Origin of the sequence: Thermoanaerobacterium butyriciformans (assembly GCF_017874545.1) — a bacterium.
Taxonomy (GTDB): Bacteria; Bacillota; Thermoanaerobacteria; order Thermoanaerobacterales; family Thermoanaerobacteraceae; genus Thermoanaerobacterium; species Thermoanaerobacterium butyriciformans.
This window is the reverse complement of sequence record NZ_JAGGLT010000006.1, coordinates 57672-100886: the sequence shown is the minus strand read 5'-3', so window position 1 is coordinate 100886 and position 43215 is coordinate 57672. Positions and strand designations below refer to the sequence as shown.

Below are 43215 nucleotides of genomic sequence, written 5' to 3'. Positions count from 1 at the left end.
GCAAAGAAACAATAGAAAAGCTTGGGGAACAAGAAAAAGAAATAACAATAATAGCAGATGGAGCTTACAGCAGCATTGAAAACATAGAACTTGCAGAGAAAAACAATATCGAACTAATAACAACAGCTCTTATAGGGAAATTACCAGATGAAATACAAAGCGAATTTAAATTAGATGAAGTAACCCATGAAATAATCAAATGCCCAAAAGGAGAAAAACCATACAAAACAAGATACTATGAAAAAACAGGATTATATAGAGCATCCTTTAATAAAAAAACATGTGAACATTGTCCACTAAGAGAAAAATGTGGAGCAAAGCTACAGAAAAAATCAGCGTATGTATTAATAACAGCGAAAACAATACAGAGAGCAAGCTATTTAAAAAAGATGTCAACAGAAAAATACAGTGTACTTCAAAAGATAAGAAATGGAGTGGAGGGTATACCATCAATACTAAGACGAAAATATCATGTAGATGTGATACCTGTAAGGGGATTAGTGCGCTCAAAAATCTGGTTTTCATTCAAAATAGGAGCTATAAACGCAAAAAAAGTACTAAAAATGGCAGCGGAGATGGCTGCGAGTTTGTATAAAAATATCGAAATCAAATTTATTCTTACAAAAACAGGTAAAATCCAAGCAGAGTTGTTATTAGTAGCTTAAAAAATGTCACTTATGACACTCAAATCAAGAATTGGAGTTTAAAATCTTAAGATGAGGTGATGAAAATGAATTATGCTATTTTTCAATTTATCAATGGATTTGCAGGTCATAACAATATAATAGATAAGGTAATGATTTTTATAGCTTTGTATTCTCCTATTATATATGGGCTGCTGATGGTTATTCAATGGTTTGTTGGAGGTGATGATGGGAAAAAGGTATCAATGGATGAGTTCTTTGCTGCGGTCATAGCATTGAGCGCAAATTTTATCATTTCAAGATTTTACTTTGAACCAAGACCTTTTGTTTCCCATAAAGTGAATTTGCTTATTAAACATCCAAGCGATGCGTCTTTTCCAAGTGATCATCTATCAGGAGGTTCTGCCATTACATTTACTCAGATAAGAGGGAATAAGTTTATTGGTGTTATCATGATGTTATTGACGGTTTTACTGCTTATAGCCAGAGTATATGTTGGTGTTCATTATCCTATGGATGTTATAGCTGGATTTATCATAGGATTTTTAAGCAGCAAGCTTGTAAAATATTTAAAAGGCATCTTGATACCTTTTGAAAATTATATGCTTAAGATTTGGCATAAATTTATAAGGACATAAAGGATTGTATTTATTTTTTATTTCTCAGTTTTGTTGACATTAAGGATAATGTATGGTACCATATAATCAGGAATTGAGAATGATTATCAATGAAGGGGTGGTAATGATGAGCGTATACGACTTGAAACCAGGGCAAACAGCTTTAGTAAGCGGCATTTTAGGTGACGAAAAGTTAGCCAAAAGATTGCGTGCTCTTGGGGCAAATGAAGGTGTAAAAGTAAGGGTCAAGAACTTTGCACCTTTGGGAGATCCTATTATAATAAATTTTATGGGGTTTGATCTAGCTATTAGGAAAAGTGATGCAAAGAATATAGTCGTAAAAGATGTCGTTTAAATCTACAGCTTAAAATAATTAAAGGAGGGAACGTATGACAATTTCGGTTCCGAAACGGATGATAACCGCCGCTTTGATTGGCAATCCAAATGTAGGTAAAACCACACTTTTTAATCTGCTTACTGGTTCTAACCAGCACGTAGGTAATTGGCCGGGCGTCACCGTTGAAAAAAAAGAGGGCTTTATAAATGATAATATAAAAATCGTCGATTTGCCGGGTATTTATGCAATGGATACTTACTCAAACGAAGAAAAAATCTCCAAGTCTTTTCTTGAAAATGGCAATGTGGATTTGATATTGAATATAGTAGATGCTTCAAATCTACATAGAAATTTGTACTTAACCATGCAGCTTAAAGAATTCAACATACCTATTGTGTTGATACTAAACATGGTGGATGTTGCTGAAAATAAGGGCATAAAAATTGATTATGAAAAATTGTCTAAATTGCTTGATGTCATGGTTGTTCCGATAGTGGCTTCAAAAGGAAAAGGTGTAGACAAGCTGGAGGAACTTTTGCTAAATGACATTTTTTCAAAGGCAAATCATGATAATGATAATCAATATCATGATGAATTGCGTTTTAAAAGCGAAGCCGAAACGTATAAATATATAGAAGGCATTTTGTCACAGTGTTTGACGCATACATCTGAAAATACGGTTACTATCACAGAGAGATTGGATAAAATCCTCATAAACAAATTTTTGGCATATCCGATTTTGGTAGCTATCGCATATTTTATTTTTCAGTTTACTTTTAGCTGGGTTGGTCAGCCTTTAGCTGATTTGTTAGATACTTTTGTCAATGATTGGTTTGCTCCACATGTTGATATATTGCTATCTGGCACAAGCAGCTGGTTTAAGTCACTTATTGTAGATGGCATCATTGGTGGTGTAGGCTCAGTTATAGTATTTCTTCCTGTGGTGTTAGCACTATTTTTGTGCATATCTTTTTTAGAAGACAGCGGGTATATGGCTAGGGTAGCGTTTTTGATGGATAAGATAATTAGGAAAATGGGCTTATCCGGAAAGGCATTCATTCCGCTTATAATTAGTTTTGGGTGTAATGTCCCGGGTCTGATGTCCACAAGAACTTTAGAGAGTGAAAAAGACAGAAAAATGACGGCTCTTCTTTTGCCGTTCATGTCTTGCAATGCAAGACTTCCTATTTATCTGGTCATGGCTGGTGCTTTGTTTAGAGGTCACGAAGCCTTGGTTGTGGCATCATTATACGCATTAGGTGTAGTTGTGGCGTTTTTTGTAGGCATACTTTTCAAGAATACCATATTTAAGAAAGATGATGAACCGTTTATAATAGAGTTGCCTGAATACAAATTGCCTGAACTTAAGTCATTGGTACTACACACGTGGGAAAAAGGCAAAGGTTTTTTAAGAAAGGCAGGAACTATAATTTTTTCTGTGTCAATAATTGTTTGGCTTTTATCGAACTTTAATTTTTCAGGCATGACAGAAATAGACAAAAGCTTCATTGCCGGTATAGGAAGATTCATAAGCCCCGTCTTTATACCATTAGGTTTTGCTTCATGGCAAAATTCAGTGTCCCTTCTTACTGGAATAATGGCAAAAGAAGTAGTAGTAGGAACCATGGGTGTTATATACGGCGGAAATTTGACAAAGATTTTGCCGACAGTTTTTACGCCGATTTCAGCTATTAGTTTTCTCGTCTTTGTGCTTTTGTACACACCGTGTATATCTTTAATTGCTACAATGAAAAAAGAATACGGTGGAAAGATGACGGCATTTTCTGTGACGTATCAGTTAGTTCTAGCTTGGATAGTCTCATTTATAGTTTACAATGGAGGAAGTTTAATCTTAAGAATATTTTAATTAAAGGAGTGATCTTATGATTATTGAAGTAATTGTAACTGTAGCAATAGTAGCTGCAGCGGTGTTTATTCTTTATAAAAATTTAAAGAAGAGTACTTCTGGTCAATGCAACTGCGGTAGTTGTTCTTCAAGTTGTCCTAAATTTTCCACAGTGAAGCAAAAAAAGTAGGCAAAACCTACTTTTTTTTTAAAATATTTTCTTGGCGAATCTTTCTATTCTCTCAAGTGCTTTCATTATCTTATCTATGGAGTACGCATATGAAACCCTTATATAACCATCGCCGCCGGGACCAAAAGCATCTCCTGGGACGACGGCTATTTTTTCTTCTTTTAAAAGCCTTTCACAGAATTCCTGTGAAGTTAATCCTGTTTTTTTAATTGAAGGGAAGATGTAAAAAGCTCCCTTTGGTTCAAAGCAATCAAATCCTATTTCTCTAAAGCCGTTTACTATAAATCTCCTTCTTTGATCATAAGTTTTTCGCATCTTTTCTATATCTTCTTCACATTCGTATATAGCTTTTATCCCAGCATATTGAGCCATGATTGGAGCGCATATTGTCGTGTACTGATGTATCTTATTCATAGCTTCTATAAAACCGTGTTCTGCTGCTATGTATCCTAGTCTCCAGCCTGTCATGGCAAATGCTTTAGAAAATCCATTGAGAAGTATGGTTCTTTCTTTCATGCCAGGCAGAGATGCTATGCTTACATGCTTTCCATCATAGGTAAGTTCGCTGTATATCTCGTCGGAAATGACTATTAAGTCATGCTCTATTATTATATCTTTTATTGCTTCTAAGTCTTCCTTTTTCATAATGGCACCTGTCGGATTATTCGGATATGGCAGTATAAGTGCTTTTGTCTTGTTGGTTATTTTTGATTTCAAATCAGCAGGTGTTATTATAAAATTATTTTTTTCTTCTGTCGGTACATATACAGGAACTCCCCTTGTAAGCTCGATGCACGGCGCATACGATACATAACTAGGCACTGGAACTAAAACTTCATCTCCATTGTTTAAAAGACAGCGAAGTGCAAGATCGATAGCCTCGCTTGCCCCAACAGTTATCATTATCTCTCTCTCAGGATTATAATCTAAGTCGTAATGGTTTTTCAAAAAAAACGATATAGCTTTTCGCAATTCAAAAAGACCAAGGTTTGATGTATATGTAGTGGTGCCTCTGTCTAAGACATCTATGCCTTCTTTGCGTATTGTCCAAGGTGTTACAAAATCTGGCTCTCCTACGCCGAGAGAGATAATATCGCGGGAATTAGTAACAAGGTCAAAAAATTTTCTTATTCCTGATGGTGGTATATTTTTTACTATGTCTGATATGTATTTGTCCTCTATCATGGCGTTACCACCAATCTGTTGTCTTCAGGACCATCTGTAAAAAATACACCGTCTTGTTTATACCTTTTAAGTATGAAATGTGTAGTCGTGCTTAATACTCCATCAATTGGTGCTAATCTTTCAGCCACAAAAATCGCTATTTCTTTCATCGTTTTTCCTTCCACTTCTACAGAAAGGTCATATCCTCCAGATATTAAAGATACCGATTTTACCTCTTCGTATTGACCGATTCTTTCAGCAATTGCATTAAAGCCCTGTCCCTGCTGAGGTGTTATCCTTACATCGATAAGTGCCCTTACAACTTCCCTTTCAGTTTTTTCCCAATTTACTAAGGTACTGTACTTTAATAAAACTTTTTCTTCTTCAAGATTTTTTATGATATCTTTTACTTCATCTTCGCTTAATCCTGTGATTATAGAAATTTGTTTATCAGTTAGACGGCTGTTTTCATGAAGAAGCTCAATAATATCCATCTTTTTAGACATGAAAGACACCTCCTAAAAAATAATGTTATGCACATTATAATATAATTATTATAATAATTCAATCTATTAAAGTTTTAAATTTGCAACTTTCCTTTGAATTTCAATATCATCTTTGCTGGATGATAAGATTGCTTTGCATACCTTAATCCTGGGATTCCCAAGTCTTGTTCTCTGTTTATATATTTATATTCAGACATCAGTTTAGCAAAGCACATGTTTATAAAAGCGTACGCATCTTTAATCTCGGGGTTTGCCTTTTCTATGTGTGTAACGGCTGTTTCCGGATTTAATTTCTCTCCGAATGAATACGCTTCAATTTTTCCGCTTATTTTTAAAACAATTCCCTTTAGTTTAAAAAATTCATAGTTATCAAGGACTTTTTTTATAGCATCAAATTCTTGAATAACACCAGGATTTTCTTCTATATCTTTTAAGGATAGCCATTTTTCAGTAAATTTCAAGCATTCTAAAGCATTTTCTGAAGATAATTCTTCTAATGTATAATCATAAGTTTTTAAAAATCTATTTATATGGTTTTTTTTATTGTGGTATTTTCGACCAGAAAGATTAATAAGGTCTTGTGTATTATATACGTAGTCAAAATTATTTTCATCTTGTTCCAATTCAACATTGTACAATTCTTTAATTTTACAGGCACTGTCTTTATCAAATCGATCGAGATAAATTTCAGAATGATATTCCTGCATTATTTTAAAAAATTTACCGAATGCATCTAAGATGCTTTCAGCCGGCCCTACAGGAGGAAAAATTTTGTTGCCTGAAGCAATCAATAGACAGCCGTCAATTATTTCATATTTAATATCATAAACGTGATTCCACATAAAAAGATTTGTGAATGTGTATTCTGATATCTCTGGTGGAAATTTAGAAAAGTATTCGTCAAATATATTTTTATCATCAATAGTTAAAGATTTCAAACTCATTCACCTCTTGGATAATAATTATTTATTGCATATAGTTATTTACACGTGCTAATATTATAACACAGAGCATTTAAATAACAAAATTGACTTAAGCATTGTGATAATATAATATAGAAGAATGATAAAAAAATAATTAAGAGGTGTTTTTATGTACGACGAATTTGCTAAATTTTACGATAGATTAGGCTGGGATTCCTATGCTAAGGAGTTGTGGCCAGATTTTAAAAAATATTTAGATAAAATAGGATTTGAACCAAAATCTATGCTTGATTTGGCTTGCGGAACGGGTACTTTTTGTATAGGTGCTTTAAAGGACGGCATAAATGTGGAAGGTCTTGATTTATCTGAAGAAATGCTAAAAAAAGCAGTTGAAAACGCCAAAAAATATGGTTATGATATTAAGTTCCATCATGGTGATATGAGTAGCTTCCACCTTGGGAAAAAATATGATCTTATAACTTGTACATTTGATGCTATAAATCACATGACGGATTTTCAAAAGTGGAAGTCTATGTTTAATTGCGTCAAAAATCACCTTAATGAAAATGGCGTATTTATGTTTGATATGAATACACTGAAAGATTTAAACGACAATTGGAATAATATCCATATAAGAAAATATCCAAATGGCGATTATTATATCTCTAAAAGCATATCATTTGGAGATAGTGCTTTTATAACATTTACTGCTTTTTTAAAGAAAGAAGGAAGGCTGTATGAAGAATATGAAGAGACGGTTCAGGAAACCAGTTTTTCATTAGATGCAGTAACACGGGAACTTAAGGAGATTGGGTTTAAAAATGTGAATATAATGAATAGAAAATTTGAGATGGTTGAAGATATAAATGGTTTAGATAGAGCTTTCATTCTCTGCAGCATTTAAGACAATGTGGCGATGTGATTAAAGGGATTCAGTGCAATAATATAATATTGGAATTAATAAATGGGAGATAGTGATATGTCAAAGATTGAATTAATAGCACCTACACTTTTTGGAGTAGAATCAGTAGCGGCTAAAGAGATAAAATCTTTAGGATATGATGATGTAAAAGTAGAAGACGGGAAAGTGACATTTATTGGCGATGTATCCGCTATATGCAAATCAAACTTGTGGTTAAGGACTGCTGAGAGGATTTACATTAAAGTTGGTGAATTTGAGGCTACCACATTTGATGAGCTTTTTGAAGGTGTAAAGTCTATGCCGTGGGAAGAGTGGATTCCGGAAGATGGTCAGTTTCCTGTTGATGGATACTCTCTCAAGTCAAAGCTCTTTAGTGTGCCTGATTGCCAGTCAATAGTGAAAAAAGCGGTGGTAGAAAGGCTTAAGAAAAAGTACAAAAAGGAATGGTTTGATGAAGACGGTCCAATTTACAGGATAAAATTTTCATTGATGAAGGACAAGGCTGTGTTGATGATAGATACCAGCGGAGAGGGACTTCATAAAAGAGGATATAGAGCTGTGTCAAATATAGCACCTTTAAGGGAAACTTTGGCATCTGCCATGATCATGCTAAGTGATTGGAGATACGATAGACCGCTTATTGATCCATTTTGCGGGTCGGGAACTATACCTATTGAAGCTGCTTTAATCGGCGCCAACATTGCACCTGGATTGAACCGCAAATTTACATCAGAGAAATGGAAACAAATACCAAAGAAATTGTGGTCTGACATGAAAAATGAAGCTTTTGATTTAATCAAAAAGGACGTAAAACTAAATATAAAAGGATATGATGTAGATGAAGATGCGGTAAAATTATCCATAAACAATGCTAAAAAAGCCGGTGTAAGTGATTGTGTAAGGTTTTCAAAAAGACCTTTAAAAGCTCTAAAAACTGATGATAAGTATGGTATAATAATCTGCAATCCGCCTTATGGTGAAAGAATGGGAGAGATAAAAGAAGTAGAAAAATTGTATAAAGAGATGGGAAAAGTATTTACAAGTCTTGATACGTGGTCATACTATATAATAACATCACATAAAAATTTTGAAAAACTTTTTGGGAAATATGCGAGTAAGAGAAGGAAGCTTTACAATGGCATGATAAAAACCACATATTATCAGTATTTTGGACCAAGACCACCAAGAGACTGACGCGTAAGCGTCTTTTTATATTTGCAAAAAAATTTTAATAGTTGCGAAAAACTTATTTGCGGCTCATTATAATTTTAATTATAATATACTAAAATGTGCTATGTTTAAGCGAAATGAGAATTAATTAATTGTAATTAAAAACTGGGGGGATACTATTAAATGACTTTCAAGAAAAATGGCGGAAGTTCAAATATATTAAGAAAAAAATCTCTTGACATGATAATAGATGACACACAGGACAAAAAGCACGCATTGAAAAAATCGCTATCATGGTTTGACCTTATTCTCTTTGGCATTGGCGCAATAATTGGCACAGGTATTTTTGTATTGACTGGGGTTGCTGCCGCAAAATATGCAGGACCAGGTCTTATATTGTCATTTGTTCTTTCAGGTATTGCATGCTCATTTGCTGCGCTAAGTTATGCGGAATTTGCATCTACATTTCCTGCAGCAGGATCTACGTATAGCTATAGTTATGTGGCACTTGGTGAAATATTCGCATGGATAATAGGATGGGACTTGATATTGGAGTATGCATTCGCTATACCTGCCATTGCGTTAGGGTGGTCAGGATACTTTACAAGTTTGCTTCACAGCTTTGGCATTAACATACCTGTATGGGCTGCAAATTCGGCAAGCTCTGCACCTGGTGGAATAATAAATCTACCGGCTATAGGCATAGTATTGCTTTTGGGAATAATTCTACTTTTTGGAACAAAAGAAAGTTCGATACTAAATAATATTGCTGTTATATTTAAAGTGATGGTGATACTGTTTTTCATAGCTGTCGCTGTATGGCATGTACATCCATCAAACTGGAAGCCGTTTTTGCCATTTGGATGGAAAGGAGTATTTTCAGGCGCTGCAATAATATTTTTTGCTTACATTGGGTTTGACTCTGTGTCGACGGCGGCCGAGGAGACAAAAAACCCTGAAAGGGATATGCCTATAGGAATTTTAGGGTCTTTAGGAATAAGCACAATTTTGTATATAGTCGTCGTTGCAATACTTACAGGTGTCGTATCATATACAAAGCTTAATACGCCTGAACCTGTGGCATTTGCACTAACAAGCCTCGGTATAAACTGGGCGTCGGGATTAGTCTCTTTTGGTGCGATAGCAGGAATAACGACGGTTCTTTTAGTTATGATGTATGGACAGACCAGGATATTCTTTGCTATGTCAAGAGATGGACTTTTGCCTCCATTTCTTTCAAAACTTCATGAAAAGCACAAGACGCCTGTTGCCAGCACAATAATAGTTGCGCTGTTTGCGGCAGTTGTTGCTGGATTTTTCTCAATCGATGAACTTGCAAAGCTTGTGAATATAGGAACCATGTTTGCATTTGTCCTTGTATCGGTAGCTGTTATTGTTTTAAGGTACACAAAGCCTGAACTTCCGAGAAAATTTAGATGTCCATTTGTTCCGTTAGTGCCTATCTTATCCATTGCTTCAACTGTATTTTTGATGGTTTCACTGCCTCTGGAGACGTGGATAAGGTTTATAGTATGGTTTGTGTTGGGAATTGTCGTATATGTGTTTTATGGATATAGGCACAGCAAGCTGGCACAAAATGACTACAAAGGTACTAAAGAGGAAAGCCTTTATAAAGAAGTATGACGAAAAAAGCCTTGGACAACCAAGGCTTTTTTCGTAGACATGACTAACTAATATGTATTGTGTTGTTAATCATGCTTATACATTAGCAGTATGCACCAGCAAGTAATTAAGGATGAACTGCCGTATATAGAGAAAATATACCGTAGAATACTGCAAAATTCACAAATACTATGAGGCAAAATATTAAAACAGCTCTAATAAAATTCTTCCTCAACATTAAATCCCCTCTGTATTATTATTTATTGCTTTTCTCTATATATATAAACAAATAAGTAAGCATTTTGTTACACTAAAAACAAATTATTTTTTTAGTTTGATGCTATTGGCAGCTTTTATTAGCTCATTCTTATCGATTTTTGACATCAGAGAGAACAAATTATGATCTTTTCTCCAGACGACGGTGTTTAAACCATTTTTTTGAATCAAGATGCCCTCATAGCCGTTTATATCGATCTTTTGGGTGATGGCATTTTCCGTGTCAACCATCATGTCAGTGTTTTCGTTAGAGCTTTGACTGAAAACTATGAAATCGCCTTTGTCATTTGTATATTGAATGATTTTGGTTACCTCTTGTGACTCTACCTTGCTTATCTTGAACCCATGTGGCACGTATGAAAGATAATATTCATTTTCCCAGTTGGACGGAATCATGGATGTGGAAGAAGACGTACTGGGTTCATTGTTTTCCTTTAATTTTATGTCTGTATAATCTTTTTTGATTTCAATTATGAGGTTAAAGACGCGAGCTCTAAAGGCAGAAACAGTCGTTATTGCCACAGTGAAGCCAATAAAAACCACAAAGAAGAATATCGCGACTTTTGGGAAGGTTCTTTTCGCCGATATAAAGAATTTTTTGACTGCTTCTTTTCTTTTATGATGTTTTAGCATTTTTCTGATTTTAATGCTTAATTCTTCAGGATAAGGTATTTCTTCACTATTGGCTTCTGCATCAAGATCCTGAATTATGTTGTTTACATGGCAAGCCCCTGCATATTCCAGCAATGCCTCAAATATTTTGCTTTCAGATTTTAGCTTTTCATCGTAAAGGTCTTTCATATTTCCACATCTCCTTTATACTGGTATAAAGCATCTTTAAGGCTTTGCCGCGCACGATACAGTCTTACTCTTACATTGTCTTCCGTGATGTTTAAAAGATTTGCGATGTCTCTATTGGAGTATCCGTAGTAGTATTTTAAAGAAATAATGTCTGCGTACTCTGTCTTTAGCTCTTTTACTTTTTCAGATACTCTTCTAAAAATGTCACCGTTTATTATTTTCTCGTCAAACGGCTCTGAGTCATCATGAAAAAACTCATCTGCATCTTCAATAAATAAATTTTTTTGCCTCTTTATTTTGTTGTACATATTTATTGAGATGTTTCTAACTATAATAACAACTAATGCCCTTATTTTGTTACAGTCATAATCAGAAATTTTTTCGATATAATTGATAATATTTATAAAAGCAGATTGGACAGCATCTTGTGCCAATTGATAGTCGTTTAAAATGTTGTATGCCACTTTAAACATATCTCTGCTGTACTTTACATACATATCTTCGACTTTTTTTCTTTGACTTTCGTCTGTAATTGTGTCAAATAAGATAAACAATTTCCTACCTCCCTCGCCCATGCTTATCCGCAAAAATTTAAAGCATGTCAAATAGATTATATCATAAAACTTTTTATGTGAGATATTTAACAAAAATTTTTTATAAAAACTGTAACGAAATAGGCAATAAATTTGTTATGTATTTTGGGAAGGGATATATTAATCACATATATTAAGAAAATTAAATTTTATGGGTATTAGAATAAAGATATTATAGGTGAGGAGAGATGATTGACATCGTAAGCGCTGATAAAGATAGAGATGCATTTGAAAGATCTTGGGGAAGGTGTTTAAAAAGAGGACTTAATAAATCAATACTACCTGATATTAATCATATTCAATTAGAAAATAATCTTTTGGCTGATGCATTTAAAAATATAGTAGAGAAATTAGATGGAACAATAGCATTAACTGACAGCGTACTCATTATAACAGATAAAAATGGTATTGTTTTAGATATAAAATCATTTGATAAATCTGCAGAGGTAAACTATTTAATGAAAACAGGAATGATTTTAGATGAATTAAATGCTGGCACAAACGCCATTTCAATGGTATTAAATACCGGAAAGGTATCAATCGTAAAAAAAGGAGAGCATTATATAGAATGTTTTAATGATTTGTCATGTATAGCTGCTCCTATATATGATAAAGATTCAAATATTTTAGGAGTAATAGATATAACGACTTATAAAGAAATAAATGACGTACATAAAGTTTTATTGCTCTTTTTAAAAAAGACTATAGAATCAGATTATTATGAATTAAGCGCAAAAGAAATATTAAATGGATTAGATGCAATTGACATAGAGATATTAAAATTATTGGCATATGGGTATACAGATAGCCAGATATCAAAAAGAATACATGTTTCAATAAGCAATGTAAAATATCACAAGAATAAATTAAGAAAAATATTTGATGCGAAATCTATAAGAGATTGCATATATAAAGCCACAAAAATTGGAGTCATATAACTATCCAAAAGTACAAAATTTGTTCTTGATTTGTACTTTAGTACAAAAAAAGGTTCAAGTTTAAATAAAATTGATACTTTTGGACAGTAGACATGCTTTCATAAGTGTCTTATTATAAAAATAAGGTAATTACCGGTAATACCTTAAGATATTATAATTATCTTCAATTTAAGTATACCTTTTGATAAACAACAAATGGAGGCGGTTTGTTAATGAAAAGATATTTAGGGAAGATAATATTGGCAATCTTGCTTTCTTTGACAATAATAATACCTAATTTTGTTTTTGCAGATTATGTAACATATACAGCATATTCTTTACCACCGCTTAAAGGTGACAACTTTACGAATGTGCATGATAAACAAACAAATGATAATTATATAAAAAATCAAGTAACTGCTTTAGATAATACAGATAATGCCGATTTCTGGGTTGTTACACAAGATGGTACCAGGATATCAGATAATTACAATCAAAAAGTGACGAGTTATCCTATCACTATAAATTTCAGACCAACCATTCATAAATACAAAGGCGATCAAATAAAAATGGGTATGCAAAATGCTCGTCTAAGCACGGGATATGCGTTTGTTTCTGGAAAAGTAGATTTTAGATAATATTACTATCAAAAGGTATACTTTTTATTTTTTAGAAGTTAGAATTGATAAATTGCAAATTATAATTAAAATAGGATGTGATATTTTGAGAAATATGATTTTATTTGAGATGAAAAATTGTATTAATAGAAAAGAATTTAAAATTGTTTTTATGACTTTGTTTTTAATATCTATAAGCGCATTTTTGTTGACATGCTATATTTTTTACGGTCATCCGTTAAGTTTTGTTAGATCAGCATATGAATCAGGCATTATCAGAGGCAATTATTCCAGTTTGTTGTTAAATGTTGAAATCATATTGCTACCGGTATTCGCTACAATAATATATTCTGATTCATTTTATACAAATTCTAGACTTGGTACCTATAAAAACATCTTAACAAGAACGGATAAAAAAATTTACATATTATCGCAATGCATAGTAATATTTTTGGTGACTTTTTTTACATTTTTTATACCATTGCTGATAAATCAATTGCTGACTTTTATTGCTTTCCCATTAGTGGGATTTGATAACAATTCAGCATTACCTCCATTTGATTTAGGTTATCAAAAGGAGTATTTATTTGATTTTGTGAGAATTCAATGGCCACTATTATATGATTTTATATATATGGTTTTAAATAGTCTATTTGCTTCATTATTTGCACTATTTGGCTATTCTCTATTTTTTCTATTTAATAAGAGCAGAGTTTTTGTCATAGCAGGAATGTTTATAGTGCTTCAAATTTTAAATTTTGTACTTTCGGTTGCAGGTTATTACGAATATTCCATAGAGCAGTATTTATACAGTTTATCGAAAGGCTCATATATAGCGTTAGTATTATGGATAGTATTATTGCTATCAGTAAGTCTTTCGATAATTATTTTAAAAGGGTTTAAGTATGAAATAGATATAGTTAAATAGCGATGGGAGCAGGTATAATGAAAATAATACACAGTTTGATGATAAAGATGTTGTTAAAAAGTAAGAGATTGTATTTGATAATATCTATACTGATAGTTTTAGGCATATACAATGCTTTAAAGTACAGCGGGGATTTTATAAACCAATTAAATAGATTGCAAGATAGAGACTTTTTATATTATATGTACAATGACTTTTTTAAGGTAAACATTGTGCTTTTAGTTATTATTCCGCTGTTTTTATCAATTTTAGAATTTAATATTGATATTTTTGATAGGTATAAAATAATACTCAAGTACAATGACATAAAAAGATGGTGGAGAGATAAAGACTTTGGAATGTTTTTGTATTCATTTATATATGTGACAATAATTAATTTAGTGATGATTGTAAATGTAATTTTTAGCGGCAATGGTGAAAAATTAGATTCAAGATTTTTTATATTTTTCTTTACAGGTTTTTTGTTACAGTTACTTGGCTTCTTGATTTTTTCACTGCTTTATGAAATATTCACACTAATTACTAAAAAAACGTGGATTGGATATGTTTTAACATATGGCATTATATTGTTAGTATATGTAATCCAGCAGTTTTCATTTCAGCAGATTTTTCCTTTGAAGATAAGATCAGTAGAATATTACATGTTTCTTGTATACAAATTCAATACAAATAGATTCGTATTCGATTATATGGATTTGATTTATGTGTTATGGTTTTTGCTAATCTACGTAATTCTATATATTTATGGATATTGTGTATGTAAGCATATGGATATATATTGGAGTGAATAATGTGAGGAAATTATTAGAAAACGAAATAAATAAAAAAATAATAATATACGGTTCAATAACTGCGCTTTTGCTTGGTTTATACAATGTTTATTTAACAAATTTATATGGAATTAATTCGTTGGAAGGCTTATTTTTTGTAGAATACGGTTTTGTAGATATTAAGATGATTAAATATGTAATGCCATTTTTAAAATGGGTTTTACCTCAAATGACTTTGATGTGGATTTTAAAGGAATTTGTTGCTGGTGAATTAGACAAAAATGGTGTTTATATTTTTACTCGTACCAATAGAAGAGGCAAATGGGTTATTGGCAAGACTTACGATTTATTTAAATTTGTCATTTTATTTTACTTTATAATGTTTTTAATAACGTACATAATTGGTACTGTTGTTGGATATAAAATGTTATATATTTACAAAGGAATCGAGTTAATACTGACTATGTTTATATTAACGGTACTGTTAAATTATGAATATATATTGATAATAAATATTTTATCGTTAAAAATAGATGTATTATACAGCTTTCTGATAGCTTTATTTGTAGATATATTTTCACTATTGCTGTCTTCATTCATTTATGAATATTTCAAAATGAAAATTTATTTGTTAAAGCTACTTCCAGTTAGCCATGGAATTTTGGCATGGCACAGTATGAATAGCATGTATAATAATTTGTACATGTTCGAATTTAGCATAAAGAATTTTTCAATAATTGATTCAATTTCATATTTAATTTTATCATGTTTTATCATTGTGATTTATGGAATATATGTGTTTCAACATAAAGATATAATATAAGGAGGCAATGTAGAATGGGATATTTAGAAGTAACAAACCTTAGCAAAAATATAGGACAAAATGAGATATTAAAAAGTATTAATCTAAATCTTGAAAAGGGTACAATATACGGCTTTTTTGGCAGAAATGGGTCTGGAAAGACAATGCTTTTTAGAGCGTTATGTGGCTTGATCAAGCCGACGTCTGGTACGATAACAATAAATAATAAAGTTCTGCATAGAGATATATCTTTTCCAGAGAGTATAGGCGTAATAATTGAATCACCGGGGTTTTGGGATCATTATACAGGTTTCGAGAATTTAAAAGTTCTATCATCAATAAAAAACATAATAGGTGATGAAGATATTAGAAAATCTTTAAAAAGAGTTGGTCTAGATCCAGATGATAGAAGAATATATAAAAAATATTCTTTAGGAATGAAACAACGCCTTGCAATTGCTCAAGCTATTATGGAACGACCTGATATCATAATTCTAGATGAGCCTACAAATTCACTTGATGAAAATGGCGTACAGCTTGTAAGGGAAATATTGATAGAAGAAAAGAAGAGGGGGGCGCTTATACTTATTGCAAGCCACAACAAAGATGACATAGATATATTATCAGATGTTAAATACAAAGTTGACGATGGTTCGGTAATACAATCATAAAAAGAGGTGTGTTGAATGAAAAAATTAGATAAGGTTTTGCTCTCGATTGTCGTATCTTTGGTTGTAATCGGTGCTGTGGTAGGAATTTTTACGAGGTTTTCATACAAAGACAATGTTTCTTTTTCTAGAATTTCAAATGATATAGATGATTATAAAATAGTTGTGGGAGATGTTGATTCCGATAGGGCATTTTATAAAAGTTTTTATGTGGAAAATATAAAAAGCCTATCAGATCTTGAACTTAAATCTGATTATATTTTAAAAGTGAGGGCAGAAGATGATAGGAAAACATTAAATAATACATTGTATACAAAAGTAAATGTTGTTAAGATATACAAAGGAAATGATTTAAAAGGCAAAAATTATGTATATATTTATGAACCTTGTTTTTTTGATGTATATAACAAAACATTTTATTCTCAATGGGGTTACAATTTTATGCACAGCAACGATGAATATATCGTTTTTTTAAGGAAGATAAAGGCTCCACAGGGATATCATTATAAAAACAATGAAGGCATTAGTTTTTTGTTTACTTCGGTGCCTTATGGCAAGTACAAGTTAAAAGATATAGGCGAAGTTATTGCAGTAGATGAGAAAAAAATAAATCAAGGGTTAAAATATGGTGATGTTAAAGATTTGGATATAATAACGTCAGATAGTGATATTGCAAATAGGTATGAAAGCATAAAAAACGAAGTATTAAGAAAATATAAATAGATCCGCATATTAAATGCTAATTTTCAAAAAATCTTTTTCATGATATGAGCAAATTCTTTGTAAGTTATTTTACATAATAAAAAATTGTGGGGTGGTAAATATGTTGAGAGAAGAATTTAAAAGAGCCTTGTTTGATAAAAAATTATTATTCGTAGTATTAGTTTCGCTTTTATTATTATTTTTGTCTGCGTATCAATCCATATTAAAACCGGCTGCATTTGCCAATATAAATTCACCAGATATATCAGATAAAAAGTTGTATTATGAAAATGTAATAAGACCTGGACAGAATGTGTATTTAATTTGGAGTCAGAGTTATTATCTTATTAAGACTTTTTTTGTGTTTATGATAATTCTACCTTTTACTTAATTCATATATATACGAGAGGAATAAAAAATTTAATTATTTCAGTATATCCAGAATAGGTTTAAAAAAATACCATCAGATCAAATTTATTGTGAATAGTATCATGGGTGGAATCGCATTGGTTTTGCCTGAATTAATTTATTATATAATTTTGTTATTGGTTGCAAGAAATGAGATTTTACCAGTATCAATATTGCGTTCAAGAGGTGCACCAGATGGACTATATAGTAGTATATTTTTTAAAGATCCAAATAAATACATATTTATTGTATTTATAATGCATTTTATTTTAGGATTTTCTTTTGCGGGGTTTTCTGCTGGTATTACAAGTTTTTTTAACAAGAAATACATTATTTACACATTGCCATATATATTTTTTATAATTTATGAAATAGCCATATTTAATATTAATCAAAATTATTCAATGACAAATGCCTACAATTTTTTTTATAATGAAAGCTATGACATATTGCATTTTATCATTCTTAATTTAGGACTATTGGCAATAGGAATAATAACATACTATATAAACTATAAAGTGGTGCTAAAGAATGGATAGACGTATTATAAAAGGTTATGTAAACTTTACATTAAAAAGGGTTGTTAAACAAAAAAGTATGTATATTATTTTTTTATACATGCTGATATTTCCGTATTTGGCTATAAAGACAAATGTATTTAGTAGAGAAGATAATTTTTGGAATGGAGTGTTTTACTTATTAGGAAGCCATTATATATATGGAATTTTCTTCTTGACAACATTTTTATTATTAATTTACAATGTGTGTAATGATGGCAATATAACACCATTTGTTCATACAAGATTAGATAATAAAATAAATTGGCTTATATCAAAATATATATTGATATTTATTACAAGCATTATCTATTTGATTTTAATTATTTTCAGCGTTTATATTGGCGTATATCTAAATCTTGGCTATAGCCCAAATTGGAGCAGCAGCACAATTAATGGCGATGATTTGTACACCTTGTTTGCAAAAAATTTAACGCCTTTTAGCAGCATTATTATTTATTATATAAGGTTTCACCTGTCTTTAATTGTGCTGGGCATGTTGGAGATGGCTTTAGCTATAGGATTTACTTCAGTTAATTATGGTTTAAGTTTAGCTATAAGCATAATTATAGCGCTTGTAAGTACTGTAGTATTGAATCTAAGAAACATACCCGTTATTAATTTACTGGATATTGGGAATATATACATTTTTTCGTTTAATTCAAATTATAATCTAATAGAGTTTATTGTGGCTAACAACTTTCACCTATTAATTATGATTGTGGCCATACATATTTTGTTAAAATATAATTTAAAGGAGATTGTTTTGAAATAGAAATGAATAAGTTGGGATTGTTAGTTTTCAATTATAACCTAAGATATATATATAAAAAGCTATTTATCTTTGCTTTCTTATCCTTAGCATTATCAATATTTAATGTTGTTTATAATTCCTATTTTCAAAATATAACGATACTTGATTCGGTTGTATTATCTTTTGGTGGCTATAATATAGAAAATATAAACATAATACAGACGATGTTGGTATTTTTTCCTTATATTATGATAGCCATGGTAATAGAAATGTATATGGATAATATGATGGGGAAAAATGCTATATTTACTTTGCCAAGGATAATGAACAATAAATTATTTTATACATCGAATATTATTTCGATGTTAGTAGTCATAGTGATGTTTTTTTTCATATATGATGTGGTTTTATACGGAATATCAAGTTTAATATTTAGTGGCACATGGATAAGCAATGTATTTTATGATTATACAAGATACAACAAAAATTTGTACTCTATATATAGGATATTGTTTAATATGTATTTTGCGCAAATTATAGGTACATTTACTATTTCTATGGTGCAATTATATATTACAAGAATTACAAGAAAACTTTATATAGGATTTGTTGTTGTCTTCGTTATTTACATTTTAAATTTTTCGCTGCCAAAATTGAATTTTTACTTAGGCGAGCATATTTTAATAACAAAATTGAATGTTCTTTCTAACAATTACAATCATTTGCCATTATATTTATTTTTCGCCGTTAATATTATATTTAGTATTTTGCTTATCCTTTTGACAATCAAAAATAAAGAAACAATTATCGATATTGATTAAGGAGTTGATAAAATGGATGAAATAGTTATAAAAGTTTCAAATCTGAGCAAAAGATTCAAAGATAAAGTTATATTCGAGAATGTAAATTTTGAATTGACAAGGGGGAAAATTTACGGATTCACAGGCTACAATGGATGTGGTAAATCGGTCCTTTTTAAGATTCTGTCTGGTCTAATGTTATCTACTGATGGAGATGTCTTTATACACAATAAAAAATTAGGAAAGGATATAGATTTTCCGCCTGATTTAGGAGTTATTATAGAAAGTCCGGGATTTTTAGATGATTATTCCGGATATTATAATTTGAAATATTTAGCATCAATAAGGAATATTATAGGTGAAAAAGAGATAAAAGATGTATTAAAATTAGTTGGCTTAGAAAATGATAGCAATAAGAAAGTAAAGAAATATTCACTTGGAATGAGACAGAGGCTGGCAATAGCGCAAGCAATAATGGAAAATCCAAAAATTTTAATATTGGATGAACCATTTAATGGTCTGGATAAAAATGGCGTTATCAATATAAGAAATTTGCTTTTTAACCTCAAGAAAAATGGTACAACAATATTAATTGCAAGTCATATAAGTGAAGACATTAGATTACTATGTGATGAAGTATTTGAGTTTGATAATAGTACATTAGTCAAAGTTTTATAAATTCTGAGTTTGAACACATTATTTTCATTATTCATATTGGGGATATAGTCTTTAAAAAAGAAGTTATTGAGAAAGTTTTTTCGGAGGTGGTGAGAATGTTTAGGATTGAAGAATCTGAAACGTACAAAATGATAATAGAAAAAGGCATTGAGAAAGGTATTGAGAAAGGCATTGAAAAAGGAGCAAAAGAAGAAAAATTTTCAATAGCAAAGAAGTTGTTAAAAGAAGGTATGGACATCGACAGAATAGCAGAAATTACAGAGTTGCCAAAAGAGGAGATAAAAAAATTGATGAATTAAGATAATAAGCAGGCTTAATGCCTGTCTTTTTTTTGTAAAGTTTATTGATGACCGAAAAACGGTGGCGATTTCGACAATATATTACATAGATTGACAAAGTATGACAGAAAAATTGACCTAATTTAGCACCTTCCCAGATGACGATAATTGGTTTATAATAACATTAACAGAAATTGGCGCCATTTCCTGCAGATAAAATCGTAGTTAATATGCTTTTTGGTACCGAGAAGCATATTGACTACAAAAAAGGAGATGTAAAGTATGTTAAAAAAACTAGTTTCATTGCTTCTAATTGTTGTGCTTTTTACAATTTCAAGTTTTAGTTTTGCTTTTGCTAACACATCAACTTCTAATGATGATAAAAAAGACAATAAAATAATAAATGACAAAGATGATTTAAAAACCATAACTGATGAAGAGTTAACTAAAATTATCAATGATTACAAATTAACGAAAGTTAACTCAGTACCATCTGGAATTACACCAAGGGAATTCAATAATTTAGATGAGCTAAAAAATTGTTTAAAAGAATTTCCTAAAGCTCCTGTAAAAATAAAAAAACAATATAGTTATAAAGATTTTTTAACAAGTGAAAGCAGCAACAAAATAATACTTGATGCAACAGAATCAAGACATCATATTATACAAGAATATGATGCTACACCTATCACATATATTTTTTTGGAAGCAGATGTATATACACAGATTGTATCTTTAGGTGGAACACATTTAGCTGAGGAAATAACAGATTGTCATGAATGGACCGATATGAATGGGTTTACTGCAGGATATTCTTGGAACCAAACGTACGCTTATCATCGAATTAGCAGCGACAGGTATAATGTAGAAATATATGGAGGAGGAGTCTTAGATCAATATATTAAAATTAATGGTGAAGAATACAAACAATCAGTCCCGATAGATATCGAGGCATCTTATACAGGAGGAGTTATAAATTATATCAATTAAGTGGCATAATAGCTAATTTGTACTAGAATACTATATTTAATGCAATAATAATATTATTTTTTATAATAATATGTTAAGCAATTTGCTTTAAAAATTGATGTAGAGAGAATTTTTTCTATTTATTATTTTATTATTTCACTCATAGAAAGGATTGAATATTAAATGATTATAAATCCAATATTATTCCAATTATTTAGTATCTTACATATGATTCTTGTTGTCATTGATGAAATATCCATATTATTTCTTGTATATTTTGTGTATAAAATATATAGAAATATTGCTAAAAAGTAATTGAATTTATAATGTTTATGTTTAAATATGTACAAAATAAAGAAGTTTTTGACATTTTTAGATATACTAGTTCTTGCATTGATTAGCGGTGAGGTGATTTTATAAAAATCAAGCCCATAATAATCTTATGTTTAATAGCAGTAGTTGTATTGAGCTTTTTTATATATTATGATTACTACAGCTATAATAAAAGTCATTTTCAAATTTATCTATATCAAACAAACGATGCACCTAATTTGAATTATAAGACGAAAAGCAAACATTTTAAAATCAATACAACGATTGAGATCGGGAAAAATAATAATACAAAGACGAATGGTTTGGATTCTGCTGAAGACATCCAAAAAACACAAGATTCAAATGAATTCACTTCACTGAATTATACTATAAGAGTTGAGAACATTAGTAAGGAAAAATTAAATAACATTAAAATTGTTGTATTTCTTGATAAAGGGCTTGAGCCTTATATAGTATCTGGACTTGTGTATTTTGGAACACCAATTCAACAGAAAATATTAGATTCAATCAAAAAGCCTATAAAATTGATAATAAAATGGGACGGTGGGGAAGAAGACTTAATGCTACAAAATTTTGATATAAAAATAATATGACAATAATCTGTATTTTTAATATTCGTATGATATAATAAAGGTAAGATAAAGAGAGATGGAAGGAAGAAATATGAGCCAAAAATACGATATAACTATGAAAAATATTTTTTCTGATATGGCTGATGACATAATGAGTTATTTTCTTGGACTACAATATACGAAAATCGATGAGCTAAATATAGAATTTGCAAGAATAGAACGAAGGGACAGCGACATGATATTCAAATGCACAACAAACAAAGGAAATGTGGCTGTGCACATAGAATTTCAATCAGAAAATGACGAAAAAATGTCTTACAGGATGCTGAGATATTCCCTGGAGATAATGGAAAAGCATGATCTCTTGCCATATCAAGTAGTCGTTTATATAGGCAAAGACAATGTAAAAATGGTAAATAGCTTAAGCTATGACTTTGGAGAACAAAATACATTGGACTATAAATACAGAATAATAAATGTTGGCGACATAAAATATAGTGATGTTTTAAAGACAGATTATTATGACTTGTATTCCCTTCTTCCACTGATGGACCAAAATAGAAGGAAAGAAGAAGGAGAAAAATATTTGGAAAGATGTGTTGAGGCTATAAAAGATATTCCATTGGACATAAATAAAAAGAAAGACATAGCGTTTAAGGCAGAGATATTGTCTGGCATAGTTTTTAAAAAAGATGTTATTGAGAAAGTTTTTTCGGAGGTGATGAGGATGTTTAGGATTGAAGAATCTGAGACATACAAAATGATAATAGAAAAAGGCATTGAGAAAGGTATTGAAAAAGGCGAAAGAGAAAAAAGCATAAAAATAGCAAAGAAGTTGTTAAAGGAAGGTATGGACATCGACAGAATAGCAGAGATTACAGAATTATCAAAAGAGGAGATAAAAAAATTGATGAATTAAGATAATAAGCAGGCTTAATGCCTGTCTTTTTTTTGTAAAGTTTATTGATGACCGAAAAACGGTGGCGATTTCGACAATATATTACATAAAGTGACAAAGTGTGATAGAAAAATTGACCTAATTTAGCACCTTCTCAAGTAAGGATAATTGGTTTATAATAACATTAACAGAAATTGGCGCCATTTCTTGTAGATAAAATCGTAGTTAATATGCTGTTTGGTACCGAGAAGCATATTGACTACAAAAAGGAGATGTAAAGTATGTTAAAAAAACTAGTTTCACTGCTTCTAATTATTGTGCTTTTTACAATTTCAAGTTTTAGCTTTGCTTTTGCTAACGATATAGCTAAAGGCAAAATTACAAACATTAGTAGTTATATGACCTGGATAAAAGAAAATACAAATGAAGAAGAAGCATCTAAATTTGTTGAGCAAATCAAAACACTTCCACTAGACAAACAAGAAAAGTTTATTTCATATCTGAATAATGCAGATCTAATGGCTAAAGTGTTGACGGAAAAATTAGAACCCGGGGAAACGAAATATTTGGAAAATGGAGATATATCTATAACATTAAATGAAACTAATCAAAGCATTAATTTTAACCCTATGATTAAATCTAGCTCAGCAATTCAATATAGAAGAGCAACTTATACAAAAGATATTGAAATATTCGGTATTGCTATACTTGAAAATGTTGTTTGGGTAGATTATTCCCACGATGGAAATAGTATTCTTGGAATTCAAGGATGTGATGCGGTTACAACTCGTAATTTTATTCCAGTATGGAGTCTTTCGTGGAGCGGCTTGCACAGTTGGGGGATAGGTGGAACTAGAGCTTATGCGAGTGCCGATATAACATTTAGTGTCTTGTATCAAGGCTCAATTACATTAGGTGCTGGTGAAATAGGAGTATGGGGCGATATAAATAATTTATCAGGTGGCTGGATAAAAAAATTATAGACTTTAATATTTATTCTTATAATATTAGTAAAATCTAATCAATCAATATTTTATTGATGGATACGGTTTTACTAATATTTGTATTATGAGCATGTTTGCAAAATATTGATATTATAAATTGAAAGGAGATGATGTTAAGTGAGAAAATATAAGAAATTTATTTTACATGTACTTTTGGCATTGGCCATAATTTTACTTGCAATTATAGTTATATTTACCATAATAACAATATTTGATATGATAATTGTGAAAATATATATAGGTCAATGAAAAGGATAAAGATAAAATAAGTTGTATATTGTGAAATGTATATCAACCTATTCACATTGATGCTGCACCACATTATTATGATGAAAATTGGATTACACAACAAGCCGAATACAATTATCGTATGGGTGATAGGATAACTGAAGAATATGGCTGGGGGTGATTTTATAAAAAATAAGCGCATAATAATCTTATGCTTAATAGCAGTAGTTGCATTGAGCCTTTTTGTATATTATGATTACTACAGCTATAATAAAAGTCATTTTCAGATTTATCTATATCAAACAAACGATGCACCTAATTTAAATTATACGACGAAAAGCAAACATTTTAAAATCAATACAACGATTGAGATCGGAAAAAAGCTACAAATATCAAATAATAATTCTACGATCACAAAAAATTTAAAAGATATGCAAGATTCAAATAAATATACTTCATTACGTTATTCTATAAAGATAGAAAATATAAGTGATAAGGTATTAAAAAATGTTAAAATAATAGCTTTTTTAGATAGAAGCCTTGAACCTTATATATTTTCGGGATTGTTATATTTTGGAACACCAATTCAACAGAGAATAGATTTAAATGTACCAAATACAAAGGAAAAAGATAATTGTATTGATGTTAGCAGATCTACATGGTTACCCAATCTCTCTCAAATAGATGCAGATGAAAGGCAGAAAATATTAGATTCAATCAAAAAGCCTATAAAATTGATAATAAAATGGGACGGTGGGGAAGAAGACTTAATGCTACAAAATTTTGATATAAAAATTTATTGATGGCTCTTAATAGGGCTATTTTTTATACTTAAAAATTTTCTAAAAAACTGTAACAAATTCTTTAAAAATTTGTCTTATATTATATGGAACAAAAATTAGTGAAGTATATATATTCACTGACTGTAGAGTGTAAAAAATTTTAGAGATAATAATTCATGAATATTGTAAAGGGAGTGAAAAAGATGTTTTTAATGGAAACAAAACTTGATTACTTGGACATATTAATTTTATCATCATTGGTTCGTAATGGAAGCAGAAAAGTGGTAGCAAACGATGTAGGCATATCAGAGAGGACATTAAGGAGGCACATAAAAAAACTTTACACTTTGTTAAATGTTCAAAATGATATTAAGTTAGCATTAGCTGCCATAAATGCTGGGATTGTCGATTCTTATGGCAATATATTAACATAATTATAACTACAAGATAAAGTGCAAAATAATTTTTAAATTATAGAAGGAGATGTTTTGATGTCAATAAAAATTAAAAAGAAAATAATTATTTTAACAATTGTTGGCATCGTGATTGTATCATTAGTTTTATGTTTTATTTCTGCACACAAAATGAAAGTTAATTATACTAATTTATCGCCAACTACTCTGCAATTAAGACAACAAGACGAAGAAAAATATTTTCTTAACAATGTGCAAGTAAGCAATTTATCAATACAAAGGTGTCAAATGGAGGTTTCCGATAAAGTAGAACAGGGATTAAATTTTATTGTGACATACATACTACCTGGAATAAATAATGCTATAAAAAATCATAAAATTGGATTTCAAATAATATATCCCAAGAAATATGCAGATTTAATAGGGAGTAATGTGACGCCCATAGCTTATGTATATCCCAACAATAACAATAATCAGACAATGTCTTCTGCTTTTAGCATATATATGCCAGACATTTCTGATGAAGAATTAGACAAATTGATAAAAGAACGGAATGATTTCACAATATACATTTACATCGATCAATTAAAGAAAAAAGAAATTACAGTCCATAACGATATTACAAACTAAATTAATTTATATGAAAGGCAGAAGATATTAGATTCAATCAAAAAGCCTGTAAAATTGATAATAAAATGGGACGTTGGAGAAGAAGACTTATTGCTACAAAATTTTGATATAAAAATGTTAGAGCAATAATCTGTATTTTTAATATTCGTATGATATAATAAATGTAAGATGAAGAGAAACGGAAGGAAGAAATATGAGCCAGAAATACGATATAACGATGAAAAATATTTTTTCGGATATGGCTGATGACATAATGAGCTATTTTTTAGGTCTCCAATACACAAAAATCGATGAACTAAATATAGAATTTGCAAGAGTAGAACGCAGAGACAGCGATATGATATTTAAATGCACAACAGACAAAGGAAATGTGGCTGTGCACATAGAATTTCAATCGGAAAATGACGAAAAAATGCCTTATAGGATGCTAAGATATTCCCTGGAGATAATGGAAAAGCATAATCTCTTACCATATCAGATAGTTGTTTATATAGGCAAAGACAATGTAAAAATGGCAAATAACTTAAGTTACGACTTTGGAGAACAAAATACATTAGATTATAGATACAGAATAATAAATGTCGGCGACATAAAATATAGTGATGTTTTAAAAACAGACTATTATGATTTGTATTCCCTTCTTCCACTGATGGATCAAAATAGAAGGAAAGAAGAAGGAGAAAAATATTTGGAAAGATGTGTTGAGGCTATAAAAGATATTCCATTGGACATAAACAAAAAGAAAGACATAGTGTTTAAGGCAGAGATATTATCGGGCATAGTCTTTAAAAAAGAAGTTATTGAGAAAGTTTTTTCGGAGGTGATGAGGATGTTTAGGATTGAAGAATCTGAGACGTACAAAATGATAATAGAAAAGGGCATTAAACAAGGTATTAAAGAAGGCATGGAAAAAGGTATTGAAAAAGGCGAAAAAGAAAAAAGTATAAAAATAGCTAAAAAGTTGTTAAAAGAAGGTATGGACATCGACAGAATAGCAGAGATTACAGAATTATCAAAAGAGGAGATAAAAAAATTGATGAATTAAGATAATAAGCAGGCTTAATGCCTGTCTTTTTTTGTGAGGTGATATCAATGAATCTGCATACGCAATTGTATTTAGGCAATTTAGGCAATCGCATGGTTTACATATATGAAATATTTCTTATTAATGTAGCTGTATTGATGATTGTTTGCCTTGGCTTTTCGCTTTATAAATGGAGGCGATCTGGAAATAGGAATCTCATAAAATGGTGGGGGATAACAGTTGGTATTCTTTTTACTTTGGGATTGTGTATACTGATTTTTTCTAAGATATTTTCTGGGCCACAATATTTTGTCGCCTCCCAAACTGGCATCTACATTCCAAGATCAGTTAATGTGCTGGAGAATAACTATACAGGTGATAGGGATGAAGAATTGCATTATATCATTTTAAAGTTCAATAAGACCCAAATGGATGATTTCATAAAAGCTGCAGAAGAAAAAGGATGGAAGTTTGGTTCTGTCATCCCGTACTCATTAGCAAAATCACTGCCACAACCTAATTTAACGCTTGGGGAAAAATATCCATTTCCAAAAGTGGAAAAGGATGGATACTATTATTTATATACAAATACAAAGTCCAAAGGTTCAACTTCTTTTAGAACTAACTATACGACTAATAAACTATTCTTTTTGGATACTAAATCAGGGATATTGTACTTTTACTATGATAGTTTCGAACTTACATCGGATTTGCGTTTTGAAACTCATTAAAACAGTGTGCTTTTTGATACTGCACATTTCATTTGATAATTGGCCCTTTGGGCTATTTTTTATACATAAAAAATTTTTTAAAAAACTGTAACAAATGAGGAAGAAATTTGTCTATATATTCAGAGAGGAAATTAATCTCGTGAAATTTTCGTTATATAGATAATCTGTTTTATAGAAATTGGAGGCAGAGCGCGGAATGAAAAAATACAGGGAGTTTATCTTAAAGGCATTTATTTTGATTTCAATTATTTTAGCGGTATTCATCATGTTTGTGATTTTGGATATTACAGTAGTAAAAATTTATACAGGATGAGATGAAAAAATTCATGACAAATTATTGCAAAAAAAAGGCCGTTTATTTTCATTGACGCAATTTTGCATTAAAGATATAATATAGTTAAACTAAATATGGTCTTAAGGTCCGAAAGGTTAATAGGGAAAGCGGTGAGAAGCCGCTGCAGCCCCCGCTACTGTAAGCGATGATGAGGCTCAAAAAACCACTGGTGAAACTGGGAAGGTTGAGCTAAAGATGAGTCGCAAGCCAGGAGACCTGCCTTAAGATGTGAAAAACACCTTCGGAGGGGAGGTTGGTAATGTGATACATATTTGCTTTGGAAAATATGGGGCATACCTTCTCGGTATGCCTTAGTTTTTTGAGTTAATGTTTATGTGCTTTGGCTATGTTTCAAATCTTTATAAATAATTTAGGAGGAGAGATCTAAGTGAAAAAGTGGATTAAAAATATTTCGATTTTCATCATAGTAGCAGTTCTTTCATTAAGTCTTGTTTCATGTTCTCAAACTACAAAGGAAAAAGCATCTACTAATGCTAATTCTGTGAAGACGGAAGTTAAGGCTACATTCCCATTGAAGATTACTGATTTTATGGGTAGGCAAGTGACGATAAAAAAGGAACCTAAGAGAATCGTTTCCTTATCTCCTTCAACTACAGAGTTGATTTACGCAATTGGTGCTGGCAAAGATGTGGTTGGTGTTACCAATTACGACGATTATCCGCCGGAGGTAAAAAGCGTTGCGAAGGTTGGAGGATACGAAGGACCTAATATTGAAGCTATATTGGCTCAGAAGCCAGATATTGTATTTGCATCGAATCTTTCTGGAAAGGATCAGATGGAGACAATCGAGAAATCAGGTATACCGGTGGTGGTAATTGAAGCGCAAAACATAAACCAGATATATGATTCAATAAAGATATTAGGCGAGATCACAGGAAATACAGAAAAAGGAAATGAAATCATAAAAACCATGAAAGATAAAATCAAAGAAATCAATGATAAAGTAAAGGATTTGCCGAAAGTAAATGTGTTTTACGTAGTTGATACAAATGGAAACTGGACGGCTGGCAAGGGTACATTCATCGATGAGCTTATAACATTGGCTGGTGGAAACAATGTAGCCAGCGATGCAAACGGATGGGCACAGTACAGCATGGAAAAACTGGTACAGAAAAATCCTGATGTGATAATCACATCACCACATGCTGCAAACGCCAATGAAATAAAAAATATGGCAGGTTATAAGGATACAAAAGCGGCGAAAGATGGCAAAATATTTATAATATCCAACGATGACATTGTCACTAAGCCATCTAATAGAATTGTCTTAGGATTAGAAGAAATTGCAAAAGGTTTGCATCCGGAGGCATTTAAATAAATTGAAAGTGAGAAAAAGCTTTTATTTGATAACTTCTGCAATGGTTTTGATTGCATCCTTGATGTTTTCTGCATCAGTGGGTGCAGTCAAAATGCCATTAAAAAGCATTATTGATGTCATTTTTGGCGTTGGCAATGCTACAGACAAGATGATATTGTTAAATCTCAGATTCCCAAGAATAATTGAAGCTGCTTTTACAGGGATGGGACTTTCTGTGGCAGGTACATTCTTTCAAGGTCTTCTAAAAAATCCTATGGCAGATCCTTATGTTTTAGGCATATCATCAGGAGCTGCATTTGGAGCATCTATTGCTATCGTTTTAGGGTTTGGACTTCTTGGTCTTCAATTTTTTGCGTTTGCGTTTGCTCTCATGACTATTTACGTGGTGTACATCATATCCAAAAAAGGACCTTACATTAAAATGCAGACGATGCTTCTTGCAGGCATTGCCATCAGTGCTTTTATGTCATCTATTATTTCTCTCATGATGCTTTTAAACCATGATGAGATGTCCCAGATAGTCTTTTGGACTATGGGTGGATTTAGCCTTATTAGTTGGAGTCAGACTTTTTACACCGTGCCAATCATATTTATTGGATGTATAACGTTATACGTGTTTTCAAGAGATCTCAATGTCATTATGACAGGTGAAGAGATAGCGGAGCATTTGGGAATAGATACTGAAAGAGTAAAGAAAATCATTTTGATTGTAGGGTCTTTAATAACGGCTTCTTCTGTTTCAGCCGGTGGTATAATTGGCTTTGTAGGGCTTATAGTGCCACACATATCAAGGCTTATTGTAGGCTCTGACAACAGATTTTTAGTTCCTTTTAGTGGTATTGTAGGTGCAGCGTTTTTGGTGTTAGCTGACACAATGGCGAGGACTGTGATGGCTCCTGTAGAAATACCAGTTGGCATAATAACTGCTGCCTGCGGTGGTCCGTTTTTCTTATACCTTCTTGTCAAAAATAAAAATAAAGAGGTTAAGTGAAATGACAATAGTAAATGTTGAAGATCTCCATTATAGTTATGGCAATATTCAGGCTTTAAAAGGTATAAATTTTAAGATAGATGGATATAAAATGGTTGGTATATTGGGAAGCAATGGTTCTGGCAAGACAACTCTTTTGAAAAACATTTCAGGCTATTTGAAGCCCAGCAGAGGCAATGTATTTATAATGGACAAAAGTGTCTATAAAATGCGTTCGAAAGATAGGGCGAGGATTATCGGCTATGTTCCGCAGGATATGTATTTTGACTTTGAATTTACATCTTACGACGTTGTGATGATGGGAAGGACTCCTTATTTAAGGAGATTTCAAAGAGAAACCGAAAAAGACGTAATAAGCGTAAAAGAAGCGATGATTATTACAAACACATGGGATCTTAAGGATAGATATGTAAATGAATTAAGCGGTGGGCAAAGGCAGAGGGTTTACATCGCAAGGGCATTGGCTCAAGAGCCTAAGATTTTGTTATTGGATGAGCCGATTTCACATTTGGATGTAAAATATCAGATAGAAGTGCTTTCAATACTTAAGCAGTTGACTGCAAAGGGAATACTCGTGTTTGCTGTCCTTCATGACATCAATTTATCGTCTCAATTTTGCGATCTTATTTTGCTAATGAAAGATGGAGAGATTATATCAATTGGGACGCCAAATGAAGTTATAACTGAAGAAAACATGAAGATGGCTTTTTCTGTTGATGCAGATGTAATCAGAAATCCCATTACAGATACACCGCTTATTGTTATTTCAAAAAGACAAGGGGATGGTTTAACAAGTGAGTAAAGCATTTATGATAGCCGGTACTCATTCTGGCGCGGGGAAGACTACCATTACTATTGGCATAATAGGATATCTTTCTAGAAAGTACAAAGTCATTCCGTTTAAAATAGGTCCTGATTACATAGATACGGCATATCACAGATTTGCATCTGGCAATTTTTCGTACAATTTGGATGTCTACATGCTTGGAGATGAGTACGTAAAAAAGTCCTTTTTAAACCATGCTTTATCTGGGGATGTGGCAGTCATAGAAGGCGTCATGGGGATGTACGATGGAATCAATAATACAAGCTATGGCAGCAGTGCACATGTGGCAAAACTTTTAAATTTATCTGTCTTACTTGTCGTAGATGCATCTGGTATGGCTGCAAGTGTTTCTGCCTTAGTTAAAGGTTATATAGAATACGATAAAGATGTAAAGATTAAAGGAGTAATATTCAACAGGGTTGGCAGTGAAAAACACTACAAGCTTTTAAAAGAATGTGTCGAAAGAGATTTGGGTATAAAGGCATTTGGATACCTTCCACAGGATGATATGATAAGTCTACCTGAGAGACATCTTGGCCTTATGCCTATATATGAGACAAAGGGAGATCACAATTTCAGCATTTTGTACGATAAAATAGGTAAGTTTATAGATTTAGATGGCATTCTGGATGTATGCGATGTGGATTTGAAAAAAGACGGCTTAATCGAAGGGAAATCGACAGTAAAAATAAAAGAAGATGTCAAGATTGCATTTGCATACGATGAGGCGTTTAATTTTTACTATCAGGATAGCCTAGATTCATTGATTGATGCAGGAGTAGAGTTAATCCCATTTAGTCCTCTACGTGACGAAGCTATTCCTAAAGATGTGGTTGGAATTTACTTAGGTGGAGGATTTCCAGAAGTTTTTGCTGAAAGATTAAGCAAAAATCATTCCATGTTATCTTCAATTAAAGGAAGCATTGAAAAGGGAATGCCAGTCTATGCGGAATGCGGTGGTTTCATGTACCTTGCGAAAAAAATTGTTGATCTAAATGGAGATGGATACAATATGGTGGGAATATTCGATTTAGATGCCATCATGACGAAAAGGTTAGTCAATTTTGGCTATGCTGAGGCGGAAGTCGTAAAGGACAATGTGTTATTTAAAAAAGGAGATGTCATCTTTGGTCATGTTTTTCACAACTCCAAGATGTCGGGGATACACGATGATTTTGCATATGAAGTGCATAAACCACATTCTGAAGAAAAGTGGCTGTGCGGATATGTGTACAAAAATTGTTTAGGTACTTATGTTCACATCAACTTATTGAAATACCCGAATGCTGTAGACAGATTTATAAACCATTGCAAAGATTATGGTTGGGAGATGGGAAAGTATGGCACTTAAGATAATGCTTCAAGGTACGGCATCATCTGTTGGGAAGAGTTTGTTGGTGGCCGCTCTTTGCAGGATATTTAAGCAGGACGGATATTCGGTTGCGCCATTTAAGTCTCAAAATATGGCTCTTAATTCTTTTATTACAGATGAAGGACTGGAGATGGGGAGAGCACAAGCTGTACAAGCGGAAGCTGCAGGTATAAAACCGTCGGTTCTTATGAATCCTATACTTTTAAAGCCGAGTTCAGATAAAAATTGTCAAGTTATACTAAGAGGCAGAGTCTACGACAGTATGGATGCATCTTGCTATCAGAAATTCAAGCCGAAACTTTTAAGCTTAATAAAAGAGGATTTTGATAAGCTTAGCCAGTCGTACGACATAGTAGTGATTGAAGGTGCTGGAAGTCCTGCGGAGATAAACCTTAGAGAAAAAGACGTTGTGAATATGGGCTTGGCGGAGTTGGTGGATTCACCAGTATTGATAGTAGGCGACATAGATAAAGGCGGTGTCTTTGCATCGATAGCAGGCACACTATTGCTTTTAAATGATGATGAAAGAGAAAGGGTAAAAGGAGTCATAATAAACAAATTTAGAGGCGACTTAGAGATATTAAAGCCGGGCTTAAAGATGCTGGAGGACATAATTAAAAAGGATGTCATCGGTGTAGTTCCTTACACGGATGTATATGTTGATGAGGAGGACAGTGCAACGGATGCTTATTACGGGAGAAAAAGCGGTGGGGCTATTGACATTGCGATTTTAAATCTCCCCCATATATCTAACTTTACTGATTTTGAGCCATTAAAAAAGATTCAAGATGTAAATGTAAGGTACGTAAGTAGAGGCGAAAAAATCGGTGATTGCGACGTATTGATAATACCAGGTACGAAAAATACGATAGGAGATCTTAAAGCACTTAAAGATGCCGGACTTCATCATGAGATTTTGAATTTGAGAAAAATGGGAAAGCTTATAATCGGCATATGTGGAGGATATCAGATGTTTGGGAAAAGGATATTGGATCCACAACACATAGAAGGGCCTGTTAGTGAGATGGAAGGTTTAGGGCTATTAGATGTAGAGACAGTTATTTCACATGAAAAGATTACAACACAAGTTAAAGCTCAAATTTCCGATGATTTGCCTGATTTTTTATCACCAATTAGAGGGCTGCTTGTAGATGGATACGAAATACACATGGGCATAAGTTCTACAGGAGAAAAAAGTTTTTCCAATATCATTACAAGAAACGATGAAAAAATATCTGTCAGTGACGGATGTGTAAGCAGTGACGGGAAAGTGTTTGGTACGTATATGCATGGAATATTTGAAAACACGGAGTTCACAATGCGACTTGTAAATATTTTAAGAGGATCAAAGGGGTTAAAAGATATAGATTACATTGAAGACTACAGGAAATTTAAAGAAAGAGAGTACGACAGGTTGGCAGATGTAGTAAGAAAGAGCTTAGACATAAATAAAATTTACCAGATAATGAAAGGTAGTCTTTGATATGGAAGTGATAGCTGCATATTTTTTAGATTTAATGATAGGCGATCCGCCAGGATATCCTCATCCAGTAAGACTCATGGGAAGACTAATCAGCTTTTTAGAGTGCAAATTTAGAAAGATTGCTAAAACTGAAAGGCAAGAAAGAATCGCAGGTTATTTCTTGTGTGCCATTGTTGTCTTTACAAGCTATATAAGCGGGTACTTTATCATTTACATTGTAAAAGAAATAAATGTCTATTTGGGCAAGATTTTAGATATGCTTCTTATCTACACTTGCCTTGCAACTAATGATTTGGCAAAATCGGCTATGAGAGTATACGATCCTCTTAAAGAAGACAATCTTCTTGAAGCTCGGAAGATGTTGTCTTTCATTGTAAGCCGCGATACGGAAAATTTGGCTTTAGGCGATATCATAAGAGGTACAGTAGAAACTGTAGCAGAAAACATATCTGATGGGATAATAGCGCCTTTGTTTTACGCTTTTATAGGCGGTGCTCCACTGGTATTGGCATACAAGGCTTCCAGTACACTTGACTCAATGGTCGGATATAAAAATGAAAGATATTTTGACATAGGGTATGCTTCTGCAAAGCTTGACGATATTTTGAACTTTTTGCCGGCCAGGATAACAGGGCTTTTGATTGCAGCGTCATCATTTTTGCTGAGATATGACTATAAAAATAGCTTCCGCATTTTAAAAAGGGATAGATTAAAGCATGAAAGCCCCAACAGTGCACATGGGGAAGCTGCAATTGCAGGTGCATTAAATGTAGAATTGGGAGGGCTTAACTACTATTTTGGAAAGCCTGAATTAAAACCAAAACTGGGAGATGGCAAAGAAACACTTAAATTAGACCACATCAAAGATACTGTAAGGATAATGTATATGACATCTTTTCTGGGACTTATTTTATTCTTTGCTTTTAAAACAATATTAACAGGAGGTATATATAGATGAATACAAAGACAACAACGATTAAAAATGTAAAAACTTTGACGCTTGTGGCTATGCTTATTGCCATGAGTGCTGTAGGTGCCATGATAAAAATCTACAATACAGTTGCGTTTGATTCGCTGCCGGGATATTTTGCATCCCTTTATTTTGGAGGATACATAGGAGCAATTGTCATTTCTTTAGGCCACATTTTTACTGCACTTACATCCGGCTTTCCGCTTGGAATACCAAATCACATCATCATTGCTGTGTCGATGGCTGTATGTGCATATTTTTATTCATTGGCGTATAAGAAGTTTAACAGCTATGTGGCAGTCGCTGTTGGTACCATATTAAATGGGCCCGTTGCAACACTTATCTTTGTACCGCAGTACGGTTGGGGATTTTTCATTCAGATGGTGTTGCCGCTTACTATTGCATCTTTTGCAAATGTCCTTTTAGCGTCTATCATTTATAAGACAGTTTTAAAAATGATAAAAAGGTGATAGATGTATATGATAGAGAGATACAGGGATGTTTTGATCATACATGAAGGTGATGTTGCATACGCTATATCATGCGACAGCACAGGTGCCATCGGAGAAAAGGAAAATGATGTTTTAAAGGTAGATGCTGAGATGGTAGGTAGAGCAGCTATAAAAGTGGCATTATCAGAGATTCTATGTGTTGGTGCTTGGCCAATCGCAATATCAGATGCCTTGTCAAATGAAATGAATCCCACTGGCATTAAGATCATAGATGGAATAAAAAAAGAGCTTATTGAAAATGAGATATATGACGTTGTCTTAACCGGTAGCACAGAGGAAAATTTCCCATCAACCATGACAGGTGTTGGCGTGACAGCAATTGGAAGAGCAGCGAAAGAGGAACTGAAAGTGCGAAAAGCAAAGGCAGGCATGGAAGTAGGTTTAATAGGTTACCCACGTGTTGGACAAGAAGTATTGTATTGTCATGATGTTCTTTCTCTTAAAGATTATGTGAAAATATTTAGGTGCAATGAAATAGCAGAGGCCATTCCTGTAGGGTCAAAGGGAATAAGGCATGAGCTTGATGTTCTTAAGTTGTCATCTGGTTTAGAATTTTTGAAAGAATATAAATCTGATTTAGATGATGAGAAGTCAGGAGGCCCTTCTACGTGCTGCATTGTCGTTTACAAAGAGGAAGACAGACAGATAGTGGAGAACCTTGTAGATAAGCCATTTATTCGGTTAGGAAGACTATCTTGAGGTGAATTGAATGGATAAATATGAACATGGTGGAAATATATATATTTACGACAAGGATGTGATAGATTTTAGTTCAAACATAAATCCTCTTGGATTTCCGGAATGTATAAAAGATTCCATTGATATTGTGGCTTTGACAAAGTACCCTGACATAAACTACACACAATTGAAAAATTCTATTTCAAAATATACAGGACTAAAAAGTGAGAATATAATAGTCGGCAATGGCGCTTCTGAACTTATCTACCTTTTTGTGAGGGCCCTTTCTCTGAAAAGGCCCCTTATTCCATCTCCTGCTTTTTTAGAATACGAAAGAGCAGTCACATTGTCAGGTGGAAATCCTTTTTACTATCGGATTCCTGAAGAAAATGGATATGTGATCGATGCAGATGAAATATCAAATCGCTTTAAAGAAGTAGACTCTGTCATCATAGGAAATCCAAATAATCCTACAGGAAAGGCAATAAATCGAAAAGATGTGGAATATATCGTGAAGGAAGCGAAAAAGCTGGATTTGCCGGTGATGATAGATGAGGCATTTATAGAATTTATATGCGATTATGAAAAATACCAGTCTTTAGATCTCATAAATTACTATGATAATCTTTTTGTAGTAAGAGCTGCAACAAAATTTTTTGGGCTACCAGGATTGCGCCTTGGATACGGTTTTGGAAGTGAAGATTTGATAAAGAGATTGGAAGCTTATAAAGAGCCTTGGACGGTAAATGCTTTTGCTGATGCAGTGGGAAGAAGGATTTTTGATGATATAAAATTTATGGAAAATACGAGAAAATACATAAAAGAGGAAATAGATTATTTAACGAATGAGCTTAAAAAGATAGATGAATTGGTTGTGTTTCATACACAGGTCAATTTTATGCTTTTAAAACTGAAGAATCTGAGCGTTAATGATTTAAAAGAAGAATTGTTAAAAAGAGGGATCCTGATAAGAGATGCATCAAATTTCAGGTATTTGGATGATAGGTATTTTAGAGTGGCTGTAAAAAGCCATCGTGATAATGTAAAACTGGTAGAAGCTGCAAAAGAAGTTCTTAAATGATTTTGAGAAAGAAGGTGTTTCTATTGGCTTTGATTATGGTGACAGGCGGCGCAAGGTCTGGCAAAAGCCAGTTTGCAGAAAGTCTTGCTGTGAAATATGCTGGTTACAGTGTACTTTACATAGCTACGTCTATACCGTTTGACGATGAGATGAAAGAAAGGGTTAAAAGGCACAGAGAAAGAAGGCCAAAGGAATGGGAAACAGTAGAAGCTTACAATGGCATCTTTGACATAATAAGAGGGACAGACAAGAAAGCTGTGCTTTTAGACTGTCTGACAGTGATGGTGTCCAATCTGCTTTTAGAGATAGATATGACGTGGGAAGAGAAAGATTTAGAAGATGTAGCAAGAGCCGAAGAAAAAATAAGCAGGGAAGTTGATGGCTTTATAAAAGCCTCCAAAGAGAAGGATAAAGATGTAATAGTCGTGACAAATGAAGTTGGAATGGGACTTGTCCCAGAATATAAATTGGGAAGGATATTTAGGGACATATCAGGGCGAATGAACAAAAAAATTGCTGAGAATGCCGATTTTGTCTATTTTATGGTTTCAGGCATACCATTAGAAATAAAAAATAATAGCTTACGGTGATGTGGTGAATAAGATGGATGAGATAAAGGCTTTTATATTATCGCTTCAATTTATGACAAGGATACCTATTAATATTCAAATTGATGCAGATAAAAATGACTTTCACAGGATGGCCAAATATTTCCCTTTTGTAGGTGGGGTTGTTGGCACTGTTGTAAGCCTCATGTTTTATGCTTCTAAAAATATATTTCCCCGGGAAATAGCCATCACAATAGCTTTAGCATCATCGTACATTCTGACAGGTGCTATGCACATCGATGGGTTTGCAGACACATTCGATGGACTTTTTAGCAACAGAAGTCGGGACAGAATGCTTGAGATAATGAGGGACTCAAGGCTTGGGACGAATGGAGTCCTTGCTTTGGTTTTTTTAATAATTTTAAAGATATTGTTTTTAACTGACATCAAAGGCAATCTCATATATTCCACATTGATATTAATGCCTCTCATTGGACGCTTTTCCATAGTTTTAGCAGCGTACGCATCGAGATCAGCGAGAGGCGGAGAAGGATTGGGAGGACTTATCATAGGCAAAATATCTATCGCGGAATTAATATTAAGCTTATTATTTACATCGTTTGTTGGCATGATTTTTGTCCATTTTACAGTGTTGCTGAAGCTTTTAGCTATCTCATCAATTGTCACATATCTTATCACTAAGTACATATCTATGAGAATAGGTGGTATGACAGGAGATACATTAGGCGCAGTCAATGAATTTGCAGAGCTTGTAATTGCTGTTTCTATGTATTTTTTAAGCATTACAAAAGTGTAGAAGCTTAAAAAGTTTAAATCTGATATGAATAATTTTAAGGTTAAATTTATCATCTTGATTATCATAACATATTGATGTATTATAAGTATGAAGGAGATGATCGTATGCGTACAACGATAAATGTATCTGAGGATATTCTCAAAGAAGCTGAAATGCTGTATGAGACCAACAACAGGTCGAAAGCGGTTGAAGAGGCGTTGAAGGATGCCATAAGGATGAAAAAATTGCAGCGTTTGATGGAACTTAAGGGAAAGATAAATTTCGCAATAGATTCTTCAGACATTGAAAAATTAAGGAGCATGGAAATCGATGAAAGATAAAATACTTGTTGATACATCTGTATGGATAGAATATTTTAGGGACAAACGAGAGATTGTTGAGATTATCGATGATATGCTTTTGCAGGACAGAATCTATATAACAGGCCTTATAATTGCTGAACTTCTTCAAGGAGTGAAGACAGAAAAAGAGAGAGGGATGCTTGAAAGGTATATTGATTCGATACCGACGGTATCATGTGATGATAAGGATTGGATTGGAGTTGGAAAACTTTCTTTTAAATTGAGGAGAGATGGCAAAACCATACCAATGTCAGATGTGCTTATTGCTTATTTAGCGATAAAAAATGATATGATGATATTTTCATTTGATAAACATTTTAAAATGATAGACGATGTTAAATTGTTTGACCTGACAACAATTTGACTGTATAATGGAGTAAAGACAGTTCGCAAAATCCTGTCTATAAACAAAACTACGGAGGAGATAAAATTGAACAGAAGAACTAAGAAAATCGTCTACGGCGCATTGATCGCTGCAGTATACGCAGTTGTGACAGTGGCACTTGCGCCAATAAGCTATGGACAGATTCAAGTGAGAGTAGCAGAAGCACTTACAATTATGCCTTTCTTTTCGTCGTATTCCATTTTTGGACTTTTTGTTGGATGCATAATTGCAAATATGATAGGCGGAAATGGAATATTCGATGTGGTTTTTGGTTCTTTAGCGACGCTAATCAGTGCTGTGATAACGTACTATATTGGCAAATCCAATCTTAGATATAAGCGATATTTGGCGCCATTACCGCCTGTTATAATAAATGCAGTCATTATAGGCATAGAATTGAATGTTGTATTTAATTTGCCCCTTGTAGCTTCGATGCTATGGGTTGGATTAGGTGAGATGATTGCGTGCTATGTATTGGGATTGCCTCTTCTTTTGTATATAGATAAAAATGAGAAAATAAAAGAAATGATTAGATAAGTTGGTATTTGTTTAATTTGAATTACAGCTTATATCCTGATAAAATAGTATCAGGATTATTTTTTTTGAGGAAGATGCTATGTTTGGATATATAAAGCCTTACAAACCTGAGATGAAGATAAAAGATTACGATGTTTTTAAGGCGTATTACTGTGGCCTATGCAAGGAAATCGGAAGAAAATATGGCGAGATAAGCCGATTGACTTTGAACTATGAGCTTACGTATCTTGCAATTTTTTTATCGGGTTTATCGGATGAGATAGTTGATATGAAGTTAGAAGGTTGTATTATAAATCCATTTAAGAAGAAGCCTGTCATAAAAGAAAATCCATATGTAAAATATGCTGCTGATATGAATGCAATACTAGTCTATTATAAGTTTTTGGACGACAAGGCAGATGGGAAAGCTACTGCCAGTTCATTTTTAGAGTTTTTATTCAGAAAACAGTTTAAAAAATCGTACAAACTATATGCAGAAAAGGCACAAAATATAAAGAAATATCTGACAACATTGCAAAATTTGGAGAGAGATAAATGTTCTTCTGTTGATGAGGCTGCAGAGCCGTTTGCGAATATTTTGCGTGAAGTTTTTCTTTATGAAAATCTGAATATAGATGATGAAGCTTACAAAAAGGTTGAAGAAATTGCATATCATTTAGGAAGATATATATACATTTTAGATGCGTATAATGATTTAAAAGATGATATAAAAAATGGAAACTACAATCCTTTTATATATCAGTATAATTTTACCGATAAAGATAATATAGAGATTAATAATGTAATTGAAGAGATAAAAGAGTGGACGAAATTTAATTTAAGCTTCACTCTTTCTGCAATAGTGAAATTGTATGAACAATTGAGATTCAAGAAAAACATTGGTATAATTGATAATATCTTCAGGATTGGGCTATACATGGAATTTATGAGGATTATGGAAGGAGATAAATCATGCAGAACCCGTACGAAGTTTTAGGATTAAAAGAAGGGGCTTCAATAGAAGAAGTTAAAAAAGCTTATAGGGAACTTGTGAAGAAGTACCATCCTGATCAGTATACTGATAACCCGTTAAAAGACCTTGCAGAAGAAAAATTAAGAGAAATAAATGATGCATATAAAGCAATAATGGATGGATATGCTGGTTCTAATAATTGCAACCATGACAGAAGTTATAACAGTGGAAATACGACATACAGTGATAATGAATCCATGTACTATGAAGTGATAAATGCACTTAATAGAAATGACTTATATGCAGCAGAAAACATATTAAATAGTATGAGAGACAGAAGTGCACAATGGTATTATTTGTATGGCCATGTAAATTACAGAAAGGGAAGATTTGGAGAAGCGTACAACTGTTTCAGGACGGCTGTCAACATGGACCCTAGTAACATGGAGTATCGTGAAGCATTAAACAACATGGAGATGCAAAGAGGTGTATATCAAGGGGATGTGTACAGAAGGACAATGAATGACGATTGCTGCCGGACCCTCTTTACTATATGGGCATGTGATACATGTTGCGAATGCATTGGTGGAGATATGATTAGATGTTTTTAAGGAGTTGATTTTATGCTGAATGCAAAATCACTATCTCTAGGTGGCGTGATTGCGGCTTTAAATGTGGTTATACTTTTTATTGCATCAGTCATGCCTACCAGCAGGCTCTTTTTTCTTGTTGTATCGTCATTTGCTATTTCAATAATGGTGATAGAGACAGGCAGTATAGGAGGACTTGTATTTTATTTAGCCACATCGATATTATCGCTAATATTGATTCCTAATAAGTTAATATCTGTTTATTACATATGCTTTTTTGGATTTTACGGTATCATAAAATCTTACATAGAAAAAAAGCGCTTTAGAATGTATATGGAATTAGCGCTCAAACTTATTGTGTTTAATATATCGTTATTTGTTGTTTACATCATATTTAGCAGAATTTTTATGATGAAGATATTTGTAACTGGTTCCCCATTTATTGCAATTTTTATATTATTGCAAATATCATTTTTGGTATATGATTATGTATATACTATCTTTATATCCTTTTACTATAAAAACGCAAAAAGGCATTAAGCCATTACGCATTAATGCCAAATATAAGCTGTACAAGCGTTCCAAATAGATATGACAGTGCGGCAGCACCTATTCCTGATAAAACCATTTCGATTATTTTATTTTTAATTGACAAACTTTCTGATGCAATTGAAACAATACCGCCTACAATTGAAAGCGCAATAGTTGCAAAAATCACGGAGAATACTAAAGCTATAATTGATGATGAAGAAATAAAGAAGTATGGTATAACAGGGAATATGAGTCCTACTAGGTATGCAAGTCCTGTGTATAAAGCCGATTTTATTTCATTTTCTTTTACTTCTTCCACCAGCAAGTTTGCCATTGCATTTTCATTATCACCAAGTTTTTCAACAACTTCTCTGCTTATATCTTCAGGTATGCCTGATTCATTTAACTTGTTTAGAAGCTCTTCTTTCGCCCTGCCTTTTGATACATTAAATAAAAGCTCCATCTTTCTTTTGATGCCTTCATTGACTTGTCTTTGTGATCTTACAGATGTATATGCACCAATAGCCATAGACAATGCACCTGCTATTCCTACAACAAGACCTGATGTGCCAACAACCAGCGGCTTATTTTGATATACGGCAGATAGACCTGTCACAGTTCCCAATATCTCTACAAGCCCGTCATTCATTCCTAATATGAAATCACGTATATTTGAGAAATTTGCTTCTTTATTTTGATTTCCTAGATTTTTCTCATGTTCCAGTTCATCTTCTATTATCTGAGACAGCATATGGCGTTCTTTTTCAGTTAATATGGGATCTTTGTAATATTTATAGTATTCATCAGTACTATTTGATTCTTGCATCTCTAAGAGAATTATAAAAAGCTTACT

The 43215-nt window shown here is 32.5% G+C and carries 52 protein-coding genes, 1 pseudogene and 1 riboswitch (1 of these 54 cut by a window edge); of the genes and pseudogenes, 47 read left to right on the top strand and 6 right to left on the bottom strand.

What is annotated here, in order from left to right:
- The 5 genes from J2Z80_RS03950 to J2Z80_RS03930 form a co-directional block, all read left to right on the top strand.
- The coding region (locus tag J2Z80_RS03950) for a transposase (RefSeq protein ID WP_209453232.1) at positions 1–665 on the top strand (665 nt) is incomplete at its 5' end.
- 65 nt (positions 666–730) lie between these two features.
- Positions 731–1282 carry an undecaprenyl-diphosphatase gene (locus J2Z80_RS03945; protein WP_209453231.1) on the top strand — a complete coding sequence of 184 codons (552 nt, stop codon included), beginning with the start codon at positions 731–733 and terminating at the stop codon, positions 1280–1282.
- Between the two features lie 106 nt (positions 1283–1388).
- Positions 1389–1616 (top strand): FeoA family protein, encoded by a 228-nt coding sequence (locus J2Z80_RS03940; protein ID WP_245301128.1) that lies wholly within the window; start codon positions 1389–1391, stop codon positions 1614–1616.
- Between the two features lie 34 nt (positions 1617–1650).
- Positions 1651–3465 (top strand): ferrous iron transport protein B, encoded by a 1815-nt coding sequence (gene feoB, locus J2Z80_RS03935; RefSeq protein ID WP_209453229.1) that lies wholly within the window; start codon positions 1651–1653, stop codon positions 3463–3465.
- A gap of 16 nt (positions 3466–3481) precedes the next feature.
- Complete coding sequence (locus tag J2Z80_RS03930) at positions 3482–3634, top strand: FeoB-associated Cys-rich membrane protein (protein ID WP_209453228.1); 153 nt, start codon at positions 3482–3484, stop codon at positions 3632–3634.
- A gap of 18 nt (positions 3635–3652) precedes the next feature.
- Here the strand turns inward: J2Z80_RS03930 and J2Z80_RS03925 are convergent, their stop codons facing one another.
- From J2Z80_RS03925 to J2Z80_RS03915, 3 genes are all read right to left on the bottom strand, one after another.
- Positions 3653–4819 (bottom strand): aminotransferase class I/II-fold pyridoxal phosphate-dependent enzyme, encoded by a 1167-nt coding sequence (locus tag J2Z80_RS03925; RefSeq protein ID WP_209453227.1) that lies wholly within the window; start codon positions 4817–4819, stop codon positions 3653–3655.
- Positions 4816–5304, bottom strand: a complete 489-nt coding sequence (locus J2Z80_RS03920; protein ID WP_209453226.1) for an Lrp/AsnC family transcriptional regulator — start codon at positions 5302–5304, stop codon at positions 4816–4818. Before J2Z80_RS03920 ends, J2Z80_RS03925 begins: the two co-directional genes overlap by 4 nt.
- 74 nt (positions 5305–5378) lie before the next feature.
- Positions 5379–6248 carry a DUF2156 domain-containing protein gene (locus tag J2Z80_RS03915; RefSeq protein ID WP_245301127.1) on the bottom strand — a complete coding sequence of 290 codons (870 nt, stop codon included), beginning with the start codon at positions 6246–6248 and terminating at the stop codon, positions 5379–5381.
- Positions 6249–6396: 148 nt separating this feature from the next.
- Between J2Z80_RS03915 and J2Z80_RS03910 the strand changes: the two genes are divergently transcribed.
- The 3 genes from J2Z80_RS03910 (at position 6397) to J2Z80_RS03900 (ending at position 9963) form a co-directional block, all read left to right on the top strand.
- Positions 6397–7131 carry a class I SAM-dependent DNA methyltransferase gene (locus J2Z80_RS03910; RefSeq protein WP_209453224.1) on the top strand — a complete coding sequence of 245 codons (735 nt, stop codon included), beginning with the start codon at positions 6397–6399 and terminating at the stop codon, positions 7129–7131.
- Between the two features lie 75 nt (positions 7132–7206).
- Positions 7207–8343, top strand: coding sequence for a THUMP domain-containing class I SAM-dependent RNA methyltransferase (locus J2Z80_RS03905; RefSeq protein ID WP_209453223.1), 1137 nt, complete (start codon positions 7207–7209; stop codon positions 8341–8343).
- Between the two features lie 159 nt (positions 8344–8502).
- Positions 8503–9963: an amino acid permease gene (locus tag J2Z80_RS03900; RefSeq protein ID WP_209453222.1), complete on the top strand. Its 1461-nt coding sequence runs from the start codon at positions 8503–8505 to the stop codon at positions 9961–9963.
- Between the two features lie 300 nt (positions 9964–10263).
- Here the strand turns inward: J2Z80_RS03900 and J2Z80_RS03895 are convergent, their stop codons facing one another.
- Together J2Z80_RS03895 and J2Z80_RS03890 are read right to left on the bottom strand one after the other, a co-directional pair.
- Positions 10264–11019, bottom strand: a complete 756-nt coding sequence (locus J2Z80_RS03895) for a DUF4367 domain-containing protein (RefSeq protein WP_209453221.1) — start codon at positions 11017–11019, stop codon at positions 10264–10266.
- Positions 11016–11573 carry an RNA polymerase sigma factor gene (locus J2Z80_RS03890; RefSeq protein ID WP_209453220.1) on the bottom strand — a complete coding sequence of 186 codons (558 nt, stop codon included), beginning with the start codon at positions 11571–11573 and terminating at the stop codon, positions 11016–11018. Before J2Z80_RS03890 ends, J2Z80_RS03895 begins: the two co-directional genes overlap by 4 nt.
- Before the next feature lie 227 nt (positions 11574–11800).
- On the opposite strand from J2Z80_RS03890, the gene J2Z80_RS03885 reads away from it, so the two are divergent.
- From J2Z80_RS03885 to J2Z80_RS03700, 39 genes and pseudogenes are all read left to right on the top strand, one after another.
- The gene (locus J2Z80_RS03885) at positions 11801–12550 is read left to right on the top strand and encodes a helix-turn-helix domain-containing protein (protein ID WP_209453219.1); all 750 of its coding nucleotides are present in this window, start codon (positions 11801–11803) and stop codon (positions 12548–12550) included.
- Positions 12551–12762: 212 nt separating this feature from the next.
- Positions 12763–13167 carry a hypothetical protein gene (locus J2Z80_RS03880; protein ID WP_209453218.1) on the top strand — a complete coding sequence of 135 codons (405 nt, stop codon included), beginning with the start codon at positions 12763–12765 and terminating at the stop codon, positions 13165–13167.
- A gap of 94 nt (positions 13168–13261) precedes the next feature.
- On the top strand, positions 13262–14074 hold the full coding sequence (locus J2Z80_RS03875; RefSeq protein WP_245301132.1) for a hypothetical protein: 813 nt from the start codon (positions 13262–13264) through the stop codon (positions 14072–14074).
- A gap of 17 nt (positions 14075–14091) precedes the next feature.
- Positions 14092–14865 carry a hypothetical protein gene (locus tag J2Z80_RS03870; protein ID WP_209453216.1) on the top strand — a complete coding sequence of 258 codons (774 nt, stop codon included), beginning with the start codon at positions 14092–14094 and terminating at the stop codon, positions 14863–14865.
- 1 nt (position 14866) lies between these two features.
- Entirely contained in the window at positions 14867–15667 is an 801-nt protein-coding gene (locus J2Z80_RS03865) for a hypothetical protein (RefSeq protein ID WP_209453215.1), read from the top strand.
- 14 nt (positions 15668–15681) lie between these two features.
- Complete coding sequence (locus J2Z80_RS03860; protein ID WP_209453214.1) at positions 15682–16317, top strand: ATP-binding cassette domain-containing protein; 636 nt, start codon at positions 15682–15684, stop codon at positions 16315–16317.
- 15 nt (positions 16318–16332) lie between these two features.
- Positions 16333–17037 carry a hypothetical protein gene (locus tag J2Z80_RS03855; RefSeq protein WP_209453213.1) on the top strand — a complete coding sequence of 235 codons (705 nt, stop codon included), beginning with the start codon at positions 16333–16335 and terminating at the stop codon, positions 17035–17037.
- A gap of 100 nt (positions 17038–17137) precedes the next feature.
- Positions 17138–17407 (top strand): hypothetical protein, encoded by a 270-nt coding sequence (locus tag J2Z80_RS14965; RefSeq protein ID WP_245301126.1) that lies wholly within the window; start codon positions 17138–17140, stop codon positions 17405–17407.
- An 88-nt stretch (positions 17408–17495) separates the two neighbouring features.
- Positions 17496–17963: a hypothetical protein gene (locus tag J2Z80_RS14960; protein ID WP_245301125.1), complete on the top strand. Its 468-nt coding sequence runs from the start codon at positions 17496–17498 to the stop codon at positions 17961–17963.
- Positions 17956–18756: a hypothetical protein gene (locus tag J2Z80_RS03845; RefSeq protein WP_209453212.1), complete on the top strand. Its 801-nt coding sequence runs from the start codon at positions 17956–17958 to the stop codon at positions 18754–18756. Before J2Z80_RS14960 ends, J2Z80_RS03845 begins: the two co-directional genes overlap by 8 nt.
- Before the next feature lie 203 nt (positions 18757–18959).
- Entirely contained in the window at positions 18960–19556 is a 597-nt protein-coding gene (locus tag J2Z80_RS03840; protein WP_245301124.1) for a hypothetical protein, read from the top strand.
- A 12-nt stretch (positions 19557–19568) separates the two neighbouring features.
- On the top strand, positions 19569–20213 hold the full coding sequence (locus J2Z80_RS03835) for an ABC transporter ATP-binding protein (RefSeq protein ID WP_209453210.1): 645 nt from the start codon (positions 19569–19571) through the stop codon (positions 20211–20213).
- A gap of 35 nt (positions 20214–20248) precedes the next feature.
- A pseudogene (locus J2Z80_RS03830) lies at positions 20249–20512 on the top strand (Rpn/YhgA-type helix-turn-helix domain-containing protein); the annotation flags it as partial.
- Positions 20513–20773: 261 nt separating this feature from the next.
- Positions 20774–21481, top strand: coding sequence for a hypothetical protein (locus J2Z80_RS03825; RefSeq protein ID WP_209453236.1), 708 nt, complete (start codon positions 20774–20776; stop codon positions 21479–21481).
- A 443-nt stretch (positions 21482–21924) separates the two neighbouring features.
- Positions 21925–22386 (top strand): hypothetical protein, encoded by a 462-nt coding sequence (locus tag J2Z80_RS03820; RefSeq protein WP_245301123.1) that lies wholly within the window; start codon positions 21925–21927, stop codon positions 22384–22386.
- A 70-nt stretch (positions 22387–22456) separates the two neighbouring features.
- The gene (locus J2Z80_RS03815) at positions 22457–23284 is read left to right on the top strand and encodes an Rpn family recombination-promoting nuclease/putative transposase (protein ID WP_209453209.1); all 828 of its coding nucleotides are present in this window, start codon (positions 22457–22459) and stop codon (positions 23282–23284) included.
- Positions 23285–23544: 260 nt separating this feature from the next.
- A complete protein-coding gene (locus J2Z80_RS03810) occupies positions 23545–24246 on the top strand; it encodes a hypothetical protein (protein ID WP_209453208.1) in 702 nt (233 codons plus the stop codon).
- A gap of 416 nt (positions 24247–24662) precedes the next feature.
- Positions 24663–25298: a hypothetical protein gene (locus tag J2Z80_RS03805; RefSeq protein WP_209453207.1), complete on the top strand. Its 636-nt coding sequence runs from the start codon at positions 24663–24665 to the stop codon at positions 25296–25298.
- Positions 25299–25480: 182 nt separating this feature from the next.
- Entirely contained in the window at positions 25481–25711 is a 231-nt protein-coding gene (locus J2Z80_RS03800) for a response regulator transcription factor (RefSeq protein WP_192404443.1), read from the top strand.
- A 57-nt stretch (positions 25712–25768) separates the two neighbouring features.
- A complete protein-coding gene (locus J2Z80_RS03795; protein WP_209453235.1) occupies positions 25769–26320 on the top strand; it encodes a hypothetical protein in 552 nt (183 codons plus the stop codon).
- Between the two features lie 193 nt (positions 26321–26513).
- Entirely contained in the window at positions 26514–27365 is an 852-nt protein-coding gene (locus J2Z80_RS03790; RefSeq protein ID WP_209453206.1) for an Rpn family recombination-promoting nuclease/putative transposase, read from the top strand.
- Positions 27366–27412: 47 nt separating this feature from the next.
- Positions 27413–28075, top strand: a complete 663-nt coding sequence (locus J2Z80_RS03785) for a hypothetical protein (protein WP_209453205.1) — start codon at positions 27413–27415, stop codon at positions 28073–28075.
- A gap of 400 nt (positions 28076–28475) precedes the next feature.
- Positions 28476–28647: riboswitch (cobalamin riboswitch) on the top strand.
- Between the two features lie 150 nt (positions 28648–28797).
- Positions 28798–29748 carry an ABC transporter substrate-binding protein gene (locus tag J2Z80_RS03780; protein WP_209453204.1) on the top strand — a complete coding sequence of 317 codons (951 nt, stop codon included), beginning with the start codon at positions 28798–28800 and terminating at the stop codon, positions 29746–29748.
- Between the two features lies 1 nt (position 29749).
- Positions 29750–30739 carry a FecCD family ABC transporter permease gene (locus J2Z80_RS03775; protein ID WP_209453203.1) on the top strand — a complete coding sequence of 330 codons (990 nt, stop codon included), beginning with the start codon at positions 29750–29752 and terminating at the stop codon, positions 30737–30739.
- 1 nt (position 30740) lies between these two features.
- Positions 30741–31541, top strand: a complete 801-nt coding sequence (locus tag J2Z80_RS03770) for an ABC transporter ATP-binding protein (protein WP_209453202.1) — start codon at positions 30741–30743, stop codon at positions 31539–31541.
- Positions 31534–32916: a cobyrinic acid a,c-diamide synthase CobB gene (locus tag J2Z80_RS03765; RefSeq protein WP_209453201.1), complete on the top strand. Its 1383-nt coding sequence runs from the start codon at positions 31534–31536 to the stop codon at positions 32914–32916. The genes J2Z80_RS03770 and J2Z80_RS03765 overlap by 8 nt, the downstream gene beginning before the upstream one ends.
- Positions 32906–34420, top strand: a complete 1515-nt coding sequence (locus J2Z80_RS03760; protein WP_209453200.1) for a cobyric acid synthase — start codon at positions 32906–32908, stop codon at positions 34418–34420. Before J2Z80_RS03765 ends, J2Z80_RS03760 begins: the two co-directional genes overlap by 11 nt.
- A gap of 1 nt (position 34421) precedes the next feature.
- Positions 34422–35378: an adenosylcobinamide-phosphate synthase CbiB gene (gene cbiB / locus J2Z80_RS03755; RefSeq protein WP_209453199.1), complete on the top strand. Its 957-nt coding sequence runs from the start codon at positions 34422–34424 to the stop codon at positions 35376–35378.
- Complete coding sequence (locus J2Z80_RS03750; RefSeq protein ID WP_209453198.1) at positions 35375–35860, top strand: ECF transporter S component; 486 nt, start codon at positions 35375–35377, stop codon at positions 35858–35860. Before cbiB ends, J2Z80_RS03750 begins: the two co-directional genes overlap by 4 nt.
- A 9-nt stretch (positions 35861–35869) precedes the next feature.
- A complete protein-coding gene (locus tag J2Z80_RS03745; protein WP_209453197.1) occupies positions 35870–36601 on the top strand; it encodes an AIR synthase related protein in 732 nt (243 codons plus the stop codon).
- Between the two features lie 10 nt (positions 36602–36611).
- A complete protein-coding gene (gene cobD, locus J2Z80_RS03740) occupies positions 36612–37661 on the top strand; it encodes a threonine-phosphate decarboxylase CobD (RefSeq protein WP_209453196.1) in 1050 nt (349 codons plus the stop codon).
- A gap of 23 nt (positions 37662–37684) precedes the next feature.
- The gene (cobU, locus tag J2Z80_RS03735) at positions 37685–38251 is read left to right on the top strand and encodes a bifunctional adenosylcobinamide kinase/adenosylcobinamide-phosphate guanylyltransferase (RefSeq protein ID WP_209453233.1); all 567 of its coding nucleotides are present in this window, start codon (positions 37685–37687) and stop codon (positions 38249–38251) included.
- A 13-nt stretch (positions 38252–38264) separates the two neighbouring features.
- Complete coding sequence (cobS, locus tag J2Z80_RS03730) at positions 38265–39026, top strand: adenosylcobinamide-GDP ribazoletransferase (protein WP_209453195.1); 762 nt, start codon at positions 38265–38267, stop codon at positions 39024–39026.
- A 104-nt stretch (positions 39027–39130) separates the two neighbouring features.
- Positions 39131–39346 carry a type II toxin-antitoxin system VapB family antitoxin gene (locus J2Z80_RS03725; protein ID WP_209453194.1) on the top strand — a complete coding sequence of 72 codons (216 nt, stop codon included), beginning with the start codon at positions 39131–39133 and terminating at the stop codon, positions 39344–39346.
- Complete coding sequence (vapC, locus tag J2Z80_RS03720) at positions 39336–39731, top strand: type II toxin-antitoxin system VapC family toxin (protein ID WP_209453193.1); 396 nt, start codon at positions 39336–39338, stop codon at positions 39729–39731. Before J2Z80_RS03725 ends, vapC begins: the two co-directional genes overlap by 11 nt.
- A 66-nt stretch (positions 39732–39797) precedes the next feature.
- A complete protein-coding gene (locus J2Z80_RS03715; protein WP_209453192.1) occupies positions 39798–40289 on the top strand; it encodes a QueT transporter family protein in 492 nt (163 codons plus the stop codon).
- Between the two features lie 79 nt (positions 40290–40368).
- Positions 40369–41265 (top strand): DUF5685 family protein, encoded by an 897-nt coding sequence (locus J2Z80_RS03710; RefSeq protein WP_209453191.1) that lies wholly within the window; start codon positions 40369–40371, stop codon positions 41263–41265.
- Positions 41241–41852, top strand: a complete 612-nt coding sequence (locus J2Z80_RS03705) for a J domain-containing protein (RefSeq protein WP_209453190.1) — start codon at positions 41241–41243, stop codon at positions 41850–41852. The genes J2Z80_RS03710 and J2Z80_RS03705 overlap by 25 nt, the downstream gene beginning before the upstream one ends.
- Positions 41853–41864: 12 nt before the next feature.
- Positions 41865–42371, top strand: a complete 507-nt coding sequence (locus J2Z80_RS03700) for a hypothetical protein (RefSeq protein WP_209453189.1) — start codon at positions 41865–41867, stop codon at positions 42369–42371.
- A 4-nt stretch (positions 42372–42375) separates the two neighbouring features.
- Here the strand turns inward: J2Z80_RS03700 and J2Z80_RS03695 are convergent, their stop codons facing one another.
- A protein-coding gene (locus J2Z80_RS03695) for a VIT1/CCC1 transporter family protein (protein WP_209453188.1) crosses the window boundary here: on the bottom strand, positions 42376–43215 show its 3' portion. The gene runs 246 nt beyond the window's last position; 840 of the gene's 1086 nt are visible here — the last part of the coding sequence; its start codon lies beyond the right edge, outside the window — the gene reads right to left on this strand; the stop codon is at positions 42376–42378.

Coding starts and splice junctions, on each gene's coding strand:
- J2Z80_RS03815 (WP_209453209.1), top strand. CDS start 22,457: ATGAGCCAAAAATACGATATAACTATGAAAAATATTTTTTCTGATATG.
- J2Z80_RS03725 (WP_209453194.1), top strand. CDS start 39,131: ATGCGTACAACGATAAATGTATCTGAGGATATTCTCAAAGAAGCTGAA.
- J2Z80_RS03800 (WP_192404443.1), top strand. CDS start 25,481: ATGTTTTTAATGGAAACAAAACTTGATTACTTGGACATATTAATTTTA.
- J2Z80_RS03770 (WP_209453202.1), top strand. CDS start 30,741: ATGACAATAGTAAATGTTGAAGATCTCCATTATAGTTATGGCAATATT.
- J2Z80_RS03835 (WP_209453210.1), top strand. CDS start 19,569: ATGGATGAAATAGTTATAAAAGTTTCAAATCTGAGCAAAAGATTCAAA.
- J2Z80_RS03945 (WP_209453231.1), top strand. CDS start 731: ATGAATTATGCTATTTTTCAATTTATCAATGGATTTGCAGGTCATAAC.
- J2Z80_RS03845 (WP_209453212.1), top strand. CDS start 17,956: ATGGATAGACGTATTATAAAAGGTTATGTAAACTTTACATTAAAAAGG.
- J2Z80_RS03825 (WP_209453236.1), top strand. CDS start 20,774: ATGTTAAAAAAACTAGTTTCATTGCTTCTAATTGTTGTGCTTTTTACA.
- J2Z80_RS03895 (WP_209453221.1), bottom strand. CDS start 11,019: ATGAAAGACCTTTACGATGAAAAGCTAAAATCTGAAAGCAAAATATTT.
- J2Z80_RS03870 (WP_209453216.1), top strand. CDS start 14,092: ATGAAAATAATACACAGTTTGATGATAAAGATGTTGTTAAAAAGTAAG.
- vapC (WP_209453193.1), top strand. CDS start 39,336: ATGAAAGATAAAATACTTGTTGATACATCTGTATGGATAGAATATTTT.
- J2Z80_RS03840 (WP_245301124.1), top strand. CDS start 18,960: ATGTTGGTATTTTTTCCTTATATTATGATAGCCATGGTAATAGAAATG.
- J2Z80_RS03710 (WP_209453191.1), top strand. CDS start 40,369: ATGTTTGGATATATAAAGCCTTACAAACCTGAGATGAAGATAAAAGAT.
- J2Z80_RS03790 (WP_209453206.1), top strand. CDS start 26,514: ATGAGCCAGAAATACGATATAACGATGAAAAATATTTTTTCGGATATG.
- J2Z80_RS03875 (WP_245301132.1), top strand. CDS start 13,262: ATGATTTTATTTGAGATGAAAAATTGTATTAATAGAAAAGAATTTAAA.
- feoB (WP_209453229.1), top strand. CDS start 1,651: ATGACAATTTCGGTTCCGAAACGGATGATAACCGCCGCTTTGATTGGC.
- J2Z80_RS03920 (WP_209453226.1), bottom strand. CDS start 5,304: ATGTCTAAAAAGATGGATATTATTGAGCTTCTTCATGAAAACAGCCGT.
- J2Z80_RS03810 (WP_209453208.1), top strand. CDS start 23,545: ATGTTAAAAAAACTAGTTTCACTGCTTCTAATTATTGTGCTTTTTACA.
- J2Z80_RS03745 (WP_209453197.1), top strand. CDS start 35,870: ATGATAGAGAGATACAGGGATGTTTTGATCATACATGAAGGTGATGTT.
- J2Z80_RS03940 (WP_245301128.1), top strand. CDS start 1,389: ATGAGCGTATACGACTTGAAACCAGGGCAAACAGCTTTAGTAAGCGGC.
- J2Z80_RS03880 (WP_209453218.1), top strand. CDS start 12,763: ATGAAAAGATATTTAGGGAAGATAATATTGGCAATCTTGCTTTCTTTG.
- J2Z80_RS03785 (WP_209453205.1), top strand. CDS start 27,413: ATGAATCTGCATACGCAATTGTATTTAGGCAATTTAGGCAATCGCATG.
- J2Z80_RS03700 (WP_209453189.1), top strand. CDS start 41,865: ATGCTGAATGCAAAATCACTATCTCTAGGTGGCGTGATTGCGGCTTTA.
- J2Z80_RS03795 (WP_209453235.1), top strand. CDS start 25,769: ATGTCAATAAAAATTAAAAAGAAAATAATTATTTTAACAATTGTTGGC.
- J2Z80_RS03925 (WP_209453227.1), bottom strand. CDS start 4,819: ATGATAGAGGACAAATACATATCAGACATAGTAAAAAATATACCACCA.
- cobS (WP_209453195.1), top strand. CDS start 38,265: ATGGATGAGATAAAGGCTTTTATATTATCGCTTCAATTTATGACAAGG.
- J2Z80_RS03885 (WP_209453219.1), top strand. CDS start 11,801: ATGATTGACATCGTAAGCGCTGATAAAGATAGAGATGCATTTGAAAGA.
- J2Z80_RS03805 (WP_209453207.1), top strand. CDS start 24,663: ATGGCTGGGGGTGATTTTATAAAAAATAAGCGCATAATAATCTTATGC.
- J2Z80_RS03910 (WP_209453224.1), top strand. CDS start 6,397: ATGTACGACGAATTTGCTAAATTTTACGATAGATTAGGCTGGGATTCC.
- J2Z80_RS14965 (WP_245301126.1), top strand. CDS start 17,138: ATGTTGAGAGAAGAATTTAAAAGAGCCTTGTTTGATAAAAAATTATTA.
- J2Z80_RS03900 (WP_209453222.1), top strand. CDS start 8,503: ATGACTTTCAAGAAAAATGGCGGAAGTTCAAATATATTAAGAAAAAAA.
- J2Z80_RS03915 (WP_245301127.1), bottom strand. CDS start 6,248: ATGAGTTTGAAATCTTTAACTATTGATGATAAAAATATATTTGACGAA.
- J2Z80_RS03855 (WP_209453213.1), top strand. CDS start 16,333: ATGAAAAAATTAGATAAGGTTTTGCTCTCGATTGTCGTATCTTTGGTT.
- J2Z80_RS03760 (WP_209453200.1), top strand. CDS start 32,906: ATGGCACTTAAGATAATGCTTCAAGGTACGGCATCATCTGTTGGGAAG.
- cbiB (WP_209453199.1), top strand. CDS start 34,422: ATGGAAGTGATAGCTGCATATTTTTTAGATTTAATGATAGGCGATCCG.
- J2Z80_RS03930 (WP_209453228.1), top strand. CDS start 3,482: ATGATTATTGAAGTAATTGTAACTGTAGCAATAGTAGCTGCAGCGGTG.
- J2Z80_RS03905 (WP_209453223.1), top strand. CDS start 7,207: ATGTCAAAGATTGAATTAATAGCACCTACACTTTTTGGAGTAGAATCA.
- J2Z80_RS03705 (WP_209453190.1), top strand. CDS start 41,241: ATGCAGAACCCGTACGAAGTTTTAGGATTAAAAGAAGGGGCTTCAATA.
- cobD (WP_209453196.1), top strand. CDS start 36,612: ATGGATAAATATGAACATGGTGGAAATATATATATTTACGACAAGGAT.
- J2Z80_RS03750 (WP_209453198.1), top strand. CDS start 35,375: ATGAATACAAAGACAACAACGATTAAAAATGTAAAAACTTTGACGCTT.
- J2Z80_RS03860 (WP_209453214.1), top strand. CDS start 15,682: ATGGGATATTTAGAAGTAACAAACCTTAGCAAAAATATAGGACAAAAT.